The sequence below is a fragment of the Glaesserella australis genome, from assembly GCF_003260095.1.
GTDB lineage: Bacteria > Pseudomonadota > Gammaproteobacteria > Enterobacterales > Pasteurellaceae > Glaesserella > Glaesserella australis.
The window spans coordinates 2,040-59,710 of the sequence record NZ_PTPX01000007.1 but is presented as its reverse complement, the minus strand read 5'-3'; the positions used below and the strand labels follow the sequence as shown (position 1 = coordinate 59,710).

General features: G+C 39.1%; 50 protein-coding genes (1 of these 50 only partly in view). 42 read left to right on the top strand and 8 right to left on the bottom strand.

Translation table 11 applies throughout. From position 1 onward, the window contains the following. From C5N92_RS03555 to C5N92_RS03535, 5 genes are all read left to right on the top strand, one after another. A protein-coding gene (locus C5N92_RS03555) for a penicillin-binding protein 1A (RefSeq protein WP_111749488.1) crosses the window boundary here: on the top strand, positions 1-2,128 show its 3' portion. The gene continues 476 nt to the left of window position 1, outside the view; 2,128 of the gene's 2,604 nt are visible here — the last part of the coding sequence; its start codon lies beyond the left edge, outside the window; it ends in the stop codon at positions 2,126-2,128. 232 nt (positions 2,129-2,360) lie between these two features. Beyond that, positions 2,361-2,882: a shikimate kinase AroK gene (gene aroK / locus C5N92_RS03550; RefSeq protein ID WP_111749487.1), complete on the top strand. Its 522-nt coding sequence runs from the start codon at positions 2,361-2,363 to the stop codon at positions 2,880-2,882. 12 nt (positions 2,883-2,894) lie between these two features. Further along, entirely contained in the window at positions 2,895-3,983 is a 1,089-nt protein-coding gene (gene aroB, locus C5N92_RS03545; protein WP_111749486.1) for a 3-dehydroquinate synthase, read from the top strand. A 4-nt stretch (positions 3,984-3,987) separates the two neighbouring features. Beyond that, positions 3,988-4,809: a Dam family site-specific DNA-(adenine-N6)-methyltransferase gene (locus C5N92_RS03540; protein ID WP_111749485.1), complete on the top strand. Its 822-nt coding sequence runs from the start codon at positions 3,988-3,990 to the stop codon at positions 4,807-4,809. Between the two features lie 26 nt (positions 4,810-4,835). Continuing rightward, the gene (locus C5N92_RS03535; protein WP_111749484.1) at positions 4,836-6,194 is read left to right on the top strand and encodes a sodium-dependent transporter; all 1,359 of its coding nucleotides are present in this window, start codon (positions 4,836-4,838) and stop codon (positions 6,192-6,194) included. A 54-nt stretch (positions 6,195-6,248) separates the two neighbouring features. On the opposite strand, the gene C5N92_RS03530 is transcribed toward C5N92_RS03535, so the two are convergent. Then, the gene (locus tag C5N92_RS03530) at positions 6,249-6,695 is read right to left on the bottom strand and encodes a pyridoxamine 5'-phosphate oxidase family protein (protein ID WP_111749483.1); all 447 of its coding nucleotides are present in this window, start codon (positions 6,693-6,695) and stop codon (positions 6,249-6,251) included. 265 nt (positions 6,696-6,960) lie between these two features. Here C5N92_RS03530 and C5N92_RS03525 point away from each other — a divergent pair, with 265 nt between their 5' ends. After that, a complete protein-coding gene (locus tag C5N92_RS03525; RefSeq protein ID WP_111749482.1) occupies positions 6,961-9,432 on the top strand; it encodes a TonB-dependent receptor in 2,472 nt (823 codons plus the stop codon). Between the two features lie 46 nt (positions 9,433-9,478). On the opposite strand, the gene C5N92_RS03520 is transcribed toward C5N92_RS03525, so the two are convergent. Together C5N92_RS03520 and pyrG are read right to left on the bottom strand one after the other, a co-directional pair. Beyond that, positions 9,479-10,405, bottom strand: coding sequence for a LysR family transcriptional regulator (locus C5N92_RS03520; protein WP_111749481.1), 927 nt, complete (start codon positions 10,403-10,405; stop codon positions 9,479-9,481). A gap of 177 nt (positions 10,406-10,582) precedes the next feature. Then, complete coding sequence (gene pyrG / locus C5N92_RS03515; protein WP_111749480.1) at positions 10,583-12,217, bottom strand: glutamine hydrolyzing CTP synthase; 1,635 nt, start codon at positions 12,215-12,217, stop codon at positions 10,583-10,585. A gap of 415 nt (positions 12,218-12,632) precedes the next feature. Between pyrG and C5N92_RS03505 the strand changes: the two genes are divergently transcribed. The 6 genes from C5N92_RS03505 (at position 12,633) to C5N92_RS03480 (ending at position 20,753) form a co-directional block, all read left to right on the top strand. Then, entirely contained in the window at positions 12,633-13,373 is a 741-nt protein-coding gene (locus C5N92_RS03505) for an energy transducer TonB (protein ID WP_238138385.1), read from the top strand. A 22-nt stretch (positions 13,374-13,395) separates the two neighbouring features. After that, on the top strand, positions 13,396-14,076 hold the full coding sequence (locus C5N92_RS03500; protein WP_111749477.1) for a MotA/TolQ/ExbB proton channel family protein: 681 nt from the start codon (positions 13,396-13,398) through the stop codon (positions 14,074-14,076). After that, positions 14,076-14,486, top strand: coding sequence for an ExbD/TolR family protein (locus C5N92_RS03495; RefSeq protein WP_111749476.1), 411 nt, complete (start codon positions 14,076-14,078; stop codon positions 14,484-14,486). The genes C5N92_RS03500 and C5N92_RS03495 overlap by 1 nt, the downstream gene beginning before the upstream one ends. A gap of 26 nt (positions 14,487-14,512) precedes the next feature. After that, positions 14,513-16,312 carry a transferrin-binding protein-like solute binding protein gene (locus C5N92_RS03490; protein ID WP_111749475.1) on the top strand — a complete coding sequence of 600 codons (1,800 nt, stop codon included), beginning with the start codon at positions 14,513-14,515 and terminating at the stop codon, positions 16,310-16,312. 14 nt (positions 16,313-16,326) lie between these two features. Continuing rightward, positions 16,327-19,122 carry a lactoferrin/transferrin family TonB-dependent receptor gene (locus tag C5N92_RS03485; RefSeq protein WP_111749474.1) on the top strand — a complete coding sequence of 932 codons (2,796 nt, stop codon included), beginning with the start codon at positions 16,327-16,329 and terminating at the stop codon, positions 19,120-19,122. 164 nt (positions 19,123-19,286) lie between these two features. Beyond that, on the top strand, positions 19,287-20,753 hold the full coding sequence (locus C5N92_RS03480) for a surface lipoprotein assembly modifier (protein ID WP_111749473.1): 1,467 nt from the start codon (positions 19,287-19,289) through the stop codon (positions 20,751-20,753). Positions 20,754-20,785: 32 nt separating this feature from the next. Here C5N92_RS03480 and C5N92_RS03475 read toward each other — a convergent pair whose 3' ends face one another. Next, on the bottom strand, positions 20,786-21,655 hold the full coding sequence (locus C5N92_RS03475) for a TIGR01777 family oxidoreductase (protein ID WP_111749472.1): 870 nt from the start codon (positions 21,653-21,655) through the stop codon (positions 20,786-20,788). Then, positions 21,656-22,117, bottom strand: coding sequence for a transcriptional regulator ArgR (argR, locus tag C5N92_RS03470; RefSeq protein ID WP_111749471.1), 462 nt, complete (start codon positions 22,115-22,117; stop codon positions 21,656-21,658). 196 nt (positions 22,118-22,313) lie between these two features. Here argR and mdh point away from each other — a divergent pair, with 196 nt between their 5' ends. From mdh to C5N92_RS03420, 10 genes are all read left to right on the top strand, one after another. Then, positions 22,314-23,258, top strand: coding sequence for a malate dehydrogenase (gene mdh / locus C5N92_RS03465; RefSeq protein ID WP_111749470.1), 945 nt, complete (start codon positions 22,314-22,316; stop codon positions 23,256-23,258). Positions 23,259-23,393: 135 nt separating this feature from the next. Continuing rightward, positions 23,394-23,621, top strand: a complete 228-nt coding sequence (locus C5N92_RS03460) for a DUF3761 domain-containing protein (protein WP_238138383.1) — start codon at positions 23,394-23,396, stop codon at positions 23,619-23,621. Between the two features lie 47 nt (positions 23,622-23,668). After that, positions 23,669-24,517 (top strand): co-chaperone YbbN, encoded by an 849-nt coding sequence (locus C5N92_RS03455; RefSeq protein WP_111749469.1) that lies wholly within the window; start codon positions 23,669-23,671, stop codon positions 24,515-24,517. Between the two features lie 67 nt (positions 24,518-24,584). After that, positions 24,585-25,535, top strand: a complete 951-nt coding sequence (gene trxB / locus C5N92_RS03450; protein WP_111749468.1) for a thioredoxin-disulfide reductase — start codon at positions 24,585-24,587, stop codon at positions 25,533-25,535. A 240-nt stretch (positions 25,536-25,775) separates the two neighbouring features. Continuing rightward, a complete protein-coding gene (proQ, locus tag C5N92_RS03445) occupies positions 25,776-26,306 on the top strand; it encodes an RNA chaperone ProQ (RefSeq protein WP_111749467.1) in 531 nt (176 codons plus the stop codon). A 27-nt stretch (positions 26,307-26,333) separates the two neighbouring features. Beyond that, a complete protein-coding gene (prc, locus tag C5N92_RS03440) occupies positions 26,334-28,343 on the top strand; it encodes a carboxy terminal-processing peptidase (RefSeq protein ID WP_111749466.1) in 2,010 nt (669 codons plus the stop codon). An 85-nt stretch (positions 28,344-28,428) separates the two neighbouring features. After that, positions 28,429-30,000, top strand: coding sequence for a L,D-transpeptidase family protein (locus C5N92_RS03435; protein ID WP_111749465.1), 1,572 nt, complete (start codon positions 28,429-28,431; stop codon positions 29,998-30,000). 155 nt (positions 30,001-30,155) lie between these two features. Next, complete coding sequence (mepK, locus tag C5N92_RS03430; RefSeq protein ID WP_111749464.1) at positions 30,156-30,710, top strand: peptidoglycan L,D-endopeptidase MepK; 555 nt, start codon at positions 30,156-30,158, stop codon at positions 30,708-30,710. A gap of 15 nt (positions 30,711-30,725) precedes the next feature. Further along, the gene (locus C5N92_RS03425; protein WP_111749463.1) at positions 30,726-31,355 is read left to right on the top strand and encodes an MBL fold metallo-hydrolase; all 630 of its coding nucleotides are present in this window, start codon (positions 30,726-30,728) and stop codon (positions 31,353-31,355) included. A gap of 1 nt (position 31,356) precedes the next feature. Next, a complete protein-coding gene (locus C5N92_RS03420) occupies positions 31,357-32,106 on the top strand; it encodes an MlaA family lipoprotein (RefSeq protein WP_111749462.1) in 750 nt (249 codons plus the stop codon). A 125-nt stretch (positions 32,107-32,231) separates the two neighbouring features. On the opposite strand, the gene kdsB is transcribed toward C5N92_RS03420, so the two are convergent. From kdsB to C5N92_RS03405, 3 genes are read right to left on the bottom strand one after another with little or no spacing between them, the layout of a single operon-like run. Continuing rightward, positions 32,232-32,987 carry a 3-deoxy-manno-octulosonate cytidylyltransferase gene (gene kdsB, locus C5N92_RS03415; RefSeq protein ID WP_111749461.1) on the bottom strand — a complete coding sequence of 252 codons (756 nt, stop codon included), beginning with the start codon at positions 32,985-32,987 and terminating at the stop codon, positions 32,232-32,234. 8 nt (positions 32,988-32,995) lie between these two features. Next, the gene (locus C5N92_RS03410; RefSeq protein ID WP_111749460.1) at positions 32,996-33,562 is read right to left on the bottom strand and encodes an elongation factor P hydroxylase; all 567 of its coding nucleotides are present in this window, start codon (positions 33,560-33,562) and stop codon (positions 32,996-32,998) included. 5 nt (positions 33,563-33,567) lie between these two features. Next, positions 33,568-34,131: an NAD(P)H nitroreductase gene (locus tag C5N92_RS03405; RefSeq protein ID WP_111749459.1), complete on the bottom strand. Its 564-nt coding sequence runs from the start codon at positions 34,129-34,131 to the stop codon at positions 33,568-33,570. A 277-nt stretch (positions 34,132-34,408) separates the two neighbouring features. Here C5N92_RS03405 and sppA point away from each other — a divergent pair, with 277 nt between their 5' ends. The 20 genes from sppA to C5N92_RS11215 form a co-directional block, all read left to right on the top strand. Then, positions 34,409-36,274, top strand: coding sequence for a signal peptide peptidase SppA (gene sppA, locus C5N92_RS03400; RefSeq protein WP_111749458.1), 1,866 nt, complete (start codon positions 34,409-34,411; stop codon positions 36,272-36,274). A 153-nt stretch (positions 36,275-36,427) separates the two neighbouring features. Beyond that, the gene (locus tag C5N92_RS03395) at positions 36,428-37,435 is read left to right on the top strand and encodes a RodZ domain-containing protein (protein WP_111749457.1); all 1,008 of its coding nucleotides are present in this window, start codon (positions 36,428-36,430) and stop codon (positions 37,433-37,435) included. Between the two features lies 1 nt (position 37,436). Further along, entirely contained in the window at positions 37,437-38,546 is a 1,110-nt protein-coding gene (gene ispG / locus C5N92_RS03390) for a flavodoxin-dependent (E)-4-hydroxy-3-methylbut-2-enyl-diphosphate synthase (protein ID WP_111749456.1), read from the top strand. Positions 38,547-38,569: 23 nt separating this feature from the next. Next, complete coding sequence (locus C5N92_RS03385) at positions 38,570-39,559, top strand: 2-hydroxyacid dehydrogenase (RefSeq protein WP_111749455.1); 990 nt, start codon at positions 38,570-38,572, stop codon at positions 39,557-39,559. A gap of 89 nt (positions 39,560-39,648) precedes the next feature. Then, the gene (gene hisS / locus C5N92_RS03380) at positions 39,649-40,938 is read left to right on the top strand and encodes a histidine--tRNA ligase (RefSeq protein ID WP_111749454.1); all 1,290 of its coding nucleotides are present in this window, start codon (positions 39,649-39,651) and stop codon (positions 40,936-40,938) included. 22 nt (positions 40,939-40,960) lie between these two features. Further along, positions 40,961-41,584 (top strand): YfgM family protein, encoded by a 624-nt coding sequence (locus C5N92_RS03375; protein ID WP_181015868.1) that lies wholly within the window; start codon positions 40,961-40,963, stop codon positions 41,582-41,584. 127 nt (positions 41,585-41,711) lie between these two features. Then, positions 41,712-42,395: a nicotinamide riboside transporter PnuC gene (gene pnuC, locus C5N92_RS03370; protein WP_111749452.1), complete on the top strand. Its 684-nt coding sequence runs from the start codon at positions 41,712-41,714 to the stop codon at positions 42,393-42,395. A 90-nt stretch (positions 42,396-42,485) separates the two neighbouring features. Continuing rightward, on the top strand, positions 42,486-43,196 hold the full coding sequence (hda, locus tag C5N92_RS03365; RefSeq protein ID WP_111749619.1) for a DnaA regulatory inactivator Hda: 711 nt from the start codon (positions 42,486-42,488) through the stop codon (positions 43,194-43,196). A gap of 1 nt (position 43,197) precedes the next feature. Then, positions 43,198-43,824, top strand: a complete 627-nt coding sequence (gene ccmA, locus C5N92_RS03360) for a cytochrome c biogenesis heme-transporting ATPase CcmA (RefSeq protein ID WP_111749451.1) — start codon at positions 43,198-43,200, stop codon at positions 43,822-43,824. 4 nt (positions 43,825-43,828) lie between these two features. Next, a complete protein-coding gene (gene ccmB / locus C5N92_RS03355; RefSeq protein WP_111749450.1) occupies positions 43,829-44,491 on the top strand; it encodes a heme exporter protein CcmB in 663 nt (220 codons plus the stop codon). 45 nt (positions 44,492-44,536) lie between these two features. Further along, positions 44,537-45,268, top strand: a complete 732-nt coding sequence (locus tag C5N92_RS03350; RefSeq protein ID WP_111749449.1) for a heme ABC transporter permease — start codon at positions 44,537-44,539, stop codon at positions 45,266-45,268. 17 nt (positions 45,269-45,285) lie between these two features. Then, a complete protein-coding gene (gene ccmD / locus C5N92_RS03345; RefSeq protein ID WP_111749448.1) occupies positions 45,286-45,492 on the top strand; it encodes a heme exporter protein CcmD in 207 nt (68 codons plus the stop codon). Between the two features lie 152 nt (positions 45,493-45,644). Next, a complete protein-coding gene (locus tag C5N92_RS03340) occupies positions 45,645-47,033 on the top strand; it encodes a DASS family sodium-coupled anion symporter (protein WP_111749447.1) in 1,389 nt (462 codons plus the stop codon). A gap of 230 nt (positions 47,034-47,263) precedes the next feature. Beyond that, positions 47,264-48,439 carry a phosphoglycerate kinase gene (locus C5N92_RS03335; RefSeq protein ID WP_111749446.1) on the top strand — a complete coding sequence of 392 codons (1,176 nt, stop codon included), beginning with the start codon at positions 47,264-47,266 and terminating at the stop codon, positions 48,437-48,439. 154 nt (positions 48,440-48,593) lie between these two features. Beyond that, complete coding sequence (fbaA, locus tag C5N92_RS03330; protein WP_111749445.1) at positions 48,594-49,673, top strand: class II fructose-bisphosphate aldolase; 1,080 nt, start codon at positions 48,594-48,596, stop codon at positions 49,671-49,673. A 138-nt stretch (positions 49,674-49,811) separates the two neighbouring features. After that, positions 49,812-50,612 (top strand): peptide ABC transporter ATP-binding protein, encoded by an 801-nt coding sequence (locus C5N92_RS03325; RefSeq protein WP_111749444.1) that lies wholly within the window; start codon positions 49,812-49,814, stop codon positions 50,610-50,612. Between the two features lie 15 nt (positions 50,613-50,627). Continuing rightward, entirely contained in the window at positions 50,628-51,266 is a 639-nt protein-coding gene (locus tag C5N92_RS03320) for a nitroreductase family protein (protein WP_111749443.1), read from the top strand. 90 nt (positions 51,267-51,356) lie between these two features. Then, positions 51,357-51,890 carry a TIGR00645 family protein gene (locus tag C5N92_RS03315; RefSeq protein ID WP_111749442.1) on the top strand — a complete coding sequence of 178 codons (534 nt, stop codon included), beginning with the start codon at positions 51,357-51,359 and terminating at the stop codon, positions 51,888-51,890. Between the two features lie 53 nt (positions 51,891-51,943). Further along, a complete protein-coding gene (gorA, locus tag C5N92_RS03310; RefSeq protein ID WP_111749441.1) occupies positions 51,944-53,314 on the top strand; it encodes a glutathione-disulfide reductase in 1,371 nt (456 codons plus the stop codon). Between the two features lie 316 nt (positions 53,315-53,630). Further along, positions 53,631-57,671, top strand: a 4,041-nt coding sequence (locus tag C5N92_RS11215) for an ESPR-type extended signal peptide-containing protein (RefSeq protein WP_165827746.1), incomplete at its 3' end; no start/stop codon positions are given.

The following is a 57,671-nucleotide window of genomic DNA, read 5'->3' as shown; positions in this document are numbered from 1 at the left end:
ACTTTATCTTAATAAGATTTATCTCGGTTATCGTTCTTATGGTGTAGCTGCAGCTGCAAAAACGTATTTTGGTAAAAAATTAAATGAGTTAACGTTGTCTGAAATTGCCATTATTGCAGGATTGCCTAAAGCGCCTTCAACGATGAATCCGCTGTTTTCGGTAAAACGTGCTGAAAATCGTCGTAATGTTGTTCTTGGCCGAATGCTTGAAGTAGGCAAAATTACGAAAGAGCAATATGAGCAGGCTAAGGCAGAGACAATTAAAGCTAGATACTATGGTTCTGCTCTAGAATTTAGGGCTGACTATGTCACTGAAATGATTCGTCAAGAAATGGTGAAACGCTATGGCGAAGAAGTGGCTTATACAAGAGGCTTTCAAGTTTATGCCACAGTGTTATCGGCAGACCAAAGAGAAGCGCAAACTGCATTAAGAGATAATTTAATTGATTACGATCGTCGTCATGGTTGGCGTGGTGCAGAAAAATTATGGAATCCGAAAGACCGTGCTTGGGATGAAGAAAAAATTATTGAGCATTTAAGTAAATTACCAAATTCAGAGCCTTTTATTGGAGCTGCTGTTTTATCGGTATCTAAAGATAAAGCTAAAATTATGCTTCCAAATGGTGATCAAGTAGATCTAAAAATGGCTAGCATGCGTTGGGCAAGGAAATTTATTAATGATTCCGCTCAAGGCAAAGCCCCGACTCAAGTTAAAGATGTAATTAATGTTGGCGAGCAGATTTGGGTGCGTCAAAATAGTAAAGGCGAATGGGAACTTGGACAAATTCCTGATGTGAACTCAGCGTTAGTTTCTCTTAATAGTGATAATGGGGCGATAGAAGCTATTGTCGGTGGTTTTAGCTTCGAACAGAGCCGTTTTAATCGTGCAACACAATCGCTAGTTCAGGTCGGTTCATCTATTAAGCCGTTTATTTATGCAGCTGCCTTAAATAAAGGCTTAAGTCTTTCAACAACGTTAAGCGATACACCTATTACTATTACTAAGCGTGGTCAAAAGCCGTGGACACCTAAAAATTCTCCAAATGTATATGAAGGTTCTCTACGTTTGCGGGTTGGGCTAGGTAAATCTAAGAATGTGATGATGGTTCGTGCGGTTCAGATGGCTGGAGTTGAATATGTTGCTGATTATTTACAACGTTTCGGCTTTAATAGAGAACAGTACCAAGCAACGGAAGCATTAGCTTTAGGGGCAGCGTCATTCACTCCATTAGAAATGGCAAGAGCTTATGCGGTATTTGATAATGGCGGGTATTTGATTGAGCCTTATATTATTGATCGTATTTTGGATAGTGCAGGTAATGAGTTATTCAAGGCAAACCCTGCTATTGCTTGTTTAGAGTGTAGTGATAAGCCAGTGATCTATCCAGAACCTGAGTATTTTGACTTTGTGAAAATTGAAGAACAAAAATCAAAAGATGAGGAGATAGCAGAAGCACCAAAAGATGAAGAAAGTGATTTAATTCCTGAACTTGAGATTACAACAGCTAAAAAAGATGCGCCAAGCTTAATGGCAGATTCTGCTATTACTAATAATGAAATACACTATGCTCCTCGTGTAATTAGTGGTGAAATTGCATTTTTAATGCGAAGTGCGCTTACAACAGCAATCACAGGGGAAAAAGGTCAAAGCTGGAAAGGGACAAGTTGGCGTGTTGCAAATGAAATTAAGCGCAAAGATATTGGTGGTAAAACAGGGACAACCAATAATGCCAAAGTTACTTGGTATGCGGGTTTTGGTGCGAATATTGTGACAGCGGTTTATGTCGGTTTTGATGATAATAAACGTGAATTAGGTCGGGGAGAAGCTGGTGCACAAACAGCACTTCCTGCATGGATCAAATATATGAAAGTGGCACTTTCTGATAAGGAAGAGCGAGAAGAGATATTGCCCGCTAATATTATTGAAGTAAAAATTGATCCTGTAAGTGGCTTTTTAGGCACAGGTTTAACAGAGTTTTTTATAAAAGGTACTGAGCCAACTAAACGTTATATTGTTGAAAAAGCGATTCAAGCACCGGTTCAGCCTCAAAAACATGATGCTTTGGAACAACGTTTAGGTTTACCTCCGCCAGGCGTTTTACAGCATCAAGGCAAAGAATTATTTTAAAATACGATAATTCTCTTTGTGACAGTTGAAAAGTAGGGCGATTTATTGAGATAATATCACCCATCTTTATTTTGGGCGATTTGTGGTAAATTTCATAAAATAAGTGTTTTAATTTTAATCACTTTTACAAAATTCAACATAAAACAGACCGCTTGTATCTGCAAGCGGTCTGTTTTTTCCCAATATTCACAAATCAATTTTTTTATTCTATTTTTTATTTTTGAAAAACATAATGGCAGAAAAACGTAATATTTTCTTAATTGGTCCCATGGGCGCTGGTAAAAGCACTATTGGTCGTCAATTAGCACAAATGTTAAATATGGACTTTTTAGACTCAGATGCTGTGATTGAAGAACGTGCAGGAGCAGATATTGATTGGATTTTTGATATTGAAGGCGAAGCAGGTTTTCGTAAACGTGAAGAGCGTATATTAAATGAGCTAACTCAGTCTCAGGGGTTGGTACTTTCTACTGGTGGTGGTTCAGTACTTTCTAAAGATAATCGTAATGTCTTATCTGCTCGTGGTATTGTTGTTTATCTAGAAACAACGGTAGATAAGCAATTTGAGCGGACTCAGCGTGATAAAAAGCGTCCATTGCTACAAACGGAAGACCCATATCAAACTTTACAAGAATTAGCAAAAGTTCGTAATCCTTTATATGAAGAGATCGCAGATATTATTTTGCAGACCGACGAGCAGAGTGCAAAAGTAGTCGCAACACAAATCATTGATATGATTGATAATTTACAGTAATAAGGACGCATTATGTTGCAAGTAAATGTGGAATTGAAAGAACGTCGTTATCCGATCACCATTGGTGCAGGTTTATTGAGCAATCCTGCCAGTTATCAGCCGTTAAAATCAGGAGATAAGGTGATGATCGTCTCAAACCCAACGGTCGCTTCCCACTATCTTGTAACAGTTAAAGAAACCTTGGAAAGTTTAGGTTGCAAGGTTGATTTTGTGCTTATTCCTGACGGAGAACAATATAAAACACTTGATTCGCTCAATCTCATTTTTACAGCGCTACTCGAAAAGAATCATAATCGAGATAGCGTATTGATAGCCTTAGGGGGCGGTGTGATTGGTGATGTTGCTGGTTATGCGGCGGCATCGTATCAGCGTGGTATTCGCTTTATCCAAATTCCAACCACCTTGTTGGCTCAAGTGGACTCGTCCGTTGGGGGAAAAACGGCGGTAAACCACCCGCTTGGTAAAAATATGATTGGGGCGTTTTATCAGCCAATTTCAGTAATTGTTGATACTAATACACTTTCCACTCTCCCAAAACGGGAAGTGAGTGCAGGGTTGGCAGAAGTGATTAAATATGGTGCGATTTTTGACATTCAATTTTTTGAATGGCTTGAAGAACATATGGATGATCTTGTATCACTTAAACAACACGTATTAGAATATTGTATTCAACGCTGTTGCCAATTAAAAGCGGATGTTGTTGCTCGTGATGAGACAGAAAAAGGCGATCGTGCTTTACTTAACTTAGGTCATACGTTTGGGCATGCAATTGAAGCGCATCTTGGTTATGGTAATTGGCTACATGGGGAAGGTGTTGCTGTTGGTATGTTAGAAGCAGCAGCTTTATCTCATATTTTAGGTGATCTAGCCGAACAAGATATTGCTCGTTTGGAGAAATTAATTGCTCGTGCGGTGTTACCAACGGTTTCTCCAGATGGAATGCAGCCTGAAGAATATTTACCTTATATGTGGCGAGACAAAAAAGTATTAGGCGGTCAGTTACGCTTAATTCTATTGAAATCCTTGGGTTCAGCATATGTTGCAACAAAAGCTACTGAACAACAAGTATTAGATGCTATTCGTCGTTTTACTCAATCCTAATTCAATGACAAAACAGCGAGCCTTTTTAAAATGGGCGGGCGGAAAGTTTCGCCTTACCGATGAAATTAATCGACATTTGCCAAAAAAGGCTTGCTTAGTTGAGCCTTTTGTTGGTGCAGGCTCGGTATTTCTTAATTCTAATTTTGAACGTTATATTTTAGCGGATATTAATCCTGATCTCATTAATCTGTTTAATGTGATTAAAATTGATGTTGAAACCTATATTCAGCAATCAAAAGCTCTTTTTCTTGACTCTCAAGCTAATACGGCAATCTTTTACTATGAGCGACGTGAAGAGTTTAATTTATGTCAAGAGCCTTTTCGCCGTTCAGTTTTATTTCTCTATCTTAATCGTTTCGGATTTAATGGTTTGTGTCGTTATAATCAAAAACACGAATATAATGTCCCATTTGGTGATTATAAGACCCATTATTTCCCAGAAAAGGAACTTCGTTTTTTTGCAGAAAAGGCACAAAGAGCACTGTTTATTTGTGCGGATTTTAATCAAGTCTTTCAGTATCTTTTGATGCATCCTGATGATTATGTGGTTTATTGTGATCCTCCTTATGCTCCTTTAAAACAGGATACTAATTTTACCCATTATGCAGGGGGGGGATTCTCTCTTGAGCAACAAATTGAACTTGCGGATAGGGCGAAAGAAGCACAGCAAGCAAATATTCCTGTATTAATTTCAAATCATGATACCGAGTTTACTCGGAAAATTTACCGTGGAGCAAAAATAAAAAAAATTAAAGTTCAGCGTCATATCGGACAATCTGGTGACTCTCGAATCAAGGTGGATGAACTTTTTGCTCTGTTCTCTTAACTTCCTTTTGATGTTGTAGGAAAAATATGAATACACAGACCCAAGAACGTCAATCGTGGTCAAATCGGTTGGCATATATTATGACAGTTGCAGGTGCAACGGTTGGTTTTGGTGCAACCTGGCGTTTCCCTTATTTAGTTGGGGAAAATGGTGGAGGGGCTTACGTTGCTCTGTTCTGTATTGCTATGATAGTTATCGGTATTCCGATGATTCTAGTAGAAAATGTGATTGGTCGTCGAATGAGAGTGAATTCTGTCGATGCATTTTCAGGTAAAGCAAATGGTAAAGATATCCATCCAGCATGGAAGATTCTTGGCTATATGGGGTTGCTTGGTTCATTTGGTATCTTGGCTTACTATATGGTATTAGGTGGATGGGTTTTAAACTATATTGGAAGTTTAGCGACAGGTGAATTAGATCTCTCGTCTCCGATTAGTTTAGATACAGCATCAGTGTTTTTTAAAGAAAGCATTTTTAATAGCCCTATTACTATTTTGCTTTATACGGGTTTATTTGTACTAGTAAACTATTTTATTTTAGCCAAGGGCATTGTAGATGGTATTGAACGCTCAGTGAAATATTTAATGCCTATGCTATTTGTTTTCTTAATCGTGATGGTGATCCGTAATGTTACGCTACCAGGAGCCGCAGAAGGTATTAAGTTTTATCTAATGCCAGATTTTTCTAAAATAACTCCACAGTTATTTGTGTTTGTGCTAGGACAGGTATTTTTTGCTCTTAGCTTAGGCTTTGGTGTCTTAATTACTCTTTCTAGTTATTTAGATAAGAAAGAGAATTTAGTAAGAACAGCGACAATTACAGGTGTATTAAATACAGTTATTGCTGTAATGGCTGGCTTTATGATTTTTCCATCTCTCTTTAGCTTTGGCATTGCTCCAAATTCAGGTCCAACTCTAGTATTTCAAAGCTTGCCAATTGTTTTCTCAAACATGTGGGGGGGGACAATTTTTGCTATTATCTTTTTTGGTTTACTTGTTGTTGCAGCGTTAACGACATCATTGACAATTTATGAAGTGATTATTACGGCACTACAAGAAAAGATAAAAGTGAGTAGAAAAACAGCAATATTTTTAACTTTGGCTTTTATTTTTATTTTAGGAAATGTGCCAGCTGTTTTAGGGGATAACGTTTGGAAAGACTTTACGATTATGGGGAAAAGTATTTTCGATGCTTTTGACTATATTAGTGGGAATATCTTATTTATTCTTACTGCTTTAGGTAGTGCAATTTTCGTTGGATTTGTTTTAAAAGAAGAAGCAAAAGAGGAACTTGGTGCGGGTAAAGTTTTAACAAACTTATGGTTTAATTATGTTCGCTTTGTAATTCCAATTATTATTTTAGTGATCTTCTTTAAATCATTATAATATTCTTAAGGGGAAAGCATATAGCTTTCCCCATGTATAATATACATGAATAAATTATTCGATATGAGCGTATTCTTCTTCCTCATTTCTTGTCCATTCTACCGTAGCGAATAAACCTAAAGAATTATCTATAAGACGTATATATTCTAATTTAACTTCCCATATAGATAATTTATCTATCAATTCGTGAGAATATTCCTTTTTATATAGTTCCTTCCCAATTTCATATTCTTCATCTTCAAGTATCTTTGCTTTTCCTGTGAATTGGATACCTTGTAAAGATGGGTGAAAGCGCGTTGGTGTAAATATTGTTCCAGAGACATTAGGGTTGTTTTTCATTATTTGGCTATGGTGAGTTTGTTCTCCCGTTACATAGATTAATCGTCTATTTTCTTCATCAAAAGCATAGTAAAACGCATTTGACCAGGGAATATTATTTTGAGCACAACATAAAGTGCAGAGATATTTTTTTTGAATGAAAGAAAAGATTCGTTTTTGCATACGATGTACCTTAATGCAATACATTGATTTTAATAATATTTGGCTAAGGCCGGTTAAAATATACAACTAAATTAATTACAAAACAATCACTAATTTACATTATGAGTACTATGAATGTAATTTTATGAAAATTTATTTCTTAATCTGCTCTAGAATAGCATTCAAAACAAAACCATAAAAAAATTATAGTTATTTGGTTGTTTTTATGTCTTTTTTTATATATTATTCCATGAAAAAATTATGGTTATTGAGAAGGAGACAAATAATGAAAAAAAATACGGTAGCAATCTCGTTATGTTTTTGCTCTGGATTGGTGATTGCAGAAGAGAGTGCTGTACTTGATGAAATTCAAGTCGAAGCCAAAATGGCGGAGAGTAACTTATTGGGCGATAGACCCAATGTGAGCGATCAACTGATTGATGGCAAAGACTTTAAACAAAAAGCGACAACCTTAGGTGATGCGTTATCTAGCGAGTTAGGTATTCACTCAAATCAATATGGAAGCGGTGCATCTGCACCAATTATTCGTGGACAGGAAGGTAAACGGATAAAAATTCTACAAAATAACAGTGATGTTATCGATATGTCGATGATGTCGCCTGATCATACGGTCACAGTTGATACCGCGTTATCAAAGCAAGTGGAAATTGTTAGAGGTCCATCAACCTTGCTCTATAGCTCAGGTAATGCGGCGGGTGTCGTGAATGTGGTAGATAATAAAATCCCAACTGTTATGCCAAAAGATGGGCTTAAAGGCGATCTAGGATTTCGTTTTAATACTAACAATAATGAAAAGCTCTCTACAGCAGGGCTTACATTTGCATTGAGTCAAAATGTTGCTGTTCATCTTGAAGGCTTAGCTCGCCAAGCTGGAAATTACAAAACTCCAAATTATCTATATGGCACTTATGCAGATAAAAAAGCGTTTAATAAGCGAGAAATGAGCTATCAAAATCTTTCTTATGTTCCTGAAAGCTGGGCAAAATCTAAAGTAGGAACAGCAGGGATATCTTGGATTCACGAAAAAGGACATTTAGGGTTGGCTTATACAGAACGCCAAGATAAATATGGTTTACCCGCACATAACCATATTTATGAAGGCTGTGCAGTACGGATCATTGATGAAAGTATGAAACAGAAATATCCTTACTTATTCCCTTATCCAGAATTGGCGGATGATCAACATCTCTTTTGGGCTAATCCTGGAGTGAATATGGCAGATTGTCATGCCCATGGATTATCGGCAACACCTTATGTTGATCTACAAAGCAAACGTTATGATCTACGTGGTGAAATGATTGAACCCGTGAAACATGTCGATAAATTGCGCTTTAGTACTAGCTATGTAGATTATCAGCATGGCGAAATTGAAGGTAGTCGTACGGCGAATTTATTCAAAAATAAAGGTATCACTTCTCGTCTTGAAATTGTACATAGTCCAATAGGCGATCTCACGGGCGTTTGGGGAATCCAATATCTTCAACAAAAAAACAGTGCGTTATCGCCTGAAGATTCAAGCCATGCTCATGTTCACCGTGGCGTTCAGCAGCTCTTAAACAATAATAAAATGCAAAACTGGAGTTTATTCGGTTTAGAGAGCTATCAATGGAATGATTTTACTTTTGAGCTATCGACACGTTTAGAAAAACAAAAAGTGACAAAATCCTATGATCATGAAAAAGTCCGAGATGAATATCTCTCGTTAGGTTATATTGACAGCAAAAGACCTGAAACAAAAAATGCAATGGATGGCTACTATGCTTTAACAAAACCGCATAAGGAAACCGCTCGCTCTTTTGCAGCAGGTATTCATTGGGCATTTAGAGAAAACTATAAACTTTCTTTAACCGTATCTCACCAGGAACGTTTACCAAATGCTCAAGAGCTTTATGCGCACGGAATGCATCTTGCGACAAACTCTTTTGAAATGGGCAATAAGGGACTAACTAAAGAAAAATCAAACAACATTGATTTAGGACTTAGTTACCAAGACGATAAATTTAATTATTATCTCAGTGGATTTGTCTATAACTTTGAAAACTATACCTATCTCTACACGGTCAATTCAGGTAGAGGGCCAGCTTCAATGAAACAGGATAGCGATTTACGTATTAACCGCTATATGCAAGCACCAGCTCGTTTTTATGGGGTAGAAGCCAATATCGGTTATCAAGTCACACCAAAACACCATATCAGCATTTTTGGTGACTATGTAAAAGGCTATTTGAAAGAACACGATATTCGGGTGAGCGACAAAGTTAGCTATGTAGAAAATCCAGCATTCCAACAGGCGATAGATAAATTAATCGCTGAGAATCCAAATTTAAAACCTTGGAGAGCGAGATCGATTGTGAGAAATCAAATGGGGATTGAACCTAATATTCGCGTACAAGAACCTGTATATGAAGAACATGCTAAAATGTATACGCCACGTTTACCGCCAATCCGTTTCGGTACACGAATTAAAAGTGATTTTACTGAAAATCTTAAAGGTGAATTAGAATATTACCGTGTCTTTAGCCAACATCGTATTTCAAAATTTGAAAGCAAGACACAAGGTCATAATATGTTGAATATCGGTTTAACTTACCAAAACAAACTCGGCAAAGGTGAATATGAAGTTTTCATGAAAGGTAATAACTTACTCAACGAAGCAGTTTATGCTCACGAAACCTTCTTACCTTATATTCCACAAATGGGAAGAAGTTTTAGTTTTGGGGTTAACTATAAGTTTTAAAAAGAATTATCTTCTTGGAGCAAATGAAAATTTGCTCCAATTTTTATCATGATAATACGAGTAATCCAGGCAATGATGCGAAACTTTCTGCTTTAACAGTATTATGAAAATCATCAATATAAGCCCTGTTTATTTCTGATTCCCGAATTGCACTATATAGATTACTATATAATCCTTGCTGAGTAACTTTTCTAGCAACGACATAGCCCCTTTCTAAGTAAGGTTTTACAGCCCAATAAGGCAGAACAGCCACGCCTCTTTTACTGGCAACCAGTTGAATAATGGCAATCGTTAATTCACTTGTTCTTCTAGAAGGATTAATTCCAGCAGGGAAAAGCACTTTTTTTAATAAATCTAACATGTCATCTGGCACAGGATAGTGGATAAGTGTTTCATCTCGAAAATCTTCTGCTTCCCAAATTTCTTTTTGCGCTAAATGATGATCTTTAGAGCAAATAGCGACCATTTCGTAGGAAAATAGTGGTTGATAAGCTATTCCTACAGTTTCTTCCATTTCAGATACCACTGCCCAATCAGCTCTATGGGTTAATAAAAGACCAACTGTATCAGTATGGAATCCTGAGACGATATCAAGCTCCACTAAAGGCCAACTTTTTCTAAAGGCATCCATTGCAGGCATTAACCAATCAAAGCAAGTGTGGCATTCTACGGCGATTCTTAATTCTCCCACTTCACCTTGTTTGATACGGGCAATATCTAATTCCGCTTCCATGATTTTTGGTAAAATATCATAGGATAATTGAACGAGACGTTCTCCTGCGACAGTAAAGCGTATAGGTTGAGTTTTTCTTTCAAATAGGGTCAGTTCGTATTGATCTTCAAGCAACTTGATTTGATGAGATAACGCAGATTGAGTCAAATGAACACGTTTAGCGGCTAAAGAAACACTTCCACTTTCTTTTAAGGCCTGAAGTGTTTTTAAATGGCGGAGTTCAAGGAAAATAGGCTTCATTATTTAAAACTCTCATATTAATAAATAGTATTATGAAAATAATAACATTAATTAAGTGAAAAAGTGATTTTATTTCAGCTGTTTTATTGAAAGTGAGAGATGAGCGTGGTAAAGAAAAGCGGTTGATTTCATTGCAAATTTTGTAACGAAACCAACCGCTTGAGATACATTTTATTGTTAAGCTCTGCTTGCTTGATGTTCTTTCGCCGCTTTTACAAACCCTTCAAATAATGGGTGTCCATCTCGAGGGGTTGAGGTAAATTCTGGGTGGAATTGTGCAGCGATAAACCACGGGTGGTTTGGCACTTCGATGATTTCCACTAATTTACGATCTGCGGATAAGCCACTGACTTTCAAACCTGCTGCTTCGATTTGTGGCAATAATATATTGTTTACTTCGTAGCGGTGACGGTGGCGTTCAACAATAGTTTCAGCACCGTAAACTTCACGAGCCTTTGTACCTTCGATAAGATGGCATTGTTGTGCACCCAAACGCATTGTACCGCCTAAATCGGAGTCATCAGAACGGACTTCCACATTGCCTTCTGCATCTTGCCATTCGGTAATTAAGCCCACGACAGGTTGCGGACAGTTTTTGTCAAATTCGGACGAGTTCGCTTGTGTTAAACCTGCTACGTTGCGAGCGTATTCGATTAACGCAATCTGCATACCTAAACAGATGCCTAAATAAGGGATTTTGTTTTCACGGGCATACTGAGCGGTGCGGATTTTGCCTTCAACACCACGATAGCCGAAACCGCCTGGTACTAAAATCGCATCAACGCCTTGCAACACTTCAACGCCTTTGGTTTCCACATCTTGCGAGTCGATATACTTAATGTTCACCGTTAAACGATTTTTCAAACCTGCGTGTTTTAACGCTTCATTGACCGATTTATAGGCATCAGGCAATTCCACATATTTGCCAACCATACCGATCGTCACTTCGCCCGTTGGGTTAGCTTGTTGATAAAGCACCTGTTCCCACTCAGACAGATCTGCTTCTTTACAAGTTAAACGGAAACGATCGCAGACAAAATCGTCCAAACCTTGTGATTTCAATAATGCAGGAATGCGGTAAATCGAATCCACATCTTTCAGTGAAATCACCGCACGTTCAGGCACGTTACAGAACAAGGCAATTTTGGCACGTTCGTTTGCTGGGATCATTCGATCAGAACGGCAGATCAACACATCAGGCTGAATACCGATAGAGAGCAACTCTTTTACAGAGTGTTGGGTTGGCTTGGTTTTCACTTCGCCAGCTGTAGCAATGTAAGGTACAAGGGTTAAGTGCATAAATAAGGTTTTTTCACGACCCACGTCCACCGCAAGCTGACGCAAGGCTTCTAAGAACGGGAGCGACTCAATATCGCCGACAGTTCCGCCCACTTCCACAATCGCCACATCGTGACCTTTACCACCTTCGATTACACGAGCTTTGATTTCATTGGTGATATGTGGGATCACTTGGATCGTTGCCCCTAAATAATCGCCACGACGCTCTTTGCGTAAAACTTCAGAGTAGATCTTACCGCTTGTGAAGTTGTTGGCTTTGGTCATTTTGGTGCGGATAAAACGCTCGTAATGCCCTAAATCTAAGTCGGTTTCTGCCCCATCTTGGGTCACGAATACTTCGCCGTGTTGGGTTGGACTCATTGTACCCGGATCGACATTGATATAAGGGTCAAGTTTCATAATGGTGACTTTCAAGCCACGCGCTTCAAGAATAGATGCGAGAGACGCTGCCGCAATGCCTTTTCCTAAAGAAGAAACAACGCCGCCCGTCACGAAAATATAATTCGTTGCCATGTTATTTGCCTTTTGTGTGATAAATCGAGTTGAAATTCGGAAATGGAATAAACCATCAGGACGGGAGCGTAGTTTACAGCAAAATGGGCAGATAGGCTAGTAAGATTAAAGCTAAAAGCTTCTTAAGTAGGATAGCCTTCGGTTTATCAGTAGTAGAACTAATACAAAGAGAAAGTGATGAACTACACTCAGTTCATTTACATAGTTACTTTCATCAACCATAAAACTGTAAATGAATGTAATTTAATCGATCAAATAAAGATCATTAATATACATATCATAAAGTTATTTACAAAGATTACTTTTGTTAATAAAATAAATGAGAATAATTATTGTTTATTTATTTGTAATGTAGTTTGTTCTTTTCTTTTTTACAAAATACCGTATGCAACGAATTTTTTATAATTTTTTCATCATGTTATTTGTAACTTTAATTCATTTGGGGCTGGCGTATTCCTTGTCTAGACTTTCATGGGAGAGAAATCTCGATCTCTTTGGAGATTTAGAAAATTTACAAATGATTGAAGTTAATTTAGGTAGTGAAGTGCCTATTGAAGTTAAAACGGAATCAGAGCCTGAACCTGAAGTAGTGAAAGCTCCTGAAGAGATTTTAAGTAGCGATATGCCAAAGCCAACTCAAGCAGATTTGGCGAAAAAGCCAGAAGCACCTGAAAAGCCGAAGCTAGTGAAAGAGATTAAAAAAGTGCCTGAAAAGGTCGTTAAAAAGCCAGAGAAAAAGAAAGAGCCTAAGCCTAAAGCAGAGAAACCTAAAGCTGAGAAAACTGTTGTCGCTAGTCAAAGCACCAATGCACCACAAGGTCATCAAAATGGAGTAGAAGGCAGTAAATCTACCGTAGGTAATGCGAAGGTTGATGCATCTCTCGGGGCAGGTTATGGCAGTGCAATGCGTGGGCGTTGCTCAGATATTTCTGATGAGTCCGATGATGTGGGCAGCGTCAAGCTCAAAGTTACCATTGGCACTAACGGTAAGGCGAGCCATGTTGAGATTTTATCATCGTCAGGGATTAAACGCTTGGATAACCAAGCCAGCCGAATGGCATCAGGACATCACTATCAACCAGCTAAAATCAATGGCAGTGCGGTGGTTGGTAGTGTGATTTTTACGATTCATTTTAAATGTGGGGCAGCCGCTTAAATTATTTTAAGGAACTTAAATTATGAATTTAATTGAACTGATTCAACAACAAGACATTGTACTTTCTATTTCATTTGGCATTTTAGTCTTTATGAGTATTTTATCTTGGAGCATTATTTTAATTCGCTTAATTAAAATGATTGGGGTAAAGAAAAATAATCGGCAAAGTTTTCAGCTTGTGAAATCAGCGGAAAATATGTTGCAAGCTAAACAAGCTATTCAAAACAAGCGATCTGATATTGCCGATATTTTGCAAGCCACATATTCACAATGTGAGCTTTATCAAGCAAAAGATAAACATTATTTATCCCATCAATTGCCGTTTAGAGATTTTTTAACGTTACATTTACGAAATGCGATTACTCAATCTTTGCGTAAATATGAAGGTGGTTTAGTCGCTCTTGCTTCTATTGGTGCTGTTGCGCCTTTTATTGGCTTATTTGGTACAGTTTGGGGGATTTTTAATGCGTTAATGGATATTAGCCAACAAGGACAAGTGAGTATTGCTACGGTTTCCGCTCCGATTGGCGAAGCATTGGTCGCAACGGCAATGGGTCTATTTGTCGCTATTCCTGCCGTATTAGCCTACAACTTAATTACTCGTTTAAATCGTAATCTTTCTCAAGATTTAGATCATTATGCGAATGAATTATTTATCTATTTATTACATCACTATGAAATAAATAAAGGAGAAAATAAATAATGGCATTTGGATCTTTCGATAATAATCAAAATTCGGTGATGTCTGAAATTAATATTACCCCGTTAGTTGATGTGATGTTGGTATTATTAATTGTCTTTATGATTACTATGCCGATATTAACCCAATCTATTCCCCTTGAATTACCAACAGCCAATGTTGAAAAAAAAGATGAAGCTAAAGATATTTTTTGTGTGGCAATTAATTCGACGGGAATTTATTTAGGCGAGACTTTAGTCAATGAAGAAGAATTAAAACAGACTTTTATGACTAAATTTCAAGAAAATAAAAATACGATTATTGCAATTTCTGCGGATATTTCTGTGGAATATCAACATATCGTGAAAGTTCTTGAACTCGCCCAAAATGCAGGGCTAACTAAAATTGGCTTTGTGACTCAACCTAGTAAATAAATGCATTGTTTTATATGGGAGGCAACATGCGTTTTAAACTCAATCCTTATATGTTAGTTATTACTTCCGCTTTCTTAGTTGCTTGTTCTGGTGGTAAAGGGAGCTTTGATTTGGATGATGTTCAGCCTAGTACGGTAACGAGCAGTGAAAAGCCTAAAGTGATCTATAAAGATGAAGAAACTCAGAAAAGAGAAAAAAAAGAATTAGATAAGTTAATGGAGCCTGCTTTGGGATATGAAGTCAAAATACCCCGTAGAAATAGAGCATTATTTGATGAGAATGGAAATAGAAAAAGTACTCCTGATGCAACAGCTGAATTATCAGAGTCACAGATTATGGCTATATGGAGCGAAAATATAGATGAGATTCCTAAACTTAAAGAGTTAGAAGAGAAAACAACGAGTTATTTAACTTACCATTCTCATGATGGAAGAAAAGCAGATAAAACACGCGATTTGCAGTATGTTCGTTCAGGTTATGTGTATGACGCATCTTTTCGTGAAATGATAAAGAATGCCAGTGAACAAGTTTATATCTTTAAAAATGGCATTGAAGGCTATGTTTATTATAAAGGAGTAACTCCATCAAAAGAGTTACCAAAAGGAAATACAATTAATTACAAAGGAACGTGGGACTTTACCAGTGATGTTAATACCACTTACGACATCAAAGGGTTCAAAAGTGATGGAGATGGTAAAAATGTGGCAGCTACTTCGATCACAGAAGATGTAAATCGAGAATATAAAGTAGGCGATAAGTTTGGTGACAATGAGATCAGAGGTCTTGCTCATTCCAGTGAATTTACAGTGGATTTTGACAATAAAAAACTAACAGGTGATTTATATCGCAATGGTTATGTGAGTAGAAATCGAGCTCAAGAAATAACCAAGCGTTATAGCATTGAAGCAGATATTTCAGGTAACCGCTTTAGGGGGAAAGCAAGTGCAATGGATCCAAACGATCCGATCTTCACGAATTCAGATTATCTTGAAGGTGGATTTTACGGACCTAAAGCTGAAGAGCTCGCAGGAAAATTCTTTACCAATAGTAAGTCTCTCTTCGCTGTGTTTGCAGGTAAACGAAGTGATGAAGAAGTAGGGACAGTCAGAATCATTGATGCATCTAAAATTGATCTAACTAATTTTGATGCTCAGGAGCTCAATAATTTTGGTAATGCGAATGTACTAATTATTGATGGACAGAAAATGGATCTTGTTGGCTCGGATTTTAAAAACACCAAGACCATTACAGTGAATGGTAAAACAATGGTTGCAGTGGCCTGTTGTAGTAATTTGGAATATACGAAATTTGGTCAACTATGGCAAAAAGATGGAGAAAAACAAGTAAAAGAGAACAGTTTATTCCTACAAGGAGAGCGAACTGAGATAAGTCAAATGCCTGTTGGCGGTAACTACAAATATGTGGGTACTTGGGATGCTTCTGTTTCTTCTCAAGGTTCTGCATGGATTGCTGAATCAGATAATAAAACTCAAGGCTATCGTGCAGAGTTTGATGTGAATTTCAGTAATGATAAGAGTGTGAAAGGACAGCTTTTCAGTAAAAATAGTATCGATCCAACATTTATCATTGATGCTCAAATTCAGGGGAATGGTTTCTCAGGTACAGCAAAAACTTCCACATCGGGCATTCAGCTTGATTCAGGTTCTTCTCGCTACGATAGAGTATCTTTTCAAGATATTCCCGTTCAGGGGGGATTTTATGGACCAACAGCAGGAGAGCTTGGAGGACAATTCCAACATAAGTCAGATAATGGCAATGTAGGTGCAGTCTTTGGTGCAAAACGACAAATAGAACAACAACAATAAGAAAGGAGTTTGCAATGAATAACAAATTAAATCTAATTAGTCTTGCGTTACTTGGCTTGTTTTCTGTACAGGCTTATGCAGAGCAAGCGGTAGAATTAAATGATGTGTATGTGACAGGAACAAAAAAGAAGGTCCATAAAAAGGAGAATGAAGTCACAGGATTGGGTAAAGTAGTGAAAAGCTCGGATTCATTAAATAAGGAACAAGTGCTCAATATCAGAGACTTAACTCGTTATGATCCAGGGATTTCTGTGGTAGAACAAGGACGAGGGGCAACGACTGGTTACTCTATTCGTGGTGTGGATCGCAACCGTGTCGGTTTAGCGTTAGATGGGCTTCCGCAGATTCAATCTTATGTAAACCAATACTCTAGCTCATCAAGCGGTGCGATTAATGAAATAGAATACGAAAATCTTCGTTCAATCCAAATTAGTAAAGGGGCGAGTTCTTCTGAATTTGGGAGTGGTTCTCTTGGTGGCTCCGTACAATTTCGGACGAAAGATGCAAGTGACATTATTAAAGCGGGACAATCTTGGGGATTAGACACCAAAAGTGCTTATAGTAGTAAAAATCAGCAGTGGCTAAATTCTGTAGCATTTGCTGGTACTCACAATGGTTTTGATGCTCTCGTCATTTATACTCATCGTAATGGTAAAGAAATTCAAGCTCATAAAGATGTTGAAGGCCGAGGGCAAAATATTACCCGAGTTGGTGTAGAAACCAATACTCTTGATGTTTCAAATCGTTATACGACCAGCACTAATAATCAGCAGACTTATGGCTGGTTCTTATTGAAAGATCAATGTCCAACGTTAGACTGTTCGCCGAAGCAGATGGCTCGTGCGACCAAAGATAGCCCTTCTTTCCGCACATATCCCGAATATACTGTGGAAGAAAAACAGGCATATGAAAATCAAAAACACATTACAGAGCGTTTGAATGCTAAAGATTATACAGGTGAGTACCGTGCTTTACCTGATCCACTGAAATATAAATCAGACGCTTGGTTAGTTAAATTAGGCTATGCTTTTTCTCCGAAACATTATGTTTCGGGGATCTATGAACATAGCAAACAGCGATATGATACCCGTGATATGACTTATACCTCTTATTGGCAACCGTCTGATTTACGTAAAGCGGGGGGAGATTGGTATCCAATGAATAATGCCAAAGGGCTATATCATACCAATGCCTTTGATGGTGTTGCGATAGATTACTTCACTGAAGAAGGTGTGAAGTCGTCTAAAGGGCTACGTTGGGCAAAAGCTCGTTTTATTGATGAATGGCATACTCGAGATCGTTTAGGTGGTGTATATCGTTATACTAATCAAGATGAAAATCGCATAATTGATAGCTTATCGTTGAGTTTCGATCAGCAAAAAATCAAGTTATCTACCCGCTTGAAAGAGAATAATTGTTCTGAATATCCAATAGTGGATAAAAATTGTCGTGCAACGATAGATAAACTTTGGTCTGCAACAAAAACTGAAAGGAGTACTTATGCTGAAAAGCACGACACCCTTCAACTTTCATTGGAAAAAACCTTAAAAACCAGTTGGGGTAAACATCAGTTTAATGCATTGTTAGGTTCAGATCGTTTTAATTCGACGTTAGCCCGCCATGAAATCTTGGGGGAATTTTCAGTTGGAACTTGGACTCGTACAGGCGGCAATAGTACCTATAGTAGCCCTTATATCTATGAATTAACCAATCAGTCAATTTATAGTAAAAACGAATGTGATTACACGGGAAATCTTGCTGGAAGAGCAGATTGTTCTACACGTAAAATTAAAGGACATAATCACTATATTGCGGTGCGAGATAACTTTGCTCTTACAAAATACCTTGATATAGGACTAGGTTATCGTTTTGATACACATAAATTCCGTAGTAATCACCGTTGGGCGAGTCAGGGGGACTACAAAAATAGTGCGTGGAATATCGGTGTGGTAGCTAAACCAGCCTCATTTATTTCATTCTCTTATCGTGCATCTTCAGGCTTTAGAGTACCAAGTTTCCAAGAGTTATTCGGTCTACGTTACGATGGAGCTGTTGCAGGTTCGAGTGATGCTTATCAAAAACCAGTGAAGTTATCTCCTGAAAAATCATTAAACCAAGAAGTGGCTGTGACCTTTAAAGGTGACTTTGGGATCATTGAAACGAGCTTCTTTAAAAATGATTATAAACAGCTGATTGCGCCAGCGGAACGTATGCATCAAAACCAATCAATGATCAACTATTTTAATGTGCAAGACATTAAATTAAATGGCGTGAATATTATTGGGAAATTAGATTGGAATGGCATTTGGGATAGAATTCCTGAAGGAATCTATACCACCTTGGCATATAGCAAAATGAAAGTCAAAGCGGTGAAAAATTATCAAGGTTATATGAACATCCGCTCGCCGTTGCTTGATACGATTCAGCCTGCCCGTTATGTGATTGGCATCGGTTACGATCAGCCAGATGAGAAGTGGGGAATCAATTTAACGATGACGCATTCCAGTGGGAAAGATCCTGATGAATTAAAAGGGCAAGAACAAGTGGGCTTTGCGAAGTACGAACGTACCGCGACAACAAAACGTACTCGCTCTTGGCAAACCTTTGATTTAACTGGTTATATTACGCCTTGGAAACATGTCACTATCAGAGCAGGTATTTATAACTTGATGAATTATCGCTATACTACTTGGGAATCTGTGCGTCAGTCGTCACTTAATGCGATTCATCAGCATACGAATGTAAAAGATTATGCGAGATATGCTGCTCCAGGTAGAAATTATGTGCTTTCTTTAGAAATGAAGTTCTAAGTTTGATTCTCACAGAGAAATGAGCAATATCATTTCTCTGTGAAATGCTTTTGAACATTTTTGTTATCTTGGGTAATAAAAATGATTTTATTACCCAAACTTTTTTTAGTTGCTAAGTGGTGATTATTGCTAAGACTCTATCTATCTCTATTTTAAGGAAATCTATGAAATATTCTTTTATTTTCAGTACCTTAACGTTAGCTATTGTACATTCTGCGATGGCAAATCAAGAACAGCAAAAAATTGCAGAAAGATTAAACGATCAACGTATTCAAACTGAAACGACAATTATACAGCCGAACAAATCTCGTCTTACCCCAGTAACAAATACACAGTCTAAACAAGCGGGTAGAAATAGCATTTCGATTACAAAAGAAGAGTTGGCAAAGCACCCAGACCTTGTTATTCGAGCATTAGTTCCAGCAGTCATGCAAGGAAATAGCGATAATATTGAGTTACTCTATCCAATTTATCAACAATTACCCGCTCAATTCCATGATCCGATTTTAACCAAATGGGCTTTAGCAATAATGGAGAAAAAGCATCAAAATTATTCACAAGCGGTTAAACTTTATCGCCAAATTTTGGCGGAACAAACGGATATTCAACCTGTAAGATTGCAATTAGCAGTGACATTGTTTGAGAACAATGAATTAGAAGCAGCAGAAGATCAATTTAAAAAATTGCGTTCTGAATCACTCATTCCTGAAATGAGTCAACTTATTGATCAATATCTCAATGCGATTAATCGAAGAGATCGTTGGACCTTTTCAGGTGGTTTAACTTATCTCAACGATCCTAATATTAATAATGCACCAAAATCAGGTACAACTTATAGTAATTGGCAAGCGCCAAAACGAGAGACTGCTGAAGGTGTAGGATTTAATTTTGAACTTGGTAAAAAATGGTCGTGGGGGGATGGTTTTTTCAATGAATTACGCCTTTCGACTAATGGTAAATATTATTGGGATAACAAAAAATATAATGAAGTCAGCTTACGCGCTAGCACGGGGTTAGGTTTTCAAAATGCGAAATTGAGTGTTACTTTGTTACCTTTTATTGAGCAGACACTTTATGCTGGAGGCTCTAAGCAGAGCGATACCTTAAAACGTTTCTCTAAGGCTAGTGGAGCAACCTTAGAAACGAACTATTGGTTGTCACCACAGTGGCAAATAAGTGGTAATTACGAGTATGCGGAACAACGTTATACTAGTCGCAAACATCTTAATGGTAACTATCACTTTATTTCAACAGGGCTAGTTTATCTTGCTAATGCGAAACAATACTGGTTTGCAAATTTAAACTACAATCGTACCGCTACCCGTGATAAAGATGATAGTTTCTTCCGTCGGGGAATTAGTTTAGGTTGGGGACAGGAGTGGGGCAAAGGGTTATCAACACGTCTTTCAGTCAGTGTAGCTCAGAAACGTTATAAAGCACCAATGCCAATTTTCAATATTACACAACGTAATAAAGAGTATGGGATTAATGCATCAATTTGGCATCGTGCGGTTCACTTTTGGGGTATAACCCCTCGTTTAACTTACAGTTTCACTAAGACGAAAAGTAACCATGTTTTTTATAGCTACGATAAACATAGGGTATTTGTTGAAGTGAGTAAGCAATTTTAATGAAGAGCTCCATCGTAAGATGGAGATTGTCATTAAAACAGATCGTGTAATTGATCTTCAAATTTAAAACCAGCCTTTTGTAATTGTTGTGGTACAAGCGGTTGGTTATCTAGCAATAATTGCGCACGTTCTCCAAGAAGTAATTTTAGGGCAAATTCTGGAACATGGAAAAAAGCAGGGCGATGTAATGCTTTTGCTAAAGCCTGATTAAATTCAGCATTGGTGATTAATTGTGGTGCCACAAGATTAAATGCTCCTTGGCATTCAGCGTGGTTCAGTAAAAACAAAATCGCTCGAATTTCATCGTTTAATGAAATCCATGCCCAATGTTGTTTTCCCGAACCTAGTTTACCGCCAAGCCCTAAACGATAGAGTGGAAGCATCCGTTTTAATGCTCCGCCTTTTCTGTCTAAGACAATGCCCGTACGAATGAGGCAGACTCTCGTTTTCTCACTCTGTGCCTGTAGTGCAATATTTTCCCATTGTTGACAAAGTTGTGCTGGAAAAGCATTTCCACAAGCGGTTTGTTCATCGTAACTTTGTGCAAAAGGCAAATCCCCGTAATATCCTGTTGCAGAACCAGAAATGAGAGTACGTGGTGGATTATCACTTTTTTGAATAAGTTCGACGATCTTTTGTGTTATAGATAAACGGCTTTCTACTAACTTTTGTTTTTGGAGAACGCTCCATGTTTTATCAAAAATAGGTTCACCAGCTAAATTAATGACTGCATCAAAGTCATTAAAATTCTCCATATTTGCAAGGTTCTGACAGAATGTGACCGCTTGTTGATTTGTATGAGAGTATCGACTGAGAATGGTTAATATATGTCCTTGCTTGGTTAAAGTTTGACAAAGTGCAGAGCCAATAAAACCCGTTCCACCAGTAATAAAAATATTCATTTAGAGTGAAGTCTCGAACAGTTCAGTGATCGTATCAATCAAGTTTGAAATAGCTGTGTCTCTTGTTGGCGTAATAAAAATAGTATCGTCCCCAGCAATAGTGCCAAGAATACCTTCTGCTTTTCCCATTGAATCTAATAAGCGGGCGATGAGTTGGGCTGCTCCTGGGCTTGTACGAACGACTATAAGAACATCATTATGGTCAATATCAATCACTAAATTTTTTAAGGGGCTTGACGTTGTTGGTACACTCAGCTCTGCGGGTAATTGATAAACCATTTCCATTTTTGTATTACGTGTTCGAACGGCACCAAATTTTGATAACATACGAGAGACTTTTGATTGATTAATATGTTCAAACCCAAGTTCTTGTAATGCAGTAACAATTTCACTTTGAGAGCTAAATTTTTCTTCTTTTAAAAGTGATTTAAATGCTTCATGGAGCGAATCTATTTTTTCCATTCTCCTTTTTCCTTATTCAATAGCTGTCTTAAATATGCAAAATTATTGCGTATTTATTCATAAAAAACAATCTTCCTAGACTTTTTTTCTAGAAAATTTGCGCTAAGTCTCAAAATTGAATTTTGTTATTTGAAACTTCATATTATTTTACATACACTCATCATATTGAATTTACATAACCTATGAGGAGAAATCTATGAAAGTTGCAGTATTAGGCGCAGCAGGCGGTATCGGTCAAGCATTAGCGTTATTATTAAAGTTACAACTCCCAGCGGGTACTCAGTTAGCTCTATATGATATTGCGCCAGTAACGCCAGGTGTTGCAGTAGATGTAAGCCACATTCCAACAGCCGTTAAAGCAGTCGGCTATGCGGGGGAAGATCCAACACCTGCTTTAGAAGGGGCAAATCTCGTGTTAATTTCTGCTGGGGTTGCACGTAAGCCTGGTATGGATCGTTCAGATTTATTCAACATTAACGCGGGTATTGTGCGTAACTTAATTGAAAAAGTTGCGGTCGCTTGCCCAACTGCTTGTGTAGGGATTATCACCAACCCAGTCAATACCACCGTTGCAATCGCAGCTGAAGTATTGAAAAAAGCGGGTGTTTATGACAAACGTAAACTATTTGGTGTCACTTCATTAGACGTTTTGCGTTCAGAGACCTTTGTTGCTGAATTAAAAGGTAAAGATGTAAGCCGAGTGAAAGTACCTGTCATTGGCGGTCACTCTGGTGTGACGATTCTTCCATTACTTTCTCAAGCTATTGAAGAAGATAAAATTGATTTTACCGCTGAAGAAATTGAAGCATTAACTAAACGTATCCAAAATGCAGGAACAGAAGTGGTAGAAGCAAAAGCAGGTGGTGGATCGGCAACCCTTTCTATGGCTCAAGCGGCAGCACGTTTTGCTAATTCTGTCTTAAAAGGCTTAACTGGTGAAAAAGTGGTCGAATATGCTTATGTTGAAGGCAACGGTGAATATGCACGTTTCTTTGCTCAGCCTGTCGTATTAGGTTTAAATGGTGTAGAAGAATTATTACCAATTGGCAATGTGAGTGCCTATGAAGAAAATGCAATTCAAGCCATGATTCCAACATTAAAAGCGGATATTGAATTAGGCGAAAAATTTGTAAATGGATAATGATTGAAATTTATTAAAAAAATCGTCATTATGTAAGCCGAAAACATTTCTGTTTTCGGCTTTTTATTTATATAAAATCCTATTGGAGTTTTTATGAAAAAATACAACATGATTGCTTTTTCTATAGTAACTACTATGCTAATTGCTTGTAGTTCGGGAGAAAAAGTTGAAGTTGTAAAAGCAGCAAGTACTTCTTCAACTATTCAGCCAGCTCATTCTATTCAGGCTCAATTGCCACAGCATTTACCTAATAATGTGACAGCGATTTGTCGTGATGGTAGTTATTCAACGGCAACGGATGATTCAGCTTGTTTAGGAAATGGTGGAGTATCGACAAAGATTAGTCGTTATCACTCTGAATAAATTATAAAAGCGGTGAGTTTACTCACCGCTTAATCTTTAGAGAAATTATGGATTATATAATTAATGTTAATGAAACGAATTTTAGTGAAATAATCAAGGCAGCAGCAGAAGTGCCTGTTGTGTTTCATTTTATTTCACCACGTGAATCTCGTTCTTTAGAAATGGAATCGCTCTTTCGTCGTTTGGCGGATGAATATCCAAAGCAATTTTTATTGGCGATTGTAAATTGTGATGAACAGCCGATGGTTGCGGCACAATTTCGCATACAAGCGGTACCAACGAGCTATTTTTTTGCAAATGGACAACCTGTTGATGCGATTCAAGGAGACTTGAGTGAGCAAGAACTCCGTATTCGTTTAGCCAATATTTTGCCAAAAGAAGAAGAGCTTAAATTTGCTCAAGCCTTAGAATTTTTAGAAGCAGAGCAGTACGATTTGGCTTTGCCATTACTTAAAAATGCATGGGAATTAACCGATAAGAAAAACAGCGATTTTGGGCTACTCTATGCAGAAACTTATATTGCAATGAAGCAGATTGAACCTGCCAAAGAGCTTTTAGCGCAGATTCCCATTCAGGATAGAGACAGTCGCTGGCAAGGCTTGCAAGATCAAATTCGCCTTTTAGAGCAGGCGGCTGATTCCCCTGAAATTCAGCAGCTACAAGCCGATTATGCTAAAACCAAAAGCCCTGATATTGCGGTAAAATTGGCAAATCAACTACATCAAGTTGCGCGAAACGAAGAGGCATTAGATCTATTATTTGATTGGTTGAAACAAGATCTTGGCGCAGGCAATGGCGAGCTCAAAACTCAGTTTTTAGCGATTTTATCGGCAATGGGCAATGCCGATCCGCTTGTTGCTAAATACCGTCGCCAACTTTATTCCCTATTGTATTAATTGATTTACAAGCGGTCAGATCTCTGCAAAATTGTGCAAGAAAGTCACCGCTTGTTTGGAGAGAAAAATGACAACAAAACACGCAAAATTATTGATTTTAGGTTCAGGTCCTGCGGGTTATACCGCTGCTGTGTATGCTGCTCGTGCTAATTTAAATCCTGTACTGGTAACAGGTATGCAACAAGGCGGACAGCTGACGACTACCACAGAAATTGAGAATTGGCCGGGTGAATTTGAAGATATGACCGGACCTGATTTAATGGTCAAAATGCAAAAACACGCGGAAAAATTTAATACGGAAATTATCTTCGATCACATCAATAGCGTGGATTTCTCAAAACGTCCATTTACTCTGAAAGGTGATTTTAATACGTTTACTTGTGATGCCTTAATTATTGCAACGGGCGCATCGGCAAAATATTTAGGTTTACCGTCAGAAGAAGCTTATAAAGGGCGTGGCGTATCTGCTTGTGCAACTTGCGATGGTTTCTTTTATCGCAACAAGCCTGTAGCGGTTATCGGCGGGGGCAATACGGCGGTGGAAGAAGCACTTTATCTATCTAACGTAGCATCGGTTGTGCATTTGGTTCACCGTAGAGAGACTTTCCGTAGTGAGAAAATCTTAATTGACCGCCTGATGAAAAAAGTGGCTGAAGGTAAAGTCATTCTTCATACCAATAGTGTGCTTGATGAAGTGATTGGCGATAATATGGGGGTCACGGGTGTGCGTTTGAAATGTACTCAAACTGGTAATGAAGAGCAGGTGACGCTAGATGGTGTTTTTGTAGCAATCGGACACTCACCAAATACGGAAATTTTCAAAGATCAGCTTGAGTTAAAAAATGGCTATATTGTGGTGAAATCTGGTTTAGACGGAAATGCGACAGCTACAAGTGTTGAAGGCGTTTTTGCTGCCGGTGATGTGATGGATCATAACTACCGCCAAGCAATTACCTCGGCAGGAACAGGCTGTATGGCAGCCCTTGATGCAGAGCGTTTTTTAGAAAGCCAAGCTTAATTTATATAACATAAACGAAGCCATTTGTGTGTGTTCACAAATGGCTTTACTTTATAAGTTATCCTTGCTTACATAGATAGTACTAAGTGTGTTGAAATAAAAAATTTCAGTGATATAGATGAACTTATCGGAAAGTCTATGGACTACTTAGGGTAAATAAAATATAGTAAGCAACATTTTATGTCTATTTATTAGATATGGTTCGAAAAGATTAATTTTTGTTTCAAAATGGAAAATGTTATGTCTGAACAACAAGTTGAAAACGTTCAAAATCAAAAAACTGCTTTATCAATCAAAGATGCTATCGCATATTTAGCTGAAAAATTTCCTTTGTGTTTTAGTGTAGAAGGCGAAGCAAAACCTCTTAAAATTGGTTTGTTTCAAGATCTTGCGGTAGCCTTAGAGCATGATGATAAGGTAAGTAAAACTGTTTTACGTCAAACATTACGTGCCTATACAATGAATTGGCGCTACCTACATGCCTGTAAAGAAGGCGCAATGCGTGTTGGATTACAAGGTGAAGAAGCTGGTGTCGTTGATGCAACTCAGGCTGCTCATGCTGCACAGTCATTAGCTGAAGCAAAAGCAGCATATTCAGAACGCCGTGCTCAACAAATTAAAGAAAAACGCAAAGAAGACCGTAAAGCTTTCTTTAAACAAAAGGCACGTGAAGAAAATGCTAAAAAACGTGCAGAGAGAAAAGAGACTCCAAAAGCTTCTTTAGAGAGTCTAGCAGCGTTAGAAAGTAAATTTAGCAAAGGAAAAAAATAGTATACCGCCTTTGTTTATAGGAACAGTATGAAAAAGAGTAAATTATCCGCTGTTTTAGGCTTATGCTTTAGTTCATTTGTGTTGAATGGTGCTTTTGCTGTTGAACCAGAGATGAAAGCATCTGAGCTTATTATTCCAACACCAACAGAGCAACATAGTCTTTCTACAAAACGAGTAACGGCTCGTTTAACACAATCTCATTATCATAAGTTTAAATTAGACGATGAGTTTTCTGCAAAAATCTTTAACCGTTACATCGATTGGCTTGATGGTGCTCATAATACTTTCTTGCAATCTGATATTGATGCGATGAAAGAAAAATATTCGACAAAGTTAGATGATGCATTGTACGAAGGCAAACTTGATATTGCTTTTGAAATGTATGATTTAATGACAAAACGTCGTTATGAACGCTATAAATATGCGTTGTCTTTATTGGATAAGGAACCAGATCTTAAAGCAAACGATCAAATTGAAAACGATCGTGAAAAAGCGGCATTTCCACAAACGACAGCAGAAGCCGATGAACTTTGGAAACAACGTGTTAAGAATGACATCATTAGCCTTTATTTAAAAGATAAAAAATGGTCAGAAATCAAGAAAACGTTGGTCAAACGCTATAATTTAGCGATTCGCCGTTTAACGCAAAATAAAGCTGATGATATTCTTCAAACTTATTTAAATGCTTTTGCTCGTGAAATTGACCCGCATACAAGTTATCTTTCTCCTAGAGCTGCCAAACGTTTCCAAGAGAGCATGAATTTATCTCTAGAAGGCATCGGCGCAACCTTAGAGATGGAAGATGATATTACGAAGATCAAATCACTAGTACCAGGCGCACCAGCCGCAAGAAGTAAGAAAATTAGTGCGGGCGATAAAATTGTCGGTGTAGGACAATCTGCTGATAAGATTGAAGATGTAATTGGTTGGCGACTTGATGATGTCGTCGACAAAATCAAAGGTAAAAAAGGTTCTAAAGTTTATTTAGAAATTGAGCCAGAAAAAGGTGGTAAAACGAAAATTATCACTTTAGTTCGTGATACGGTCCGTTTGGAAGACAGTGCTGCAAAACTGACGATCGATAAAGTTGATGGGAAGAATATTGCGGTAATTAAAATTCCAGGTTTCTATATTGGCTTAACCAAAGATGTCCGTAAGTTATTAGCGGGTATGAAAACGAAAAAAGCAGATGGCCTAATTATTGACTTGCGTGAAAATGGTGGCGGTTCGCTAACAGAAGTCGTGGAATTAACAGGGTTATTCATTAAAGATGGTCCAGTTGTTCAAGTACGTGATGCGTTTAATCGTATTAAAGTCCACGAAGATCCAAGTAATACGATTGAATATAATGGCAATATCATGGTTATGATCAATCGTCATAGTGCTTCAGCTTCGGAGATTTTTGCAGCCGCAATGCAAGATTACAATCGTGCAATTATTGTAGGGCAGACCACCTTTGGTAAAGGTACGGTTCAACAAAGCCGTTCATTAAATATGGTGTACGATCTAGATCAAGAACCATTAGGCTTTATCCAATATACGATTCAAAAATTCTACCGTATTAACGGGGGAAGTACTCAGTTAAAAGGTGTTGATGCAGATATTAACTTCCCTGCAGTAATCAATGCAGAGAAAACAGGGGAAAGCTTTGAAGATAATGCATTGCCTTGGGATAAGATTCCTGCTGCGACTTATAGCGAAACGGGTAAAGCACGAGATGTCGTTGTACAATTAACCGAGAAACATCAAGCGAGAATTACTAAAGATCCTGAATTTATTACATTAAATGAGGATATAGCCATTCGTAAGGAGCGTGATGAGCGTAAATTTACTTCATTAAATCTAGAAGAACGTTTAGCGGAAAACAAAGCTGATGAAGCTAAACGTTTGAAAGATTTAAATGCACGTTTTAAACGTGAAGGCAAAAAGCAGATCAAAGATATCGAACAGTTACCAAAAGATTATGAAGCGCCAGATTTCTTCTTAACAGAAACAGAGAGAATGATGGTAGATTGGTTACAATTTGATAAGAAATAATAATTTCGGTTATAATGCCCACACTTTCAGACCGCGTTACAAGCGGTCTGTTTTATTAAGAGTTTTGCAAATTGGATTTTAAATAATGAAAATAGTTAAGTTTCTACCCTTAGTCGTTTTTTCGAGTATGGCTATTGCTGAGACGACAGTTCCATCTGTAGTTGAATCAGTTCCAGTAGCTACACCTGAAAAAATTGTTAACGAGCCAGTTTTACCCCATTTAAGTTTTGAGGCTCAACAAGCTCGCGCTGCAGAAATGGCTAAGAAGGCAGAATATATTCTTCAGCAGGAGCAAGAAAAACGTATTGCAGCTCAGAAATTAGCAGAAGCTGAAAACCGTATTAGGCAAGAGATCGGTACAAATCAACTTTTATTAAGTAGTACAACAGCTAAAACATACTTGGATAATGATTTTGCGCCTTTATGGCATGATAAGCAGGCTGAAAAGATTTTTTTAAAAGAGTATGCAGCGTTTGTCGCAAGTGGAGTGTCAGCAAAATCAGCAAAAGCGTTACAGCAAATTTTAAATACGAATGAGAGTTTTGCTCGAGATATTTTACTAACAGATAGTTTCTTAGATTATCTCTATTACAATAAAAATGTAGGAAGAAATGCAAATCAATGGCTCTATAATCTTGGAAGCTATGTGACTAAAGCACCAACAGATGCTCAAATTATCTCTTGGGTAAGAGCTTCAAAAAACGGAACTGCAGGGCAATTTGTGGCTAATTTAGTTCCGCGTAACCATATTTATCAAGAAACCGTACAACGTTTATTTGCAATGTCTCCAAATGGAACGGCGAGTAATGCTAAAAAAACAGCGAAAAGTAAAAAAGCGACTAGCACAGAAACTTCAGCTGCTCAATCTCCAACAGGTAGTAGCTCTTTTACAAAATTAGCGTTAAATGCTCAACGTTTACGCTTAATTCCGAGTTTCAATAATGGTTTATTCGTGAATATTCCAAGTTATCAACTTTATTACTTTAGAGATGGTAAATTGGCATTACAATCGAAGGTTATTGTAGGACGTGATGATCGTCGTACGCCTGTCATGTACAGCAAATTAAGTAACGTTGTTGTTAATCCACCATGGAATGTACCAGCAAGTATTAAAAATAAAGATTTAGTACCGAAATTACGCCGTGATCCTGGGTTAGCGGAGAGATTAGGTTATGAAATTATTGATGGTAATGGTAATAAGGTGAATGCAAGAAGCATTGATTGGGCTGCTTACGAAGGTAAAAATAACTTCCCATATCATATTCGTCAGAAAGCAGGCGATGATAGTGCATTAGGTCGTTATAAGTTTAATATGCCAAGCTCTGATGCAATTTATCTACATGATACGCCAAATAAAGGGCTATTTGGAAAAACAGATAGAGCTTTAAGTTCAGGATGTGTTCGTGTTGCGAAAGCAGATGAATTGGCAACTTTGTTATTAACAGAAGCTGGTTGGTCTGAAAGTAAAAAACAGAATGTCCTAGCAAGCAATAAAACAACTTCGGCACCTATTCGTTCAGATAACCCTGTTTATCTTTATTACGTAACATCTTGGGTTGAAGGTGGTAAAGTATATACTTTACCAGACATTTATAAGCTGGATATGAATTTGCCTAAAGTTTCTATTGATTGGGCAAAAGTAAAAAATGTGATTTAGGTCTCAAAATAAAAAATTCCGAGAAATTTTTATAGGTTTCTCGGAACTTTTTCTCTAATCTACTGACTTTACACACTACTGAGTGGTTTATCGTTAATAGTATTAAGGAGAATATTTACGATAAATCATTATCATAAAATAATGAGGATAATTAAATGGAACAGACAAATTTACAAAGACGTAAATGGTTATCTCTAGGAGGTATCATATTAGGCGCAAGTTTGTTACCTAATTTAGCTAGCGCGATAGTCTCAACGCCAAAGCCGATGATTTTACGTTTGCGTAGAGCAAGTACAGGAGAGACATTATCAGCGGGCTATTCTGCAGGAGGGTTTTCTGCAAAGGATCGTTCTCGCCTGAATTATATTATGCGTGATATTTATATTGATCGTGTAAAAAATATAGATCCCCAATTATTTGTCAAATTGACTCAAATCCAATCTCGTCTCGGAGCTCGTAATGCTGAGATTACTATCTTAAGCGGTTATCGTTCGGCACAAACAAATGCAAGATTGCGCCGTCGCAGTAGAGGCGTTGCAAGCAATAGTTATCATATCCTAGGTAAAGCGGTTGATTTTAATATTGCAGGTATTCCGTTAGCTAAAGTTCGTAAAGCAGCAGAAAGCTTGTCTAACGGCGGTGTAGGATATTACCCACGTAGTAATTTTGTTCATGTTGATACTGGACCAGTTAGAACATGGCGTGGTTAATAGCGGTTAGTTTATATGTTTAATTTACAAATTATTCCTGTCAGTGTATTCCAACAAAATTGTTCTGTCGTTTGGGATGAACATAAAAATGCAGTGATTATTGATGCAGGTGATAATGCAGAAGCAATTATTCAATTTGTTGAAGAACAAGCGTTAAACGTTCAAAAACTCTTTATTACACATGGTCATCTTGATCATATTATGGCGGTCGATAAATTAAGGAAGCACTTTTCTGTTGAAGTATTTGGCTCTCATCAAGATGACCAGCCATTATTTGAACAGCTTCCTGATATTTGCCGTAAATATGGGTTACCAGAAGCCCCTAGTTTTTTGCCTGATCATTGGTTGAATGCGGGAGATCGTGTTTCTGTTGGTAATTTGACTTTTGATATTCGTCACTTACCTGGGCATGCACCAGGTCATATTGGTTTTTTTGACTTTGATAATAAGATTGCCTTTAGTGGTGATGTGTTATTTCAAAATAGCATAGGACGCACTGACTTATATAAAGGGGATTTTGATCAGCTCATTCATTCAATCAGAACACAGTTATTTGATTTAGATGATGATTTTATTATTATCCCTGGCCATGGCCCACATACAACTGTTGGGCGAGAAAAGAAAAGTAATCCATTTTTAAAATAATATGAAAAAAATAAAATCCCTACTTATTGTAGCAGCAACCATGATTTTAGTTGCTTGTTCGTCGACGATTAATCCTGAAACTGGTGTTCGTAAAGATCCTTTAGAAGGATTTAATCGAGCTATGTGGAAAGTGAATTATGAGTATCTCGATCCTTATGTCTTAGAGCCTGTTGCAAAAGGTTGGAAAGAGTATGTGCCTAGCCCAATTAAAACGGGATTAGTCAATGTCGCCAATAACCTTGATGAACCGGCAAGCTTTGTGAACCGCTTACTTGAAGGCGAAGGTGAAAAAGCCATGATTCATTTTACTCGCTTTTGGTTTAATACGGTATTTGGGTTAGGCGGTTTAATTGATTTTGCGAGCCTAACGAATGATCTTAAAATTGATAATGGTCGTCGTACATTTGGCGATACGTTGGGTGCTTATGGTGTACCAACAGGTCCTTACGTTATGTTGCCTGGTTATGGTCCAGCAACGCCACGTCAAGATCTTGGTCGTTTAGCGGATACAACCTATCCAGTACTTTCTTTACTCACGACCCCATGGGGAATGGCAAAATATGTTGTTCAAGGTGTCGATTCAAGAGCAAAACTTTTAGGGCAAGAATCTCTATTGAAACAATCTCAAGATCCATATACGACATTTAGGGAAGCGTATTTCCAAAATCTTGAATTTAAAGTGAAAGATGGCAAAACCAATTCAGATGGAAAAGAAATTTTATCTGAAGAAGAGTTAAAAAATATCGACTAATTTAAAGGCTCAGAATCTTATAAATTCTGAGCCTTTTTCTATAACAAGCGGTGAGATCTCAACATTTTTGTGCAACTGCTACATAATAGCGCAAAAAAAGAATGAAATCTTACCGCTTGTTAGCATTATGCTGAGAGAATTTGGCGGACTCGCTCAAGATCTTCTGCAGTATCTACGCCTACTTGCGGTGCTTCTTTGGCAAGTTCAAGGTGGATTTTTTCACCGTTCCACAATGCTCTTAATTGTTCGAGAGATTCTAATTGCTCTAGTGCGGTTGGCTCCCAAGCAACATATTGTTTCACAAAGCCTGCTTTATAAGCATAGATACCAATATGGCGAAGGTAGTTTTGTTGCTGTACAAAGGTATCGTCGCAATCGGCAAAGTGGTCTCGGGCAAAAGGAATAGATGCACGGGAGAAGTAAAGTGCCATACCATTTTTATTGGTTAATGTTTTAACTACATTTGGATTAAATAGCTCTTCTTTAGTCATCAATTTAACGGCAAGGGTTGCCATATTCACTTGATGTTTCTCCAAATTTTCAGCGACTTGAGCCACAATAACAGGGGGAATAAGGGGTTCATCGCCTTGGATATTTACGATGACTTCATCATCAGCAATCCCCATTTTTTCAATCACTTCAGCTAAACGCTCTGTACCTGAATTATGTTTATCGGACGTTAAGCAAACTTCTGCGCCAAATCCTTTTGCCACTTGTTCAATTTCAATATGATCGGTCGCAATAATCACTCGGCTTGCCCCAGCTTGCTGTGCTTTTTCCCAAACGTGTTGAATCATAGGTTTACCGACGATATCTAATAGTGGTTTACGGGGTAAACGTGTAGATGCATAACGAGCGGGAATAATAACGGTAAAACGCATAATCTCTCCTAAATTCTTGAAATGTCAAATTTGGATAAATCTATCAAGTTAGGCGTACCATAAAATGCACTCAACGCTTGGCGTAGTTGTTCTGCACGTTTTGGTAAACCTTTTTCAGCATAAATTTTAACTTGATTGTAAACGGCTTGTTTAAAGGCAGAGTTATCGCCCGCATTGCCTGTTAGGTTGTCTGCACTTGCAAAATAGCGGAAATTAGCTGCAGTGGCGAGAATCCATTCGATTGCTTGGGGTTTCACTTCGACTTGCTCAAATTCACGCTGACGCTCTGCGGAACGTCCGTCAGGTTCATACCAATAGCCGAAATCTTCTAATTTACGGCGTTCAGTTCCTGCAACTAACCAATGTGCGATTTCGTGTAATCCGCTGCTGTAAAATCCATGGGCAAATAAAATTACATTATATGGGCGTTCGCTTTTTACATTGCCTTCATCGATAAAGGCGGGTAAATAGATAGGATAATCGTCTCCCCGTTCGAGTCGAGTGTTATAGCTTTGCGCAAAACAACTATCAAAAATACGAATTAAATCTTCGTAGTCGTGTTCATTCTGATTCATTGTGATTACTTCATGTAGGTAACAAAAGGGGTAATATCTTCAGTTTGGCTTGCCATGGTAATTTCATCGGCATCGGCAGGTGAGCCAATCATAACTAAAGAAACAATTTGATCTTGCTCTCGACATCCAAAGGCTTGTCGTAGCGATGCGCCATTGACCCATTTATTTGTGATCCAACAGGTTTCAAACCCTTGGGCATTTGCGGCGAGTTGCATCGCATAGGTTGCACAGCCTGCAGTAACTACTTGCTCCCAAGCGGGTACTTTAGGCAAATCTTTTTCAATTTTAGCCACAACAGCAATCATCATTGGCGCTCGGTTTGCTAGTTTTTCTGCTTTTGCTAAGCCTTCTTCGCCCATATCAAATTCTTGAGCCGTCTCCAGTAAACAGCGACGGAAAGTCTCCATACCGCTTTTTTCAATCACGATGAAGTGATAAGGCTTTAAGCGACCGTGATCAGGCGCACGAAGTCCCGCTTTTAAAATAGTATCAAGTTGTTCAGATGTTGGCACACCGTTTCCAAATTTTTTGCTAGAACGGCGACGTTGTAGTAAATCTAACGTTTCCATTGAGAATCCCTCTTATTAAAAATCTTTAAAAGAATAGCATATTTTAGGCTTATACGCCCTGTTTTCTTTATGGCATTTTGAGATGGATTGGGGCGATAGTACTCGATAAAAATTGTTAATAATTCATAAAACAGTCATATTCTAATGAAATAATCTGGATGAGCTAAATACTCACATTTAGGGATTGAGCTTGTTTTTATGATTCTGCTTAAAATAATTAAATTTTAGTGCATTTTATGGTAGCGTATTGCCGATATTATTCTTCTAAGGAAAAGTTATGTTACGTCTTTTAAAAGGTATTTATCAGATCTTTCGTTGTATTCGAGAGCTAGTATTAAGCATCTTTTTTATTCTGTTTGTTTTAGTCTGTTTTGCACTTACAGCCTTATTAGCAACGGATCCTCAAGGACAGAAGAGAGAAATTCCCTTTGAGAAAGGGGCTTTAACGCTCAATTTAGATGGCTATCTTGCGGATAATCATGATGAATTTGGCGATTTTAATCGCTTTATTCGTTCTGAATTAGGCGGAAGTGATGAACCAATGAAAATTTCCACTTTTGATGTGGTAAGAGCGATTAATAAAGCAAGAAAGGATGAAAAAATTACAGGGCTTGTTCTTGATTTAACCTATTTTACAGGTGGCGATATTCCGTCTCTTTCTTTTGTTGGCAATGAGATTGAACGTTTTAAACAATCGGGTAAGCCGGTGATCGCCATTGGCGAAGCTTATTCTCAAAAACAATATTATCTTGCCAGTTACGCAGATAAAATCTATTTAAACAAAGCGGGTTTTGTGGATTTACACGGGTTGAGCTATTCCAATCTCTATTTCAAATCGCTATTAGATAAAATTGAAGCAGTACCACATATTTTCCGAGTAGGCACTTATAAATCAGCCGTTGAACCCTTTTTACGTGATGATATGTCACCCGAAGCCAAAGAGAATGCTCAACTTTGGTTAAATAAACTTTGGGCAAAATTTAGCGAAGAGATTGCTAAAAATCGTGGTATTCAAGCCAAAGATATTGTGCCAGAGCCAAGCCGTTTACTTCAACAGTATAAAGAGATAAAAGGCGATGATGCGCAATATGCCTTAAAGCAAAACTGGGTGACAGAGTTATCTACTTATAAACAAATTCGAGAGATGCTTATTGCTCAATTTGGCGAAGATATCGATGGCAACTACAACAGCATTGATTTCCTTGATTATTCAGCAACGTTATCTGACAGGTTTGATGTATCAGGCGAAAATAAAATTGCGGTTATTAATGTGGAAGGTGCTATCGTTTTAGGCGAGAGTGATGAGGAAGTCGCAGGCAGTGATACTATCATCAAACTATTGCGAGATGCTCGAGAAGATACCAATGTCGATGGGGTGATTTTACGGATTAATAGCCCCGGCGGAAGTGCGATGGCATCAGAGCTTATCCGTCAAGAAGTGGAAGATTTACAGCAAGCAGGCAAGCCTGTTGTGGCATCTATGGGCGGTATGGCGGCATCAGGCGGCTATTGGATTGCAGCAACTAGTGATAAAATTATTGCTAGCCCGACAACCTTAACGGGTTCTATAGGTATTTTCGGCTTGTCCGTCAGTTTTGAAAAAACGGCGAAAAATTTAGGCGTGAGTGAAGATGGCATTGCGACTTCTCCTTTAGCGCAACAAACGGCATTGAAACCGCTTTCAAAAGAACAGGCTGAAATGATTCAAATCAGTATTGAACATGGGTACGATCGTTTTCTTGAGTTAGTGAGCAAAGGGCGCAAGATGACGAAGACGGAAGTAGACAAAGTGGCTCAAGGTCAAGTCTGGCTAGGTGAAACTGCGCTCGAAAAAGGGCTTGTAGATGAGCTAGGTGATTTTAATACCGCTTATGTCGCCGTGAGCGAATTGATTAATCAGAAACGCAAAGCCGAAGGCAAATCAGAAATTCAAGGGTTTAAAACGCAATGGTTTATTGATGAGCCAAGTGACTTATTAGGGCAAGTAATGCGTGATTTTAAACTAAATATGAAAGTGAAACTGATTTCATGGCTAGAATTGCCTTTCAGTCAGCAGACCAAACAGCAACTTGGCACACTTTCACGCTTTAATGATCCAAAGCAGAGCTACCTTTACTGTTTAAATTGTGGAACGGTGAATTAACAAGCGGTGAGATCTTATCCATTTTTTACAAATTACTTAGGACACTGAAATAGGTGTCCTATAAAATAGATAATTTATAGGCTTGAGCATTGCAAAAGAGACTTTAGCCCTTTAAACTTCTCAACTCATTTTTTATTTTAAAAAGTAACGGCGATGACAGATACAACTCTTTCTTTAGGACAGCAACTCAAACATGCTCGTGAAGCATTAAACTTAACCATTGATGACGTTGCTCAAAAAACAAATCTTAAGAAAAACCATATTGACTCCCTTGAAAATGATATTTTCATTTTACAAAACGTACCGCCAGCCTTTGTTCGTGGCTATGTGAGAAATTATGTGCGTTTTTTACGTTTACCTGAAGAGCTGATTGGCACGGTGAACTATGGTGAAGTCACTATTCCAAAAGAGGTGAAAAAAGCGGCACCAATTCCTGTCAAAAATCAGAAATCACAAACTCGTTGGGTGAAAGGCTTAACGTGGTTAGTGCTTTTAGGCGCGGTTGGTATGACATTAGCTTGGTGGTGGCAAGAACATCAAAAAGATCAAGCAAGTCGCGATCAATTAATTGTCAATACAGCTGAAACCCAAGTTACAGAAACGACTAAACCTGCAGAAAATAGTGTGGCGTTAAATGTATCAACAACACCTACCACACAAACTAATGAGACGGTTTCTCCGACTGTCGCTCAAACAACGGCTACAACAACAGAAATCTCTGCTACGCCAGTAGTAGAAACAACAGTGAGTCAATCTGTTGAACCAGTAAAAACAGAAGAAGTTAAAGTTGAAGCACCTGCTACTCCAGTGGTGGAAACTCAAGCTCAAGTAGAGCAACCAGTTAATGTGTTACAGCAAACAGCGACAACAGAGACAAATACAACTGAGACACAGGCAGAGCAACCACAAGTCGCTATTAATGAAGAATTACGTATTGAGATTACAGGATCAGAGAGCTGGATCACGGTACGTGGTGCTAAAAATAAACGTCTTGCAGAAAAACTTTATAAATCAGGTGAAGTATTAAGTTTCAACGATAACGAACAATATCGTTTAACCATTGGCGCTCCTGCCAATGTGAAAATTTACTATAAAGGACAATTAGTGCCACTCAAAGTAGATGGTCGTGTTGCCCGTTTCAAATTACCTTTAGCGAATTAATATGTTAAAAGAACCACCTATTCAACGTCGTCAATCGACCAAAATTTATGTCGGGAAAGTGCCTGTGGGGGGCGATGCACCGATTGCTGTTCAATCTATGACCAACACTCGCACCACTGATGTGGAAGCGACAGTGGCACAAATCAAAGCTCTCGAACGTGTTGGGGCGGATATTGTGCGTGTCTCCGTGCCGACAATGGACGCAGCGGAAGCCTTTAAATTGATAAAACAGCAGGTGAACGTACCGCTTGTGGCGGATATTCACTTTGACTACCGTATCGCCTTGAAAGTGGCGGAATATGGTGTCGATTGTTTGCGGATCAATCCAGGCAATATCGGCAAAGAAGAGCGTATTCGTGCGGTGGTCGATTGTGCCAGAGATAAAAATATCCCGATCCGTATCGGTGTAAACGCAGGTTCTTTGGAAAAAGATATTCAAGAGAAATTTGGCGAGCCAACGCCTGAAGCCTTGTTAGAGTCAGCACTTCGCCACGTTGAGATCTTAGATCGTTTGAACTTCGATCAATTTAAAGTAAGCGTAAAAGCGTCCGATGTCTTTTTAGCGGTCGAATCTTACCGCTTGTTAGCCAAAGCGATCAAACAGCCGATCCACTTAGGGATCACCGAAGCAGGCGGTGCAAGAGCAGGTGCGGTGAAATCGGCGATTGGCTTAGGATTATTGCTGTCTGAAGGGATCGGCGATACCTTGCGTGTCTCCCTTGCGGCAGATCCTGTGGAAGAAATCAAAGTCGGTTTCGATATTCTCAAATCGCTACGTATCCGCTCTCGTGGGATCAACTTTATCGCTTGCCCGACTTGCTCTCGCCAAGAGTTTGACGTTATCGGCACGGTCAATGCCCTTGAGCAACGTTTGGAAGACATTATCACCCCGATGGACGTTTCGATTATCGGCTGTGTGGTAAATGGACCAGGTGAAGCCTTAGTTTCCGATCTTGGTGTAACTGGATCGAATAAAATGAGCGGTTTCTACCTTGACGGCGTTCGCCAAAAAGAGCGTTTCGATAACGATAAATTGATTGACCAACTCGAAGCGAAAATCCGTGCGAGAGTCGCAGAACAGCACAATCGTATTGATATTACTCAAGTTTAATGTTAAGAAGTTAGGAAAGCACAATGAAAATCGCCGTTTTTAGTACCAAAAATTATGATCGCAAATACCTCGAATTGGTGAATGTGAAATACCATTTCCAAATTGAGTTTTTCGATTTTATGTTGAATGAACGCACCGCAAAAATGGCGGAAGGCTGTGATGTGGTCTGTATTTTTGTGAACGATGACGGCAGTCGCCCTGTGCTAGAAAAATTAGCAAAAGTTGGGGTGAAAATGATCGCTTTGCGTTGTGCGGGGTTCAATAATGTGGATATTCAGGCGGCAAAAGAGCTTGGTATTCAAGTGGTGCGAGTGCCTGCTTATTCGCCTGAAGCGGTGGCAGAACATACCGTCGGCTTGATGCTAACCTTAAACCGCCGTATTCACCGTGCTTATCAGCGTACCCGTGAAGCTAACTTCTCACTAGAGGGCTTAACGGGCTTTAATATGCATAATCGTACTGTTGGCGTAATCGGCACAGGCAAAATCGGGATTGCGACAATGCGAATTTTAAAAGGCTTTGGTATGCATATTTTGGCTTACGATCCCTTTAAAAATCCTGCGGCAGAAGAACTTGGTGCAGAATATGTGAGCCTTGATGAGCTTTATGCTCGCTCCCACGTGATTACGCTACATTGCCCTGCAACGCCTGAAAACTATCACCTACTCAATAAAACGGCATTCGATAAAATGAAAGACGGTGTGATGATCATCAACACCAGTCGTGGTTCGTTAATTGATACACCTGAAGCGATTGAAGCCTTAAAACGCCGTAAAATCGGTGCTTTAGGTATGGACGTTTATGAGAATGAACGCGATCTTTTCTTTGAAGATAAATCAAACGAAGTGATTTTAGATGATGTGTTCCGCCGCCTTTCTTCTTGCCACAATGTGCTTTTAACAGGACATCAGGCGTTTTTAACGGAAGAAGCGTTAATGAACATTTCAGATACGACATTGCATAATATTGATTGTTTACATCGCAATGTGCCTTGTGAAAATGCAGTGAATTAATGGTTTGTGGACACACGCAGTGTGTCCCTACACTCAACCTGATTAATTGGTAGGGACACACTGCGTGTGTCCGTAATAAAAGGAATAATATGTCAAAAACAATTCAAGCCTTACGCGGAATGAATGATCTTTCCCCAACCGAAACACCGTTGTGGCAATGGGTGGAAGCGAATATCCGTGATACTTTTGCCAGCTATGGCTATACCGAAATGCGTAGTCCGATTATGGAGTCCACCGACCTATTCAAACGTGGCGTGGGTGAAGCAACGGATATCGTTGAAAAAGAGATGTTTACTTTTACTCGTAGCGAAGAAGCGGGGGAAAGTTTTACCCTACGTCCTGAAGGTACTGCAGGTTGCGTGCGTGCGGCGATTGAACACGGTTGGATTTACAATCAAGAACAGCGTTTGTGGTACATCGGTCCGATGTTCCGCTATGAGCGTCCGCAAAAAGGGCGTTATCGTCAATTTCACCAAGCAGGCGTGGAAATTTTCGGTATTCCAAATGCGGAAGCGGACGCAGAGCTAATCGTTCTCACCGCTCGTTTATGGGAAAAACTCGGTATTCGTGAACACGTGACTTTACAGCTGAACTCTATCGGCGGTTTGGAAGTACGTACTCGCTACCGTGAAGCCTTAGTCGCCTTTTTACAAAACCACTTGGACGTGTTAAAGCAAGATCCTGACAGCGAACGCCGTTTAACCACCAACCCGTTACGTATTTTAGATACCAAAAATCAAGCGTTACAAGCGGTATTAAACGATGCTCCGAAACTGCACGATTTCTTAGATGACGAGTCCAAAGCACACTTTGCAAGACTTTGTTCAATCCTTGATGAAATGGGCATTGCTTACGAAGTGAACCAAAAATTAGTGCGTGGTTTGGATTACTACAACAAAACCGTATTTGAATGGGTGACGACAGCGTTAGGTGCACAAGGCACGGTCTGCGGCGGCGGTCGTTACGATGGCTTAGTGGCTCAACTTGGCGGACACGCTACTGAAGGTGTAGGCTTCGCAATGGGCTTAGAGCGTTTGGTGCTGTTGGTTCAAGAAGTCAATCCGAATGTACAGTTGCCACGAGCGGTCGATATTTATGTGGTACATTCTGGTGACGGCACAACGGCTGCAGCATTCCGTTTAGCTGAAACCTTACGCAATGCCTTTCCACAGCTTCGCACAATGTTGCATACAAGCGGTGGGAATTTCAAAAAACAATTCAAACGTGCCGATAAATCAGGGGCGAAAATTGCCCTTGTATTAGGGGAAAGCGAAGTGGCGGAGCAAACGGTGGTGGTCAAGGATCTGTTTGGAGAAGTCGAGCAAATCACCCTTGCCCAAGCAGATTTAATTAATGAATTAACCAAACGTTTTGCATAACGTTTGTACATAAACAGGAGCAATAATGAGCGATTATTTGAATAAAACTGAAGAACAGCAGTTTGAAGAAGCGAAAAGTTGGTTTAAACAAAATGGTACGCCGATTGTAGTGACAATCTTCTTAGTGGCTGCAGCGACATTTGGCTGGAACTACTGGCAAAAACATCAAATTGAAGTAGCTCAAACCACATCAGCAAGCTATCAACAAGTAATGGAAAGCTATTTGCAAGATCCAACGAAAAACGCACCGCTTGTACAAAAATTTATTGCAGACAATAAAGAGTCAAGCTATGCGGTGTTTGCTCAACTGGAAGAAGCCAAACAGACCGCAGAAAAAGGCGATTTTGCTACAACCAAAACCTTGCTTAAACAAGCCTTAGGTTCAACGACAGATGCCACATTACAAAACGTGATCCGTTTTCGCTTAGCGACGGTGGATTACCAACTCAAAGCCTACGATGAAGCCCTTACAACCCTTGCACAAATTAAAGATACCGCTTGGGACTTCCGTAAACAGCTACTCACAGGCGACTTACTTGTAGCCAAAGGCGATAAAACCGCAGCGAAAAGTGCTTACGAACAAGCTAAAGAGAAAGTTAGCGAAGGCGATAAGATGTTAATCGATATTCGGTTAAATAATCTATAATCAATAAAAAGGACTGCTAAGCAGTCCTTTTTTGTGAACTAGATCGCATAAATGTGATTTATATTTTACATTTTTAGCAAATAAGGCGTAAAATATAGATGTCTTATATCACATTTATGAGGTCTTTATGAACTATTCATTACTACTTAGTCAAATCAAAGAAGAACTATTCAGCGGCTGGAAGCCGTTTGAAGTTATTTGGCTTTTTCTCTTTATTGCAGCCCAAGTGGGTGTCTATATCCATTCGCCTGATTCCCTATTAGGCATGATCGCAGGTATTTCAGGTTTAATCTGCGTGGTGTTCGTGAGTAAGGGGAAAATCAGTAACTATTTCTTTGGATTGATTTTTGCTTATAGCTATTTCTATGTCTCTTGGGGAGCTAATTTCCTTGGTGAGATGAACACTACACTCTATGTCTATATCCCAGCTCAATTTATCGGTTATTTCCTTTGGAAACAAAATATGCAGAAAGCGGAAGGAAGTGATGCGGTTATTGCAAAATCATTAAGCATTAAAGGTTGGATTTTCCTTGCAGCATTTATTACAGTGGGGACGTTATTACTCGTTCAAGCTTTAAATGCAGCAGGTGGTAGCTCTACTGGGCTTGATGGATTAACGACGATTATTGTTGTAGCAGCGCAAGGCTTAATGTTATTACGTTATCGTGAGCAATGGTTACTTTGGATTGCATTGAATATTCTTTCCATTATTCTTTGGGCAGAAAATCCATCAATGTATATTATGTATTCAGCCTATTTATTAAATTCACTGTACGGTTACTATAACTGGACAAAACTTCAAAAAGCTTAAAGAAAATCTCTTATAAATCAAAGGTTGAGTCTTCTCAACCTTTCTTTTTTCCGTTATTCTTTGCACAATTTTTTTCTCTTAAATAATACTTTGCAACTGACATTACCTATTCATCAAGTAGATGATGAAACTTTCGATAATTTTTATGCTGAAAATAGCTTGTTGCTGTTGGATTCGTTACGTCAAAATTTTGATAACGTACAACAGCCCTTTTTCTATATTTGGGGGAATAAGAGTAGTGGTAAAAGCCATCTATTAAAGGCGGTAAGTAATCACTATTTATTGAATCAGCAATCGGCAACCTATATACCTTTAGAGAAATCTCGCTATTTTGGGCCTACAGTTTTAGATAATGCAGATCAGCTTGATGTAGTCTGCTTAGATGATGTACATGCTGTGGCAGGCGATGATGAATGGGAGTTAGCGATTTTCAATCTATTCAACCAAATTCGGGAACAACAAGGATTATTTAGTCAAGGGAGAAAAACGTTATTACTGATTAGTGCAAATTGTCCGCCACATCAATTGGCTATTCATTTGCCAGATCTTCGCTCTCGTTTAACTTGGGGGGAAGTGTATCATTTAAACGACCTAAATGATGAACAGAAACAGATTATTCTTCAGCGTAATGCACAAAATAAAGGTTTGGAACTTTCAGATGATGTGACAAGTTTTCTGTTGAAACGCTTAGATCGTGATTTACAAGTTTTGATCAATAAATTAGATATTTTGGATCAAGCTTCATTACAAGCACAGCGTAAGCTAACACTTCCTTTTGTCAAAGAAATTTTAGGATTATAAAATGAATCAACTTTCACTAATAAATATCGCCTGTGAGCGAGGTGAAACAAGGTTGTTTGAAGGCTGTTCACTCTCCATTTCTAGCGGACAATGGTGGCAAATTGAAGGGCATAATGGGATTGGTAAAACCAGTCTGCTACGGATTTTAGCGGGATTATCTGTGGCAGCAGAAGGGGAAGTGCAGTGGAACGGTGAGAAAATCCAACAACAACGAGATGAATATTACGCTAATTTGTTCTATTTAGGGCATTATGCAGGTATTAAGCCAGAACTGACCGCTTGGGAAAACTTACGTTTTTATCAGAAAATTCAAGGCTTACCGTTAGATGATGAAACCTTGTGGAATGCGTTGAGCAAGGTGTCGTTGATTGGGCGAGAAGATTTGCCTTGTTCGCATTTATCGGCAGGGCAACAACGCCGTGTGGCATTGGCGAAGTTATGGCTCACACAAGCAACCCTGTGGATTTTAGACGAACCTTTTACGGCGATTGATAAAAAAGGTGTTGCCGAATTGATTGGACATATTGAACAACATTGCGAAAAAGGCGGCATGGTGATTTTTACTAGTCACCAAACTGCTGAAAGCGATAAAGTACAGGTATTATCGTTAGATCCGTTTAAGGTGTAAGAACATGATTTTATTAACCATTATCCAACGAGAATTAACTATCGCATTTCGTAAACCTGCGGAAATTTTAAACCCACTGTGGTTTTTCTTGATTATTATCACCATGTTTCCACTTTTAATGGGTCCAAACCCTGAATTACTCGCTAAAATAGCTTCAGGTACAGCATGGGTAGCGGCAGTACTTTCGGCGTTACTCTCTTTTGAGCGTTTATTTCGTGATGATTATTTAGATGGTTCTTTAGAACAAATGATGTTACTGCCTATTGGTTTACCACAAGTTGCTTTAGCCAAAGTGATCGCTCACTGGTTATTAACCGGGTTGCCATTAATTTTACTTTCACCCATCACCGCTATTTTACTTTCCCTTGAAACAGAAGTATGGTGGGCATTAGTGTTAACATTGTTATTAGGCACGCCAATTTTAAGTTGCTTGGGCGCGATTGGTGTAGCACTGACTGTTGGGCTACGAAAAGGCGGAACTTTACTTAGTTTATTGATTTTACCGCTCTTTTTACCTGTGTTAATTTTTGCTGCTGCAGTATTAGAAGCCTCAACCTTAAACGTTGGCTATACGGGGCAGTTGGCGATTTTAGGCGCAATGCTGACATTAGCATTAACCTTTTCACCTTTTGCGATTGCAGGGGCATTACGGGTTAGCTTGCAGTAACAAGCGGTCAGATTAAGAGAATTTTTTGCAATTATTGGAGTTTTTATGTGGAAATGGTTACACCCTTACGCAAAATCTGAAACACAATACCATTTGCTAGGGAAACTACAGCCTTGGCTTGCTGTGTTGAGTTTTTTGTTACTTTCGGCAGCCTTCATTATTGGGCTAGGGTTTGCACCAAAGGATTACCAGCAAGGCGATAGCTATCGCATTATTTTTATTCATGTTCCCGCTGCGATTTGGTCAATGGGCGTTTATGGCTCAATGGCGGTGGCGGCCTTAATCGCAGCCGTTTGGCAAATTCGCCAAGCTCATCTTGCGATGATTTCTATGGCTCCCATCGGCGCAGTATTTGCTTTCCTCTCTCTTGCCACTGGGGCGATTTGGGGTAAACCGATGTGGGGAACTTGGTGGGTTTGGGACGCTCGTTTAACCTCAGCTTTGGTTCTGTTTTTCTTATATCTAGGCGTAATGGCACTCTATTCTGCTTTCCAAGATAAAAATACAGGAGCAAAAGCCGCAGGAGTGTTATCAATGGTAGGCGTGATTAATTTACCGATTATTCACTTCTCGGTTGAATGGTGGAACACCTTACACCAAGGCGCAACCATCACTAAATTCGATAAACCTTCTATGGCAACAGAAATGCTCACTCCGTTATTGTTAGCTATTTTCGGCTCAATGATTTTTATGATTTGGTTAAGTATTGTGCGTTATCGCAGTGCCTTATTACAAGATGAACGCAAGCGTCCTTGGGTAAAAGCGTTGGCAAAATAAGGGTATAGGAGAGAAAAATGACATTTCAATTTGCATCTATCAGCGATTTTTTTGCCATGGGCGGCTATGGTTTTTATGTATGGCTTTCTTATGGATTAACGTTTTTAGCGGTTGGTTTATTAGTTTGGCAAAGTAAAAGAGAGATTCGTCAAACCTTGCAATTGGTTAAAAAAGAGCAGGCTAGGGAGAGTCAACAAAATAACAAGCGGTCAGATACGGTATAGATGTTGTAAAGGTAGGTTTATCCCTACCTTTTCTTTTTGTTAAAAATATGTGACATAATTCACAAATAATGAATTTGATTGTTTTAATAAATTACTGTTTTGATAAACTAAATTAATATATTTCCATATGTTATTTTATTTGTGGGGGCGTTATGTCAGCAACAAACCAATCATCAAATCCAGTAACAAGAAATGGGCTTATCCTATTATTTGATATTGTGCTCTTTTTTGTTTTATTAAATACATTACCTTTTGATCCTGCAGCTAGTAAAGGTTTGGCATTACTTGTCTTCGTTGCTATTTTATGGCTTACCGAAGCTTTACATGTGACTGTTACAGCTTTGCTTGTTCCTGTCCTTGCGATAGGATTAGGTCTCGTTAAGTCTAAAGAAGCACTGAGTGCTTTTGCAGATCCAACTATTTTCCTATTCTTTGGTGGCTTTGCTCTTGCTACAGCACTACATATTCAAGAGCTAGATCGTCTCATTGCAAATAAAATTATGGCAATGGCAAAGGGAAAATTATCGGTTGCAATTATCTATCTCTTTTCTGTAACCGCATTCCTGTCTATGTGGATGAGTAATACTGCGACAGCAGCCATGATGCTACCGCTTGCGATGGGTATTTTAAGTAAATTAGATAAAAATGCTCACCATAACACCTATGTTTTTGTGCTATTAGGGATTGCCTATAGTGCAAGTATCGGTGGTATGGGAACACTAGTCGGTAGCCCACCAAATGCAATTGTTGCATCTCATCTTAATTTAACCTTTGCGGACTGGTTGAAATATGGCTTGCCGATTATGTTTATCCTAATGCCATTAATGATTGCAACGCTTTATGTTGTATTCAAACCAAAATTTGATGTCACATTTGAACATAGCTTTGAAAAAATTGAATTAAACCGCGATCGTATTATTACCTTATCCATTTTTGGATTAATTGCGATTTGTTGGGTTTTCGGTGACAAGTTAAACCCGATTATTTCAGGCATACTTGGCTTACAAGGTAAAATTGGCAGTTTTGATAGTATCGTTGCTCTTTGTGCTGCGGTGTTAATTTGTATTACAAAAGTGGCATCTTGGGATGATATTCAAAAAAATACCGAATGGGGTGTATTAATGCTCTTTGGTGGCGGTTTGACACTAAGTGCGGTACTTGGCCAAACTGGGGCAAGTAAAGTAATGGCTGATGGTATCGTGTTCTTAATTGAGGGCGGTCATTTCTATCTCATTGGTTTATTGGTAGCAACTTTTATTATTTTCTTAACCGAATTTACATCAAATACGGCAAGTGCCGCATTGTTAGTACCAATCTTTATTTCTATTGCACAAGCATTAAATATGCCACCTGTTGGTTTAGCGTTAATCATCGGTTTAGGTGCATCTTGTGCCTTTATGTTACCAGTGGCAACACCACCAAATGCGATTGTCTTTGGTACAGGGCAAATCAAACAGAGCGAAATGGTCAAAGCAGGTTTCTGGCTTAACATTATCTGTATCTTTGTTATTGCGACAGTGGGCTATTTCTTCTGGCTATAGTAGCGTATTTAAATGGAATGCAAGCGGTCACTTTGTGGCCGCTTTTTGCATATTTCTTTCAGATGATGGAAATGTTTCTAAAAAAGTGATGTCGAACAAAAAGATTTATTTTATTTTATAAAGAAATTCGTAAGATTAGCGAATAATTTGATCTACATTATCCCAAATGTAATTGAAACTGATATAATCACTCTGTTTTTTATTTTTGAAAATCAAAAGAGGAACTAACTATGTCCGTTAAAAAAATGGCAGATCTTGATCTTGCAGGTAAACGCCTTTTCATCCGTGCAGACCTTAACGTACCAGTGAAAGATGGCAAAGTGACATCTGATGCTCGTATTCGTGCAACCATTCCAACCTTAAAATTAGCCTTACAAAAAGGGGCTAAAGTAATGGTTACTTCACACTTAGGTCGTCCAACAGAAGGCGTATTTGAAGAAGCAAACTCTTTACAACCTGTGGTCGATTACTTAAATGCGTCAGATTTAGGTGTGCCAGTCCGTTTAGTACGTGACTATTTAGATGGCGTTGATGTGCAAGAAAACGAAATCGTGGTACTTGAAAACGTGCGTATTAACAAAGGTGAGAAGAAAAACGATCCTGAGCTTGCGAAAAAATATGCCGCACTTTGTGATGTATTCGTAATGGACGCATTTGGTACGGCTCACCGTGCTGAAGGCTCAACTTACGGCGTAGCAGAATATGCACCAGTTGCTTGTGCAGGTCCATTATTAGCGGCAGAGTTAGACGCTTTAGGTAAAGCATTAAAAGAGCCACAACGTCCAATGTTAGCGATTGTTGGTGGTTCAAAAGTTTCTACTAAATTAACTGTTTTAGACAGCTTATCAAAAATCGCTGACCAATTAATCGTAGGCGGCGGTATCGCAAATACGTTCATTGCGGCTGAAGGTCACAATGTAGGTAAATCTTTATACGAAGCAGATTTAATCCCTGAAGCACAACGTTTATCAAAAGCAACGAACATTCCTGTTCCTGTGGACGTGCGTGTTGGTGCGGAGTTCTCTGAAACAGCCCCTGCAACACACAAAGCAGTAAGTGAAGTGACTGCAGAAGATTCTATCTTCGATATCGGTGATAAATCAGCAGAAGAATTAGCTGAAATTATCCGCAATGCAAAAACAATCCTTTGGAATGGTCCAGTTGGTGTGTTTGAGTTCCCTAACTTCCGTAAAGGTACAGAAGTGGTTGCACAAGCTATCGTTGATGCAACGGCAAACGGTGCGTTCTCAATCGCAGGTGGCGGTGATACCTTAGCAGCAATCGATATGTTTGGTATCGCAGATAAAATCTCTTACATCTCAACAGGTGGCGGTGCGTTCTTAGAATTTGTAGAAGGCAAAGTGTTACCAGCGGTTGAAATTTTAGAGAAACGTGCAAACGGTTAATTAAAATCTCTTTGCCTAGGGCTTACGCCCTAGGTTAAGCATAAGTCAGCTCCGCTGGAGCTGTATTGAGCTACGTAGTAGCTCATTTATGCGTAACCCACGGCGTGTAGCCGTGGGGAATATCAAAAAATTCAAATATAGAAGGAAAACCAAAATGGCAAAATTATTAGACATCGTAAAACCAGGTGTAGTAACAGGTGATGACGTTCAAAAAATCTTTGCTTATGCAAAAGAACACAACTTCGCACTTCCAGCAGTAAACTGTGTGGGCTCTGACTCTGTAAATGCTGTATTAGAAACGGCAGCTCGTGTGAAAGCACCCGTTATCGTGCAATTCTCAAATGGCGGTGCGCAATTCTATGCAGGTAAAGGCATTAAACCAGCATCAGGTGCTCGTGCAGACGTATTAGGTGCAGTTGCAGGTGCAAAACACGTTCACGAATTAGCGAAAGAGTACGGTGTACCCGTGATTCTTCACACTGACCACGCAGCGAAAAAATTACTTCCGTGGATTGACGGTATGTTAGAAGCAGGTGAAAAACACTTTGCAGAAACAGGTCGCCCATTATTCTCTTCTCACATGATTGACCTTTCAGAAGAACCAATTGAAGAAAACATGGAAATCTGTAAAGAATACCTTGCGCGTATGAGCAAAATCGGTATGACCCTTGAGATCGAAATCGGTATCACGGGCGGTGAAGAAGATGGCGTGGACAACAGCGATGTTGATGAATCACGTTTATACACCCAACCAGAAGACGTATTATTCGTTTACGATTCATTGAACCCAGTAAGCCCACGTTTCACCGTTGCTGCAGCATTCGGTAACGTACACGGCGTTTACAAACCAGGTAACGTGAAATTAAAACCATCTATCTTAGGTGCATCACAAGAGTTCGTTTCTAAAGAGCGTAATCTTCCTGCGAAATCAATCGACTTCGTATTCCACGGCGGTTCAGGTTCTTCACAAGAAGAGATCCGTGAAGCAATCAGCTACGGTGCAATCAAAATGAACATCGACACCGATACACAATGGGCATCTTGGGAAGGTATCTTAAACTACTACAACGCAAACAAAGATTACTTACAAGGTCAATTAGGTAACCCAGAAGGTCCTGATTCACCAAATAAAAAATACTACGATCCACGTGTTTGGTTACGTAAAATGGAAGAATCTATGTCTAAACGCTTAGAGCAATCTTTCATTGACTTAAACTGTGTTGATGTATTGTAATTCGCAAAACTTTGCGTAAAAAAGACCGCTTGTAAAAGCGGTCTTGTTTTATGAAACGTAGGGACACACTGCGTGTGTCCGATAAGATCGATTTTAAGCGGACACACGCAGTGTGTCCCTACCTTGTTTAATTTAAATATGGCACTCCCACTTCTCGACGTTCAATCCCTAAGTAAACGTTTTACCGATCGCATTAATATTTTTCGTAAGCAAGAATTTTATGCGGTGAAAAATGTCTCTTTTACCTTACATCACCAAGAAACTTTGGCGATAATCGGGGCAAACGGGGCGGGCAAATCGACGCTGGCAAAAATGTTAGTGGGAATTACGGAACCCACTTCAGGTAAGATGTTTCTTAAAGATCATGAATTAACTTATGGCGATTATGAATTTCGAGCGAAAAAAATTCGGATGATTTTTCAAGATCCGAATGATGCCTTTGACCCGAATTACAACATCGGGCAGATTTTGGATTCCCCGTTAAGATTGGCAACCAATTTATCTGAAGAAAAACGTAACGAACGTATTTTCCGTACCTTAAAATTGGTGGGAATGTACCCTGAACATGCCCTTGTGCATATTAAAGAAACATCAAGCAGCCAAAAACAGCGTATTGCCTTAGCACGAGCGCTGATTTTAAACCCTGATGTCATTATTATTGATGACACGTTAAGCACCCTTGATTTTTCCCTAAAAACACAACTTACTAATTTGATGTTGAGTTTACAAGAGCGCCTTGGGCTTTCTTATATTTATGTAGGGCAAAATTTAGGATTAATCAAACACATTGCCGATAAATTAATGGTAATGGATCAAGGGGAAGTGGTGGAATATGGCAATACCAAAGAGATATTACTCAATCCACAGCATCCCATTACTATTCGATTAATAGAGAGCCATTTTGGGCAACGTCTTACAGAAGACGCATGGGCAGATTAACTAAATGGAGAGAATATGGAACTTATTGATGCAATTCAGCAGAGAAAAACAATAAAAATGTTTCAACGTGGTGTAAATATTCCACGAGAAGAAATCATGGAGATGCTCACTTTAGCACAGTTTGCACCTTCTAAAGCAAATCTTCAGCCGTGGCGATTTGTGGTGATTGATGAAACGGAGCAGAAAAAGCAATTATTGGATAAAGTCGCCTTTAATGCGCCGCCTTGTGAAAGTGCTTCTGCGGTCATCATGATTTTAGCTGATCTTCACTATGAAAAACTGCTTGATGACGTGTTAGATAACTCTATCGCAAGCGGTTGTTTACATCCAGGATTTCGCGAAAATTCGTATAATTTTTTATTGGGCGTACATAACAGCTTAAGCCAACAAGAAATCCGCGATCAAGTGCTAATTGATAGCAGTCTTGTAGCGATGCAATTAATGCTGATTATAAAAGAGAAAGGCTATGACAGCCACGCTATCGGCATTTTTGATCGTAAAGCGGTATTAGAAACCTTAGCCATTGACAGTGAGCGATATGCGCCTGTGATGTTACTGGCAATCGGCAAAGCCGCCGTACCAGCATTGCCAAGTGCAAGACTTTCAACAGAATATACGGTGTCATGGAATAACGGTCAAGGATTTAAAAAGTAATTCCTATAGAAACAAGCGGTAAGATTTGTTAATTTTTTTGTAAAAAATTGCTAAAATCTTGCCGTTTTTTTATTTCATTTTAGAGGTAATATGAACTCACAAAAAAATATTGAATTAAAGCAAAGCATTTTTAGCAAAATTATTTTTGCGAGCCGTTGGTTACAATTACCTATCTATTTAGGATTGATTGTGGTGCAAGGCATTTATGCCTATAAATTTTTAAAATCCTTATGGAATTTAGTCGTCAATTTAGGTGTGATGGATGAAAACACCATTATGTTGGCGGTACTCAATTTAATTGATGTGGTGATGATCGCTAACTTACTCATCATGGTGGTTGTCGGTGGCTATGAAACCTTTGTCTCACGTTTGAATGTAGATAATCATCCAGACCAACCTGAATGGCTAGATCATGTCAATGCTTCGGTATTAAAAGTTAAATTATCTATGGCGATTATTAGTATCTCGTCGATTCATTTGTTACAAACGTTTATTAACGCATCAAAACTTAGCTCTGAAACAATGATGTGGCAGTTACTTATTCACATTGGCTTTATTTTATCTGCCATTGGTGTCGCTTATACAGATAAACTGTTAAACAGCGTGGCGCACACAAAACACTAATTTTTGTAAAAAAATGCGGTAATCTCACCGCTTGTATTGATTAAGGAATCTTTATGACTAAACATTATGATTATATTTCTATTGGCGGCGGTAGCGGTGGTATCGCATCCATTAACCGTGCGGCGAGCTATGGCAAAAAATGTGCCATTATTGAAGCAAAACATTTAGGCGGAACCTGTGTGAATGTTGGCTGTGTACCGAAAAAAGTGATGTTCTACGGTGCACAAATTGCTGAAGCCATTCACAGCTATGCCCCGGATTACGGTTTTGATGTCACGGTAAACAAGTTCGACTACGCTAAATTAGTCGAAAGCCGTCAGGCGTATATCGGGCGTATTCACACCTCTTATAACAATGTATTGGCAAAAAATAATGTCGATGTGTTAAACGGCTTCGGTAAATTTGTGGATGCAAGAACCATTGAAGTCAGCTATGCAGATGGTACTAAAGAGTTAGTTACCGCTGATCATATTTTAATTGCAACGGGCGGTCGTCCAAGTCGCCCTGCAATCAAAGGTGCAGAATACGGGATTGATTCTGACGGCGTATTTGCGTTAACCGAATTGCCAAAACGAGTTGCCGTGGCAGGTGCAGGTTACATTGCCGTGGAACTTGCAGGTGTATTAAATAGCTTAGGCGTTGAAACGCATTTATTTGTACGCCAACACGCTCCAATGCGTAATCAAGATCCACTTATCGTTGAAACCCTTGTTGAAGTGTTAAATCAAGACGGCATTCAGCTTCACACCCATTCTATTCCAAAAGAAGTGGTGAAAAATGCGGACAGCTCATTAACCTTTAAACTGGAAGACGGTCGTGAGCAAGAAGTCGATTGCTTAGTGTGGGCGATTGGTCGTGAGCCAGCTACAGATGTGATTAACCTTGCGGCGACGGGCGTGGCAACGAACGAGCGTGGTTTTATCAAAGTCGATAAGTTCCAAAATACCAATGTAAAAGGGATTTATGCGGTAGGCGATATTATTGAAGACGGTATCGAATTAACCCCTGTTGCCGTGGCAGCAGGTCGCCGTTTGTCTGAGCGTTTATTCAACAACAAACCGAACGAACATTTGGATTACAACCTTGTTCCAACCGTGGTGTTCAGCCACCCACCAATCGGCACAATCGGTTTAACCGAGCCACAAGCGATTGAACAATATGGTGCAGAAAGTGTCAAAGTGTATAAATCGTCATTTACGCCAATGTATAGTGCTGTCACACAACATCGTCAACCTTGCCGAATGAAGTTAGTCTGTGTAGGTAAAGAAGAGAAAGTTGTCGGTTTACACGGTATCGGCTTTGGGGTAGATGAAATGATTCAAGGTTTTGCGGTTGCAATCAAAATGGGTGCAACCAAAGCAGACTTTGATAATACCGTGGCGATTCACCCAACAGGTTCGGAAGAATTTGTTACTATGCGATAAATTATAAATCATTGACGGATTTATTCTGTGTAATAAACATATAAGCAGGCTTTAGATGGCCTGCTTTATTTTTATTTTGGTCATCTTTTTTTGCATACTTTTTATGCTATGATAAGAACATTTTATACAAAATATTATTCGGTATATAGTCGTGACATAAAAATCAAAAGAACTTATAGGGGAGCTTTATCCGTTAAATATTGGGGTTATTTGGGTCGGGTAAAACTTTTCTCTTACTTTGGATTTATGCAATTGACTACATAATCGAGAATGTTGGTTTTTTTATTTAATTTGATTTAATTTTTAGGAATTTGTTATGAATAAAATTTTTAGAGTTGTATGGAATCACTCTACTCAAACTTGGGTTGCGGTATCTGAATTAGCAAAAGGGAAAGCAAAATCTTCAAATTCAATTGATATAGCTGAGGTTGTAAACCGTTCAGATAAAAAATGGTGGACGGCAGGGGCTATTTCGTTATTAAGTATCTTAGCGACTAATCCTATATGGGCAGCTTCATCAACAGGTAATGGTATTGTTGCTGATGTGCCATCAGGTACGAATACAGCTTTAAATTTAGCTATAGGTACAGCAACAGCAACTGGTGGAATCATTGATAATGGTGCTGCTATTGCAATAGGGCAACGTGCTACTGCAACTGGATATGGTGTCGTTGCTGTGGGGGATCGTGTAACAGCTACAGGTAGCCAAAGTGCTGTTTTTGGTTCTAATGCAACAGCAAATGGTCTACAAAGTGTTGCGATTGGTAATGATGTAAAAGCATCGGGATATGGCTCTATTGCTATTGGTGGTGACGATATCGGTGATAAATCATCTTATACTGTTGCGGGTAAAACATTCTCTATTACAAACAGTGCTGGTCAGACTGTTACTTATGTTTCTCCTGTTGCAAGCGGAAAAGGTGCGGTAGTTATTGGTGCATTGGGGCAGGCGACAGGAGACTTCTCAAGTGCTATTGGGGCAAATGCGCTTGCAAAAGCAGAAGGTTCGACTGCTATTGGTTCTTTTTCATCTGCAACAGGTGTGGGTAGCTTGGCGGGTGGTGTGAATGCAACAGCAAGTGCCAATAGTTCAACTGCATTAGGTATTAATAGCGCTGCAAGTGCTGATTTTACAACGGCTTTGGGTATTGATGCTAATGCAAGCTCTGCAAATGCAACTGCTCTTGGGGCAAATGCTAAGGCAAGCCAAGTTGGTGCAACAGCGATCGGTACTAATGCAACTGCAAGCCATCAACGTACTGTAGCTATTGGTGTAGATGCCAAAGCTACATTTATGAATGCAACTGCAATTGGTGGGCTAGCTCAAGCAACTAAAGAAGATGCCATTGCTATTGGTGCATTGGCAAATACGACAGGTAACTCTGCTATTGCTATTGGTAAATCATCTAATTCAACGTCTCAAAACTCTATTGCAATGGGTAATGATGCAGATGCAGTATCAGATAATACATTGGCTTTTGGTGCTTATAGCGTAGCTAATAATACTAATGCTATTGCAATTGGTAGAACTACACACGCTACAGCAGAAAATGCAATTGCAATAGGTAGAGAAGCCAAATCAGCTTTAGCGGGTGCTGTTGCTCTAGGTAATGCTTCAGAAACAGGCACTTCTGTTCCTACAACGACATTAAGTTATAGCTTTCTTAATGCAGCAGGAGATGCAGTTACAGCGACAGCAGCATGCCAAACAGCAAGTTCGGTTGTTTCTGTCGGGAAGGGGAACTATGCTCGTAAAATTACGAATGTAGCTGCAGGTACTGTATCGGCTACATCTACCGAAGCGATTAACGGTAGCCAACTTTATAACGTTGTTACTAACGTGGGTTTTAATACGCAAGAAAATGGCGCAAATAAATCACGTGTAAATAATAATAATATCGTAAATTTTGTTAATGGCACTTATACCGCAGCAAACGTAACGGGTACAGGAAATACTGCAGTAAAATTTAATGTTGTAACTCAAGGTATTACATCGACAAACGGCGTAGCATCCGTATCAGGCACAACTGCAGGTTTAGCTACTTCTGCAGATGTGGTCAATGCCGTGAATAACACTGGCTTCACTTTACAAGCAAATGGTGCAAGCGGTTCATTTATCAAATCAGGCAGCACAGTTAGTATAAATAAAGGATCTAATATTGATGTAACCAAATCAGGTAATAATATTACTGTTGCCACATCAATGACCCCAACCTTTACCACAATTACCACTACAGGCGATGCAACCGTTGGCGGTACATTAAATATGACCAATGGCAAAATTACTAACCTTGATAATGGTACAGCGGCAGGCGATGCGGTCAATTTATCTCAATTAAAAGCAAATACATCTAAAGTTGTCGCGGGTAAAAATACAAGCGTTACTAATACAACAAGTGCAGATGGCACAACTTATACCGTTAATGCTAATGATACGAGTGCGAGTGTTTCAACAGACAGTGCATTGCTTAGTGTGAATGCAAACGGCACTAAAACTGTTGGCGATGCAACGGTTACAGATTATAAAGTTAGTCTAGCTAAAGGTACATTTGGCACAACGACTACAGGAGCATTGACAACAGCTACAGCGGGCGTTGCAACTGTTGCAGATGTAGCGACAGCGGTTAATGCTGGCTACTGGAAAGTAGGCAATAATGCAAGAACAGCAACTGCTCAAATTAAATTTGGTGATCAAGTAAACTTTGTCAATGGTAGTGGTACAACATCAAATGTTTCAGGTTCAAGTATCACCTTTGATGTTGCAGTGGATGGTAAGACTATTGAACTTAATAGTGACGGTAAACTTACTGTTAATGCTAGCTCATTACCAAAAGGTGTGTCTGTTGAAGCGGGTAATCATACTACAGTTACACCAAGCACAACTAATGGTGCAACAGTGTATAAAGTTGATGCAGAAAAGACGACAGTTAGTGCAGGTTCAGATGCAGTCACTGTAACAGCGGGCACGAAAAATGCTAATGGTGTAACAGACTATGTGGTGGATTTAAATGCAAGCACTAAAGCGCAATTAGCGAAAGAAGAATCGGCATCGGCAGGGAATAACAATATTGTTGTTACAGCAAATGGAACGAAGAATGGTACCAATGGTACAGATTATGTTGTGACCTTAAATAATACCTTAGATTTAGGGACAGCAGGCTCGGTAACGATGGGTAATACCAAGATTGATAACAGCGGTTTAACCATTACAGGTGGTCCGAGTGTTACAAATACAGGGATTAATGCAGCCAATAAAGCGATAAGTAATGTACTTGCAGCGACATCAGACGATCAAGCGGTGAATTTAGCACAATTAAAAGCAAATACAACGAAAGTCGTTGCAGGCAACCATACAAGCGTGACGAATAGCAGTGATGCAAACGGCATTACTTATACCGTGAATGCAGAGAAAACAACGGCGAGTGCAGGTTCAGATGCAGTCACTGTAACAGCGGGCGCGAAAAATGCTAATGGTGTAACAGACTATGTGGTGGATTTAAATGCTACAACTAAAGATCAATTAGCAAAAGCAGATTCTGCGCTACAAAACTTCACAACGAGTGTGAATGGTCAGACAGTGGAAACTATCACTAAGGATAATCGAGATGTTAACTTTGTGAACGGCACGGGTACGACGGCACGTAATGACAGTAGTAACATTACCTTTGATGTAAACAAAGCGAATCTCACGACAGCAAAAGATGGCACGGTGACATCGGATGCGAAGGGAGATAACTTTGCGACAGCGGAAGATGTTGCAGATGCGATAAACAGTGCGAGTAAGGCGGCGAAGACGGAAGTTGTTCAAGGTGACAACATTGTAGTAACAAGCGAGACAGGAGCAAACGGTCAAACGATTTACACGGTAAAAACGGCAGATAATTTGAACGTAACTAGCGTGACCGCAACGAAAGTGAATGCAACGACTGTGACGGCGGGAGATAGCGTCATCACAACAGATGGCATCACTATCAATAACGGCACACAAGGCAAGTCAGTTAGCTTAACGAAAGACGGCTTAGACAACGGTGGAAACAAAATCACGAATGTTGCAAACGGCACAGCGCCAAATGATGCGGTAAACTTTAGTCAATTACAGGCATCATCAAATGCAGCGAAGACAGAAGTTGTCAAGGGAACGAACATTGCGTCAGTCACGAGTGAGACAGGGACGAACGGTCAAACGATTTACACGGTAAATGCGAATGGCACGACGGCATCGGCGGGCTCGACAGCGGTTACAGTCACGGGTACAGCGGGAGCGAACAATGTCACTGATTTTGCGATAGACTTAGCACAGACGACGAAAGAGTCGTTATCGAAAGCGGACAGTGCAATGCAAAGCTTTACGACGAGT

Excerpts from the sequence above, each read along its gene's own strand:
- aroK (WP_111749487.1), top strand. The coding sequence starts at position 2,361 with ATGGCAGAAAAACGTAATATTTTCTTAATTGGTCCCATGGGCGCTGGT.
- aroB (WP_111749486.1), top strand. The coding sequence starts at position 2,895 with ATGTTGCAAGTAAATGTGGAATTGAAAGAACGTCGTTATCCGATCACC.
- C5N92_RS03540 (WP_111749485.1), top strand. The coding sequence starts at position 3,988 with ATGACAAAACAGCGAGCCTTTTTAAAATGGGCGGGCGGAAAGTTTCGC.
- C5N92_RS03535 (WP_111749484.1), top strand. The coding sequence starts at position 4,836 with ATGAATACACAGACCCAAGAACGTCAATCGTGGTCAAATCGGTTGGCA.
- C5N92_RS03530 (WP_111749483.1), bottom strand. The coding sequence starts at position 6,695 with ATGCAAAAACGAATCTTTTCTTTCATTCAAAAAAAATATCTCTGCACT.
- C5N92_RS03525 (WP_111749482.1), top strand. The coding sequence starts at position 6,961 with ATGAAAAAAAATACGGTAGCAATCTCGTTATGTTTTTGCTCTGGATTG.
- C5N92_RS03520 (WP_111749481.1), bottom strand. The coding sequence starts at position 10,405 with ATGAAGCCTATTTTCCTTGAACTCCGCCATTTAAAAACACTTCAGGCC.
- pyrG (WP_111749480.1), bottom strand. The coding sequence starts at position 12,217 with ATGGCAACGAATTATATTTTCGTGACGGGCGGCGTTGTTTCTTCTTTA.
- C5N92_RS03505 (WP_238138385.1), top strand. The coding sequence starts at position 12,633 with ATGTTATTTGTAACTTTAATTCATTTGGGGCTGGCGTATTCCTTGTCT.
- C5N92_RS03500 (WP_111749477.1), top strand. The coding sequence starts at position 13,396 with ATGAATTTAATTGAACTGATTCAACAACAAGACATTGTACTTTCTATT.
- C5N92_RS03495 (WP_111749476.1), top strand. The coding sequence starts at position 14,076 with ATGGCATTTGGATCTTTCGATAATAATCAAAATTCGGTGATGTCTGAA.
- C5N92_RS03490 (WP_111749475.1), top strand. The coding sequence starts at position 14,513 with ATGCGTTTTAAACTCAATCCTTATATGTTAGTTATTACTTCCGCTTTC.
- C5N92_RS03485 (WP_111749474.1), top strand. The coding sequence starts at position 16,327 with ATGAATAACAAATTAAATCTAATTAGTCTTGCGTTACTTGGCTTGTTT.
- C5N92_RS03480 (WP_111749473.1), top strand. The coding sequence starts at position 19,287 with ATGAAATATTCTTTTATTTTCAGTACCTTAACGTTAGCTATTGTACAT.
- C5N92_RS03475 (WP_111749472.1), bottom strand. The coding sequence starts at position 21,655 with ATGAATATTTTTATTACTGGTGGAACGGGTTTTATTGGCTCTGCACTT.
- argR (WP_111749471.1), bottom strand. The coding sequence starts at position 22,117 with ATGGAAAAAATAGATTCGCTCCATGAAGCATTTAAATCACTTTTAAAA.
- mdh (WP_111749470.1), top strand. The coding sequence starts at position 22,314 with ATGAAAGTTGCAGTATTAGGCGCAGCAGGCGGTATCGGTCAAGCATTA.
- C5N92_RS03460 (WP_238138383.1), top strand. The coding sequence starts at position 23,394 with ATGCTAATTGCTTGTAGTTCGGGAGAAAAAGTTGAAGTTGTAAAAGCA.
- C5N92_RS03455 (WP_111749469.1), top strand. The coding sequence starts at position 23,669 with ATGGATTATATAATTAATGTTAATGAAACGAATTTTAGTGAAATAATC.
- trxB (WP_111749468.1), top strand. The coding sequence starts at position 24,585 with ATGACAACAAAACACGCAAAATTATTGATTTTAGGTTCAGGTCCTGCG.
- proQ (WP_111749467.1), top strand. The coding sequence starts at position 25,776 with ATGTCTGAACAACAAGTTGAAAACGTTCAAAATCAAAAAACTGCTTTA.
- prc (WP_111749466.1), top strand. The coding sequence starts at position 26,334 with ATGAAAAAGAGTAAATTATCCGCTGTTTTAGGCTTATGCTTTAGTTCA.
- C5N92_RS03435 (WP_111749465.1), top strand. The coding sequence starts at position 28,429 with ATGAAAATAGTTAAGTTTCTACCCTTAGTCGTTTTTTCGAGTATGGCT.
- mepK (WP_111749464.1), top strand. The coding sequence starts at position 30,156 with ATGGAACAGACAAATTTACAAAGACGTAAATGGTTATCTCTAGGAGGT.
- C5N92_RS03425 (WP_111749463.1), top strand. The coding sequence starts at position 30,726 with ATGTTTAATTTACAAATTATTCCTGTCAGTGTATTCCAACAAAATTGT.
- C5N92_RS03420 (WP_111749462.1), top strand. The coding sequence starts at position 31,357 with ATGAAAAAAATAAAATCCCTACTTATTGTAGCAGCAACCATGATTTTA.
- kdsB (WP_111749461.1), bottom strand. The coding sequence starts at position 32,987 with ATGCGTTTTACCGTTATTATTCCCGCTCGTTATGCATCTACACGTTTA.
- C5N92_RS03410 (WP_111749460.1), bottom strand. The coding sequence starts at position 33,562 with ATGAATCAGAATGAACACGACTACGAAGATTTAATTCGTATTTTTGAT.
- C5N92_RS03405 (WP_111749459.1), bottom strand. The coding sequence starts at position 34,131 with ATGGAAACGTTAGATTTACTACAACGTCGCCGTTCTAGCAAAAAATTT.
- sppA (WP_111749458.1), top strand. The coding sequence starts at position 34,409 with ATGTTACGTCTTTTAAAAGGTATTTATCAGATCTTTCGTTGTATTCGA.
- C5N92_RS03395 (WP_111749457.1), top strand. The coding sequence starts at position 36,428 with ATGACAGATACAACTCTTTCTTTAGGACAGCAACTCAAACATGCTCGT.
- ispG (WP_111749456.1), top strand. The coding sequence starts at position 37,437 with ATGTTAAAAGAACCACCTATTCAACGTCGTCAATCGACCAAAATTTAT.
- C5N92_RS03385 (WP_111749455.1), top strand. The coding sequence starts at position 38,570 with ATGAAAATCGCCGTTTTTAGTACCAAAAATTATGATCGCAAATACCTC.
- hisS (WP_111749454.1), top strand. The coding sequence starts at position 39,649 with ATGTCAAAAACAATTCAAGCCTTACGCGGAATGAATGATCTTTCCCCA.
- pnuC (WP_111749452.1), top strand. The coding sequence starts at position 41,712 with ATGAACTATTCATTACTACTTAGTCAAATCAAAGAAGAACTATTCAGC.
- ccmA (WP_111749451.1), top strand. The coding sequence starts at position 43,198 with ATGAATCAACTTTCACTAATAAATATCGCCTGTGAGCGAGGTGAAACA.
- ccmB (WP_111749450.1), top strand. The coding sequence starts at position 43,829 with ATGATTTTATTAACCATTATCCAACGAGAATTAACTATCGCATTTCGT.
- C5N92_RS03350 (WP_111749449.1), top strand. The coding sequence starts at position 44,537 with ATGTGGAAATGGTTACACCCTTACGCAAAATCTGAAACACAATACCAT.
- ccmD (WP_111749448.1), top strand. The coding sequence starts at position 45,286 with ATGACATTTCAATTTGCATCTATCAGCGATTTTTTTGCCATGGGCGGC.
- C5N92_RS03340 (WP_111749447.1), top strand. The coding sequence starts at position 45,645 with ATGTCAGCAACAAACCAATCATCAAATCCAGTAACAAGAAATGGGCTT.
- C5N92_RS03335 (WP_111749446.1), top strand. The coding sequence starts at position 47,264 with ATGTCCGTTAAAAAAATGGCAGATCTTGATCTTGCAGGTAAACGCCTT.
- fbaA (WP_111749445.1), top strand. The coding sequence starts at position 48,594 with ATGGCAAAATTATTAGACATCGTAAAACCAGGTGTAGTAACAGGTGAT.
- C5N92_RS03325 (WP_111749444.1), top strand. The coding sequence starts at position 49,812 with ATGGCACTCCCACTTCTCGACGTTCAATCCCTAAGTAAACGTTTTACC.
- C5N92_RS03320 (WP_111749443.1), top strand. The coding sequence starts at position 50,628 with ATGGAACTTATTGATGCAATTCAGCAGAGAAAAACAATAAAAATGTTT.
- C5N92_RS03315 (WP_111749442.1), top strand. The coding sequence starts at position 51,357 with ATGAACTCACAAAAAAATATTGAATTAAAGCAAAGCATTTTTAGCAAA.
- gorA (WP_111749441.1), top strand. The coding sequence starts at position 51,944 with ATGACTAAACATTATGATTATATTTCTATTGGCGGCGGTAGCGGTGGT.